Annotated in this window: 52 protein-coding genes (1 of these 52 running past the window's edge); 16 read left to right on the forward strand and 36 right to left on the reverse strand. The window is 71.8% G+C overall.

The features are described 5' to 3' along the window. Positions 1–345: 345 nt before the first annotated feature. From AB0M46_RS00980 to AB0M46_RS01045, 14 genes are all read right to left on the reverse strand, one after another. The gene (locus AB0M46_RS00980; protein ID WP_363332116.1) at positions 346–1,119 is read right to left on the reverse strand and encodes a flagellar motor protein; all 774 of its coding nucleotides are present in this window, start codon (positions 1,117–1,119) and stop codon (positions 346–348) included. Positions 1,120–1,124: 5 nt separating this feature from the next. Next, positions 1,125–1,409 (reverse strand): flagellar FlbD family protein, encoded by a 285-nt coding sequence (locus AB0M46_RS00985; RefSeq protein WP_363332117.1) that lies wholly within the window; start codon positions 1,407–1,409, stop codon positions 1,125–1,127. Positions 1,410–1,425: 16 nt separating this feature from the next. After that, positions 1,426–2,670, reverse strand: a complete 1,245-nt coding sequence (gene flgF / locus AB0M46_RS00990) for a flagellar basal-body rod protein FlgF (protein ID WP_363332118.1) — start codon at positions 2,668–2,670, stop codon at positions 1,426–1,428. 16 nt (positions 2,671–2,686) lie between these two features. Next, a complete protein-coding gene (locus AB0M46_RS00995; RefSeq protein ID WP_363332326.1) occupies positions 2,687–3,544 on the reverse strand; it encodes a flagellar hook capping FlgD N-terminal domain-containing protein in 858 nt (285 codons plus the stop codon). After that, on the reverse strand, positions 3,426–5,573 hold the full coding sequence (locus AB0M46_RS01000; protein WP_363332119.1) for a flagellar hook-length control protein FliK: 2,148 nt from the start codon (positions 5,571–5,573) through the stop codon (positions 3,426–3,428). The genes AB0M46_RS00995 and AB0M46_RS01000 overlap by 119 nt, the downstream gene beginning before the upstream one ends. Beyond that, a complete protein-coding gene (locus AB0M46_RS01005) occupies positions 5,570–6,571 on the reverse strand; it encodes a transglycosylase SLT domain-containing protein (protein ID WP_363332120.1) in 1,002 nt (333 codons plus the stop codon). Before AB0M46_RS01005 ends, AB0M46_RS01000 begins: the two co-directional genes overlap by 4 nt. Continuing rightward, positions 6,568–7,014: a cell envelope biogenesis protein TolA gene (locus AB0M46_RS01010; RefSeq protein WP_363332121.1), complete on the reverse strand. Its 447-nt coding sequence runs from the start codon at positions 7,012–7,014 to the stop codon at positions 6,568–6,570. Before AB0M46_RS01010 ends, AB0M46_RS01005 begins: the two co-directional genes overlap by 4 nt. Continuing rightward, positions 7,014–8,330, reverse strand: a complete 1,317-nt coding sequence (locus tag AB0M46_RS01015) for a FliI/YscN family ATPase (RefSeq protein ID WP_363332123.1) — start codon at positions 8,328–8,330, stop codon at positions 7,014–7,016. The genes AB0M46_RS01010 and AB0M46_RS01015 overlap by 1 nt, the downstream gene beginning before the upstream one ends. After that, positions 8,327–9,163, reverse strand: coding sequence for a FliH/SctL family protein (locus AB0M46_RS01020; protein WP_363332124.1), 837 nt, complete (start codon positions 9,161–9,163; stop codon positions 8,327–8,329). The genes AB0M46_RS01015 and AB0M46_RS01020 overlap by 4 nt, the downstream gene beginning before the upstream one ends. Further along, positions 9,147–10,157 carry a flagellar motor switch protein FliG gene (gene fliG / locus AB0M46_RS01025; RefSeq protein WP_363332125.1) on the reverse strand — a complete coding sequence of 337 codons (1,011 nt, stop codon included), beginning with the start codon at positions 10,155–10,157 and terminating at the stop codon, positions 9,147–9,149. The genes AB0M46_RS01020 and fliG overlap by 17 nt, the downstream gene beginning before the upstream one ends. A 92-nt stretch (positions 10,158–10,249) precedes the next feature. Next, entirely contained in the window at positions 10,250–11,869 is a 1,620-nt protein-coding gene (fliF, locus tag AB0M46_RS01030) for a flagellar basal-body MS-ring/collar protein FliF (protein WP_363332126.1), read from the reverse strand. Next, positions 11,869–12,180: a flagellar hook-basal body complex protein FliE gene (gene fliE / locus AB0M46_RS01035; RefSeq protein WP_363332127.1), complete on the reverse strand. Its 312-nt coding sequence runs from the start codon at positions 12,178–12,180 to the stop codon at positions 11,869–11,871. The genes fliF and fliE overlap by 1 nt, the downstream gene beginning before the upstream one ends. A gap of 5 nt (positions 12,181–12,185) precedes the next feature. Further along, entirely contained in the window at positions 12,186–12,590 is a 405-nt protein-coding gene (locus AB0M46_RS01040; protein WP_363332128.1) for a flagellar basal body rod C-terminal domain-containing protein, read from the reverse strand. A gap of 5 nt (positions 12,591–12,595) precedes the next feature. Further along, a complete protein-coding gene (locus AB0M46_RS01045) occupies positions 12,596–12,973 on the reverse strand; it encodes a flagellar basal body protein (protein WP_363332129.1) in 378 nt (125 codons plus the stop codon). Between the two features lie 215 nt (positions 12,974–13,188). Here AB0M46_RS01045 and AB0M46_RS01050 point away from each other — a divergent pair, with 215 nt between their 5' ends. From AB0M46_RS01050 to AB0M46_RS01060, 3 genes are all read left to right on the forward strand, one after another. Further along, the gene (locus AB0M46_RS01050) at positions 13,189–15,387 is read left to right on the forward strand and encodes an MMPL family transporter (RefSeq protein ID WP_363332131.1); all 2,199 of its coding nucleotides are present in this window, start codon (positions 13,189–13,191) and stop codon (positions 15,385–15,387) included. A 129-nt stretch (positions 15,388–15,516) separates the two neighbouring features. After that, positions 15,517–16,935 carry an FkbM family methyltransferase gene (locus tag AB0M46_RS01055; protein WP_363332132.1) on the forward strand — a complete coding sequence of 473 codons (1,419 nt, stop codon included), beginning with the start codon at positions 15,517–15,519 and terminating at the stop codon, positions 16,933–16,935. After that, positions 16,932–18,689 (forward strand): glycosyltransferase, encoded by a 1,758-nt coding sequence (locus AB0M46_RS01060; protein ID WP_363332133.1) that lies wholly within the window; start codon positions 16,932–16,934, stop codon positions 18,687–18,689. The genes AB0M46_RS01055 and AB0M46_RS01060 overlap by 4 nt, the downstream gene beginning before the upstream one ends. Before the next feature lie 18 nt (positions 18,690–18,707). Here AB0M46_RS01060 and AB0M46_RS01065 read toward each other — a convergent pair whose 3' ends face one another. The 9 genes from AB0M46_RS01065 to AB0M46_RS01105 form a co-directional block, all read right to left on the reverse strand. After that, positions 18,708–20,876, reverse strand: a complete 2,169-nt coding sequence (locus AB0M46_RS01065; protein WP_363332134.1) for a glycosyltransferase family 2 protein — start codon at positions 20,874–20,876, stop codon at positions 18,708–18,710. Between the two features lie 70 nt (positions 20,877–20,946). Continuing rightward, complete coding sequence (locus tag AB0M46_RS01070) at positions 20,947–21,297, reverse strand: hypothetical protein (RefSeq protein WP_363332135.1); 351 nt, start codon at positions 21,295–21,297, stop codon at positions 20,947–20,949. After that, positions 21,294–21,680: a flagellar export chaperone FliS gene (gene fliS, locus AB0M46_RS01075; RefSeq protein ID WP_363332136.1), complete on the reverse strand. Its 387-nt coding sequence runs from the start codon at positions 21,678–21,680 to the stop codon at positions 21,294–21,296. Before fliS ends, AB0M46_RS01070 begins: the two co-directional genes overlap by 4 nt. 29 nt (positions 21,681–21,709) lie before the next feature. Then, a complete protein-coding gene (fliD, locus tag AB0M46_RS01080; RefSeq protein WP_363332137.1) occupies positions 21,710–23,068 on the reverse strand; it encodes a flagellar filament capping protein FliD in 1,359 nt (452 codons plus the stop codon). Positions 23,069–23,142: 74 nt separating this feature from the next. Next, the gene (locus tag AB0M46_RS01085; protein WP_363332138.1) at positions 23,143–24,003 is read right to left on the reverse strand and encodes a flagellin; all 861 of its coding nucleotides are present in this window, start codon (positions 24,001–24,003) and stop codon (positions 23,143–23,145) included. Between the two features lie 227 nt (positions 24,004–24,230). After that, positions 24,231–25,097: a flagellin gene (locus AB0M46_RS01090; RefSeq protein WP_363332139.1), complete on the reverse strand. Its 867-nt coding sequence runs from the start codon at positions 25,095–25,097 to the stop codon at positions 24,231–24,233. Between the two features lie 132 nt (positions 25,098–25,229). Continuing rightward, positions 25,230–26,099, reverse strand: coding sequence for a flagellin (locus tag AB0M46_RS01095; RefSeq protein ID WP_363332140.1), 870 nt, complete (start codon positions 26,097–26,099; stop codon positions 25,230–25,232). A 106-nt stretch (positions 26,100–26,205) separates the two neighbouring features. Next, a complete protein-coding gene (locus AB0M46_RS01100; RefSeq protein ID WP_363332141.1) occupies positions 26,206–27,081 on the reverse strand; it encodes a sigma-70 family RNA polymerase sigma factor in 876 nt (291 codons plus the stop codon). Between the two features lie 170 nt (positions 27,082–27,251). After that, positions 27,252–28,121: a FliA/WhiG family RNA polymerase sigma factor gene (locus AB0M46_RS01105; RefSeq protein ID WP_363332142.1), complete on the reverse strand. Its 870-nt coding sequence runs from the start codon at positions 28,119–28,121 to the stop codon at positions 27,252–27,254. A gap of 153 nt (positions 28,122–28,274) precedes the next feature. On the opposite strand from AB0M46_RS01105, the gene flgN reads away from it, so the two are divergent. The 7 genes from flgN (at position 28,275) to fxsT (ending at position 36,245) form a co-directional block, all read left to right on the forward strand. Beyond that, complete coding sequence (flgN, locus tag AB0M46_RS01110) at positions 28,275–28,757, forward strand: flagellar export chaperone FlgN (protein ID WP_363332143.1); 483 nt, start codon at positions 28,275–28,277, stop codon at positions 28,755–28,757. Next, positions 28,758–30,179, forward strand: a complete 1,422-nt coding sequence (gene flgK, locus AB0M46_RS01115) for a flagellar hook-associated protein FlgK (RefSeq protein WP_363332144.1) — start codon at positions 28,758–28,760, stop codon at positions 30,177–30,179. 13 nt (positions 30,180–30,192) lie between these two features. After that, positions 30,193–31,083, forward strand: coding sequence for a flagellar hook-associated protein FlgL (gene flgL / locus AB0M46_RS01120; protein WP_363332145.1), 891 nt, complete (start codon positions 30,193–30,195; stop codon positions 31,081–31,083). Between the two features lie 62 nt (positions 31,084–31,145). Beyond that, on the forward strand, positions 31,146–31,580 hold the full coding sequence (locus tag AB0M46_RS01125) for a flagellar assembly protein FliW (RefSeq protein ID WP_363332146.1): 435 nt from the start codon (positions 31,146–31,148) through the stop codon (positions 31,578–31,580). Positions 31,581–31,680: 100 nt separating this feature from the next. Continuing rightward, the gene (gene csrA, locus AB0M46_RS01130) at positions 31,681–31,917 is read left to right on the forward strand and encodes a carbon storage regulator CsrA (protein WP_363332147.1); all 237 of its coding nucleotides are present in this window, start codon (positions 31,681–31,683) and stop codon (positions 31,915–31,917) included. Between the two features lie 105 nt (positions 31,918–32,022). Then, complete coding sequence (locus tag AB0M46_RS01135) at positions 32,023–33,630, forward strand: methyl-accepting chemotaxis protein (RefSeq protein WP_363332148.1); 1,608 nt, start codon at positions 32,023–32,025, stop codon at positions 33,628–33,630. Positions 33,631–33,800: 170 nt separating this feature from the next. Further along, the gene (fxsT, locus tag AB0M46_RS01140; protein WP_363332149.1) at positions 33,801–36,245 is read left to right on the forward strand and encodes an FxSxx-COOH system tetratricopeptide repeat protein; all 2,445 of its coding nucleotides are present in this window, start codon (positions 33,801–33,803) and stop codon (positions 36,243–36,245) included. Between the two features lie 6 nt (positions 36,246–36,251). Here the strand turns inward: fxsT and gsmA are convergent, their stop codons facing one another. From gsmA to AB0M46_RS01170, 6 genes are all read right to left on the reverse strand, one after another. Next, complete coding sequence (gsmA, locus tag AB0M46_RS01145) at positions 36,252–37,154, reverse strand: sporangiospore maturation cell wall hydrolase GsmA (RefSeq protein WP_363332150.1); 903 nt, start codon at positions 37,152–37,154, stop codon at positions 36,252–36,254. Positions 37,155–37,222: 68 nt separating this feature from the next. Beyond that, positions 37,223–38,005: a hypothetical protein gene (locus AB0M46_RS01150; protein ID WP_363332152.1), complete on the reverse strand. Its 783-nt coding sequence runs from the start codon at positions 38,003–38,005 to the stop codon at positions 37,223–37,225. Between the two features lie 198 nt (positions 38,006–38,203). Next, entirely contained in the window at positions 38,204–38,839 is a 636-nt protein-coding gene (locus AB0M46_RS01155; protein ID WP_363332153.1) for a response regulator transcription factor, read from the reverse strand. A 145-nt stretch (positions 38,840–38,984) separates the two neighbouring features. After that, entirely contained in the window at positions 38,985–39,542 is a 558-nt protein-coding gene (locus AB0M46_RS01160) for a WHG domain-containing protein (RefSeq protein ID WP_363332154.1), read from the reverse strand. Further along, on the reverse strand, positions 39,535–40,329 hold the full coding sequence (locus AB0M46_RS01165) for an alpha/beta hydrolase (protein WP_363332155.1): 795 nt from the start codon (positions 40,327–40,329) through the stop codon (positions 39,535–39,537). Before AB0M46_RS01165 ends, AB0M46_RS01160 begins: the two co-directional genes overlap by 8 nt. Before the next feature lie 19 nt (positions 40,330–40,348). Further along, positions 40,349–41,359 (reverse strand): histidine kinase dimerization/phospho-acceptor domain-containing protein, encoded by a 1,011-nt coding sequence (locus AB0M46_RS01170; RefSeq protein ID WP_363332156.1) that lies wholly within the window; start codon positions 41,357–41,359, stop codon positions 40,349–40,351. A gap of 114 nt (positions 41,360–41,473) precedes the next feature. Here AB0M46_RS01170 and AB0M46_RS01175 point away from each other — a divergent pair, with 114 nt between their 5' ends. The 4 genes from AB0M46_RS01175 to AB0M46_RS01190 all read left to right on the forward strand — a co-directional run bounded on the left by AB0M46_RS01175 (position 41,474) and on the right by AB0M46_RS01190 (position 46,945). Beyond that, positions 41,474–43,405, forward strand: a complete 1,932-nt coding sequence (locus AB0M46_RS01175) for a PAS domain-containing sensor histidine kinase (RefSeq protein ID WP_363332157.1) — start codon at positions 41,474–41,476, stop codon at positions 43,403–43,405. After that, positions 43,402–44,109 carry a response regulator transcription factor gene (locus tag AB0M46_RS01180; RefSeq protein WP_246655778.1) on the forward strand — a complete coding sequence of 236 codons (708 nt, stop codon included), beginning with the start codon at positions 43,402–43,404 and terminating at the stop codon, positions 44,107–44,109. Before AB0M46_RS01175 ends, AB0M46_RS01180 begins: the two co-directional genes overlap by 4 nt. Before the next feature lie 356 nt (positions 44,110–44,465). Continuing rightward, the gene (locus tag AB0M46_RS01185) at positions 44,466–45,194 is read left to right on the forward strand and encodes a hydrolase (protein WP_363332158.1); all 729 of its coding nucleotides are present in this window, start codon (positions 44,466–44,468) and stop codon (positions 45,192–45,194) included. Positions 45,195–45,271: 77 nt separating this feature from the next. Beyond that, positions 45,272–46,945: an ATP-binding protein gene (locus tag AB0M46_RS01190; protein ID WP_363332159.1), complete on the forward strand. Its 1,674-nt coding sequence runs from the start codon at positions 45,272–45,274 to the stop codon at positions 46,943–46,945. Here AB0M46_RS01190 and AB0M46_RS01195 read toward each other — a convergent pair. From AB0M46_RS01195 to AB0M46_RS01220, 6 genes are all read right to left on the reverse strand, one after another. Further along, positions 46,905–48,404 carry a glycosyltransferase family 2 protein gene (locus tag AB0M46_RS01195; protein WP_363332160.1) on the reverse strand — a complete coding sequence of 500 codons (1,500 nt, stop codon included), beginning with the start codon at positions 48,402–48,404 and terminating at the stop codon, positions 46,905–46,907. The genes AB0M46_RS01190 and AB0M46_RS01195 overlap by 41 nt on opposite strands. Further along, positions 48,401–49,531 carry a HEAT repeat domain-containing protein gene (locus AB0M46_RS01200; protein WP_363332161.1) on the reverse strand — a complete coding sequence of 377 codons (1,131 nt, stop codon included), beginning with the start codon at positions 49,529–49,531 and terminating at the stop codon, positions 48,401–48,403. Before AB0M46_RS01200 ends, AB0M46_RS01195 begins: the two co-directional genes overlap by 4 nt. After that, complete coding sequence (locus AB0M46_RS01205) at positions 49,528–49,902, reverse strand: response regulator (protein WP_363332162.1); 375 nt, start codon at positions 49,900–49,902, stop codon at positions 49,528–49,530. The genes AB0M46_RS01200 and AB0M46_RS01205 overlap by 4 nt, the downstream gene beginning before the upstream one ends. 115 nt (positions 49,903–50,017) lie before the next feature. After that, entirely contained in the window at positions 50,018–50,665 is a 648-nt protein-coding gene (locus AB0M46_RS01210; RefSeq protein ID WP_363332163.1) for an SRPBCC family protein, read from the reverse strand. A 165-nt stretch (positions 50,666–50,830) separates the two neighbouring features. Next, entirely contained in the window at positions 50,831–52,480 is a 1,650-nt protein-coding gene (locus tag AB0M46_RS01215) for a S8 family serine peptidase (RefSeq protein WP_363332164.1), read from the reverse strand. 279 nt (positions 52,481–52,759) lie between these two features. Further along, complete coding sequence (locus tag AB0M46_RS01220) at positions 52,760–54,397, reverse strand: DNRLRE domain-containing protein (RefSeq protein ID WP_363332165.1); 1,638 nt, start codon at positions 54,395–54,397, stop codon at positions 52,760–52,762. Between the two features lie 420 nt (positions 54,398–54,817). Between AB0M46_RS01220 and AB0M46_RS01225 the strand changes: the two genes are divergently transcribed. After that, positions 54,818–55,027 carry a hypothetical protein gene (locus tag AB0M46_RS01225; protein WP_363332327.1) on the forward strand — a complete coding sequence of 70 codons (210 nt, stop codon included), beginning with the start codon at positions 54,818–54,820 and terminating at the stop codon, positions 55,025–55,027. A 273-nt stretch (positions 55,028–55,300) separates the two neighbouring features. On the opposite strand, the gene AB0M46_RS01230 is transcribed toward AB0M46_RS01225, so the two are convergent. Next, on the reverse strand, positions 55,301–55,579 hold the full coding sequence (locus AB0M46_RS01230; RefSeq protein ID WP_363332167.1) for a hypothetical protein: 279 nt from the start codon (positions 55,577–55,579) through the stop codon (positions 55,301–55,303). A 114-nt stretch (positions 55,580–55,693) separates the two neighbouring features. Here AB0M46_RS01230 and AB0M46_RS01235 point away from each other — a divergent pair, with 114 nt between their 5' ends. Continuing rightward, positions 55,694–56,237, forward strand: the 5' end (the start) of a protein-coding gene (locus tag AB0M46_RS01235) for a bifunctional diguanylate cyclase/phosphodiesterase (protein ID WP_363332168.1). Its footprint extends 977 nt past the window's final position; only the first 544 of its 1,521 coding nucleotides appear in the window; its start codon is at positions 55,694–55,696; its stop codon lies off the right edge, out of view.

A 56,237-nucleotide genomic window follows, 5' to 3' on the forward strand; every position in this document is an offset into this window, starting at 1 on the left:
CACCGTTCGTGGTTCTCGTGTTCCTCCTCGTGGTGGCCGCCCTTCTTGTGTTTGGCGTGCGCGCCGGCCTTCGCCGCGTGTCCACCACCACTCATCGCGGTCCTCCCCGAAGTTCGCGTCGGCGCCCTGTCGCGCCTTCGGGGATGAGATCGGCCCGACCGCCCGACAGGTGAGTGCCGGACGGTTGCCACGGGGGAGTCCCCTGGTGCGCTGCCGCAGCGCAGGACATGGCCGCGAGCCGCTCGCGGCGTCGACGTTCGCCGCCGCGCACCCCCGAGCCAGTCGCCCGCCGACCGTCGCTCGGTGGCGCTCGATCATCTCCGGGGCGCGTCCCGCCAGGATCGCTCAGGCGGCCTTTTCCTTCTCCTTGGAGGCGCCCGGCGGCAGGAGGCTGCGCAGCTTCTGCGCGACCAGGCGCGGGTTCGCCCCGGCCTGGATGTTGATGATGCCCGCGATGACGAGCTCCATCTGCCCGCACTCGATGTCGGACAGGCGCTTCATCTTGGCGCCCATCGGCAGCCAGATGACGTTGGCCGACAGCACGCCCCACAGGGTGGCCACGAACGCGCCCGCGATCAGCTCGCCCAGCTTGGCCGGCTCGCTGAGGTTCTCCAGCACGTGGATGAGGCCGATGACGGTACCGATGATGCCGATCGTCGGCGCGTAGCCGCCCATGGCCGTGAAGATCGTCGCGGCCTGCTTGTCGGCCTTCTTCTTCGCCTCCACCTCGGCCTCGAGGATGGCGGCCAGCTCCTCGGAGTCCGTGCCGTCGATGGCCAGCTGCAGGCCCTTCTTCAGGAAGGGGTCCTGCACCTCCTTCATCGCGTCCTCCAGGGCCAGCAGGCCCTCCCGGCGGGCCTTCTCGGCCAGCTTCACGATGTCGTCGACGAGGGAGTCGTACACCGCCGACTTGGACAGCATCACCCGCTTCAGCGAGTCGACCAGGCCGATGATGTCCTTGAGCATGCCGCCGGCCATGGCCGCGCCGAGGGTGCCGACGAAGACCAGCACCAGCGGCGCGGCCAGGAAGATCGACCCGGGGCTACCGCCCTCGAGGATCATCGCGGTGAAGATCGCGACGAAGGCGAGGACGATGCCAGCGAGGGTTGCCGGATCCATGGTGCTCAGCGCTCCCGACGGTGCAGACGGACGACGTTGGTCTCTTTGACCCGCTCCGCGGCGGCCTCGGCCCGCTCCTCCGGCGTCTGCCCGGCGAGGTTCTGGGCCTCGGCGACGACCGAGGCCCGGTAGTGCCGGATGAGGGCCACGACCTGCGGCAATGACTCGGCGACGAGGTACTTCGTGCCGTCGACCAGGGTGATGACGGTGTCGGGCGTGCAGTCGGCCCGCTCGACGAGGTCGGGGTTGAGCGCGAAGACCGGGCCGTTGAGGCGGGTCAGCAGTATCACGGCGCCCTCCTAGGACTTACCGCTTGAGGTTCACCAGCTCCTGCAGCACGTCGTCGGAGGTGCTGATGACCTTGGAGTTGGCCTGGAAGCCGCGCTGGGCGACGATCAGGTTGGTGAACTCCTGGGCCAGGTCGACGTTGGACATCTCGACCGCGCCGCTCTGCAGCGTGCCGAGCCCGGCGGAGCCCGGGGCGTTGACCTGGGCCAGGCCGGAGTTGACGGTGAAGCGGTACAGCGAGTCGCCCACCTTCTCCAGGCCGGGCGGGTTGTTGAAGTTGGCCAGCGCCAGCTGCGCGACGGTCTGCTTGTTGCCGTTGGAGAAGATGCCGACCAGCTGGCCGTCGGGGTTGATGGAGAACGACTGCAGCGTGGCGGCCGGCGCGCCGTTCTGGCTCAGCGGCTGCACCGTGGCGTTGCCGGTGTACTCGGTCAGGCCGGCCAGGTCGACGTCGATCATCGTGCCGGTGCCGTTGCCCGACGGGTCGTACTGCATGCCGATGTGTGTGGCGCCCCCAGCGTCGGTGTACGTCGGCTGGGTGATCTGCCCGTTGTTGCCGAACACCAGCGGGGTCAGCGGGCTCTGCGCGCCGCCGTTGCCGTCGTCGAGCTGCAGCGACCAGGACTGCGCGTTCGGGTCCCAGATGAACTGCTGCCGCAGGGTCCGCTGCGCGCCGGTGGTGTCGTAGACCTTGATGGTCCGCGAGATCGTGGTCGCGGTGCTGCCGGCGTTGGCCGGGAGGTTGCCGGCGATGACCGCGGCGGTGGTGGCCGTGGGTGCGATGAGGGTGCCCATCGGCAGCCGGATGTCGCCCAGCGGCGCGTTGCTGTTGACCACGCCGTTGACCGCCGGCCAGCCCTGCACGGCGGCGCCGGTCGGGGTGACCAGCTTGCCCTCGGCGTCGAAGTTGAACGCGCCGGCCCGGGTGTACAGCTGCTCGTTGGTCGAGTTCACCACGAAGAAGCCGTCGCCGGAGATCATGACGTCGGTCGCCCGGCCGGTGGTCTGGGCCGAGCCCTGCACGAAGCTAGTGTTGATGGCGGCCAGCCGCACGCCCAGGCCGACCTGGGCGGGGTTGGTGCCGCCGAGCTCGGGCTGGGGGGCGCCGGCGCTGCGCATCATCTGGCTCAGCGTGTCGGCGAAGACCGTCTGGGCCGACTTGTACCCGACGGTGTTGACGTTGGCGATGTTGTTGCTGGTGACGTCCATCATCTGCTGGTGTGCGCGCAGGCCGCTGATGCCGGAGAAGAGTGAGCGGAGCATCTGGGGTGGTTTCCTTTCAGGACGCCTGAGTGGGTGGTTGAGCTGGCGTCGCCGGTGGCGTCCGCGGCGCTTGTTGCGTTGGTGCCGGTGGCGTTTGTTGCGCGGGTGGCGTCTGCTGCGCTGGCGGTGCCTCCTGCGCGGGCGGTGCCTCCTGCGCCGGCGGCTCCTGCGGCGTGGGCGGTGCCTGCTGGGCGGGCGGCGTCTGCTGCGCGTTCGGCTGAGCCGGGTCGGCCGCCGCGTCGGTGGCCGTCACCTGCTTGATGTCGGCCAGCGCGATGTCCGCGTCGCCGACGCGCACGGTCGTCGTGGTCCCGGCGAACTTCGCGGCGCTCACCACGCCGGTCTGCTCCTTGCCGTCCTTGCCGGTGTACGTCACCGTGCGCCCGATCAGGTTGCTCGCGCCGAGCTGGAGCTGGGCGGCCAGCAGGTTCTGCCCGACCTTGGCCAGGTCGGTGAGCTTCTCGACCGTGGTGAACTGGGCCGTCTGCGCCAGGAACTCGCTGTTGTCCATCGGGTGGCTCGGGTCCTGGTACTTCAGCTGCGCCACGAGCAGCTTCAGGAACGCGTCCTTGCCCAGCTCCCCGCCGGGCTTGGCGGTCTCGTCGGGTTTGTCCGTCGCGGCGGGGGCCTTCGTGGCCGGGGCATTGGCATTCGGCAGGTAGTCGGCGACGTCGCCGACGACCGGGGTCTTCTTCGGCAGGTAGTCGGCGGCGTTGCCGGTGACCGGCGTCGGGGCTGTAATGGCGGGCTCCCTTCTACAGCTGTACGTCGACCAGGCCGTCGTCGACCGGCGCCGGCGGCTCGGTGGTGAAGGTTTGGCCGCCTTCGGGCGTACGTCGTTGAGATCGTCCCTCCGGCTGCCAACCTGAGAAATGTTGCGATTGGTTGCCCGCCGGGGAGTCCTGCTGGTGCAGGTCCAGCGCGCAGCCGGCGAAGCCCGCGTCGGTCAGGTCCTGGCGCAGCTGGGGCAGCGCCGCCTGCAGGGCGGCCTGGCCGGCCTCCCGGTCGGCCCGCAGCTGCACCGCGATCGTGCCGTTGCGGACCTCGGCCACGACGCTGATCGGCCCGAGGTTCTCGGGCTGCAGCCGCAGCGTCATGCGGTGCACCCCGTCGGGCCCGCGGCGCAGCGGCGAGAGCACGCTGACCAGCTGCGGCGCCACGCTGCCCCACCCGTCGGCCCCCGTGGGCGCGGGCTGCGGCACCGCGGGCGCCGGGGTGGTGGGCGCCGTCACCGGCACGGCATTCGGCGCGGCGTTCACTGCCACGCCCGGCACGACGCTCTGGGCGGCGTCCGGCACGATCGCCGGGTCGGCCCGGTGCGCCGGCGGTGCGAGGACGGCAGCCGCGTCCGCCACCACCGGCCGGCCCGCGCCCGGGTCGCTCGCGGGCGCATCGTCGGCCGGGCCGGTGGCCACGGGTCGTGGCGCGACCGGCGCCGCGGGCAGGACGGGCCCGGCCGGCGCGGCGGTGCCCTGCTGGTTGCCCCCCGGCTGCTGACTCCCCGGCCGGCCGTCGCCCGGCTGGAAGTTGCCCTGCTGAAAGGTGTCCTGCTGGAAGACGCTCTGCTGGAAGGCGCTCTGCTGGAAGGTGACCGGCGCGGCGGTGCCCGGTGCCCCGGCGGCGGCGGGCGTCTCGACCGGCGCCGAGGCGGTGGCCGGTGCGGCCGCCACCGCGCCCGGCACGACGGCGGCGACGACCGGATCGGCGGCCGGCATCGGCTGCGCGGTGGCCGAAGCCAACGCCGGAGCCAACGCCTGGGCAAAGGTCTGGGCCGAGGTCTGAGCCGACGCATGAGCCGATGTTTGAGCCGGTGCCTGGATCGATGTCTGAGCCGGTGCTTGGACCGGTGCCTGAGCCGGTGTTTGGACCGGTGCCGGTGCCTGAGCCGGTGCCAGGGGCTCGGCCGCCGCCGTGGCCGGCGCCGCGACGACCGGCCGGGTCGCGGCCGCCAACGCTCCGGTCGCCGCGGTCGCCCCGGGCACGGCCGGCATGTTCGGCGCCGCCGCGTCCGGCAGCGCGGAGGCGGCCTGGTCAGCCCTCACTCCGGTTGTCATGGCCGCGGCGGCGCCCGGCACCGCGACGGGCGGAGCCGCCGGCGATCCGGCCCCCTGCCGCGCGACGACGACCGGCCGGCCGGTGACCGGCGGCGGCCCCACCGGGGCGGTCGGGCCCGGACCGGTCGGCGCGGGTGCGCCCTGCGGTTGCGCGGCGGTCGGAGCTGCCCCCGGGCCGGATCGAACCCCCGGCGCCTCGACGGCGATGACGGCGGCCCCACCTGCCACGGCCACGGCCACGGTCGCCGACTCGGGGACGGCGATCTCCACCGTCGCCGGCGCCGGCCCTTCGGCCCGGACCCCGATGAGCGCAACCGGCGTGATCTGCGCGGGCGCCGCGGCACCCGTGGGCCGGACGGACAGCGGGCCGGTCTCGATGACGGTCGCCGTGGTGCTCCCGGCAGTGGCGGCGAGCTTGGCCTCCAGGTCCGCCGCGAGAGCGGAGCGGAGGTCGCCAGGGTCGGCCGGTGCGGGTGGGGGCGCCCCAGGATTCGGCACCATGCCCGGCGGGGCCGCCTTCGAAGGGACGAACGCGACCGCAATCTGGGCCGGGGCCGTCTGGACTGGCGTGGCGACGGCGACCTGCATCGCGGGCGGGATCAGCAGGAGCAGCGCGACCCCCGCGTCGTCCGCGGGCGCCTCGCCCGCCTTGGCCGCCGGCTTGCGCTGCCCGGTGGCGTCGCGCGGCATCTCGTCGAGGGCGGCGCCCAGCGCCTCCTCGAGCGTGTTGGCGAGGGTCCCGGCGAAGTCCTCGGCCGGGGCGTCGGAACCGGCGGTGGTGGCGCGCGCCGACGGGGCGGTCGCCTTGGCCGGGGCCGGCACCCCGAGCGGGAGCGGGAGCACGGTCACAGCAGCCCCCCGTCCGCGGCCAGGACGGTCCCCAGCTGGGCCATCGCCGCCTTCACCTTCGGCACGTAGGCCCGGGTCTCCGGGAACGGGGGGATGCCGCCGTACCGGCTGACCGCCCCGCCCCCGGCGTTGTAGGCGGCCAGCGCCAGGTCCAGCGAGCCGAAGCGCTTCAGGTTGTTCGACAGCAAGCGGGCGGCGCCGTCGATGGCCTCCGCCGGGTTCAGGGCGTCGACGCCGAGGCCCCGGGCCGTGGCCGGCATCAGCTGCATCAGGCCCTGCGCGCCGGCGCCGCTGACCGCGTTCGGGTTGAAGCCCGACTCCACCTTGGCCACCGCGGCCAGCAGCGAGGGCTCCAGGCCGTACCGGGCCGCGGCCGACTGGAACACGTCGGCGTAGGGCACCGAGGACGACGGCGGGGCGGTGGAGCTCGCCAGGGCCGCCGGGCGCAGGGCCGGTGCCGTGGCCGGGGCGGCGACGCGGCGGATCGCCGTGGGCGTGCCGGCGACCGGCTCGACCTTCACCACCTCGCCGGTGTGCGGGGCGACGATCATCTTGCCGGAGCCGGCGTAGATGGCGATGTGATTGACCGGGCGGCCGAACGCCAGCAGGTCGCCGGGGCGGGCCTGGGCCAGCGACGGCACCGCGGTGCCCATCTCGGCCTGCTCGGCGGCGGTGCGCGGCAGTCGTACGCCGAGGTCGCCGTAGGCGCGCTGGACCAGGCCGGAGCAGTCCAGCCCGCGCTGCGGGGTGTTGCTGCCGAAGGTGTACGGCGTCCCGAGATACTTCCCGGCGGCCTCCACCACGTCGGCGCCGGACACGCGGGCCGGGCGGCTCGCGGCGGCGACGGCGGAGGTGGCCGGCGCGGCCGCCCCGGTGGAGTCCACGGTGGACTGCAGAGTGTCCCGGAAGGCCGACGCGGCCTCGGGCGCGGTGGGCTGGGGGCGGCCCAGCAGCGAGCGGATCTCGGTGATGCGGGCCTGGGCCTCGAGCACGGTCACGGGCGTCCCTCCGGGTCGGCGGTGTTCGAGTAGGAGCCGGCGGTGGTGATGTCGTCGACCGCCTTCGCCTCCGCCGCGGCCTCCGTGCGCTTGCGGGTGGCGTCGTGGCGCTCCTGGAGCTTCTCGATGGTGCGCCGCTGCACGGCGGCGTCGGTGAGCTCGCGCATGCGCTCCCGCACGGTCTCGTCGGCGGTGTGGCTCAGCGCGATCGCGGCGGCGAGCTCGCCGGCGAGGGCCTGGCGCGAGGTCAGCGTGGCGGCGAACGCGGCCGCGGAGGCGCCGTCGAGCACCCTGCGGCCGTCGAGGTCGCGCTCGCGGGCCCGCACCCGTTGCACGGCGGCGGTGGCGTCGGCTCGTGCGCGTACCACCGCGGCCTTTGCCGTGTCTTCCTGAGCCTTCCGGGCGCGCAGCACGGCGCCGAGCCGGAATCCGTTCTTGGCCATCAGCTACCTGCCAGAAGCGTCTCGAGCAGCTGCCACGCCCGGGGCCCCGGGGTGGTGTCGTCCATGTCCTGCCGGAGGAAGTCGTTGATCCGCGGCCACAGCTCGCGGGCGCGGTCGGCGTCCGGGTTGGTGCCGGTCACGTAGGCGCCGATCTCCACCAGCTCGCGCACGTCGCGGTGGGCCGCCAGCATCCGCCGCAGCGCGGTGCCGTTCGCCCGCTGCTGGGGCGTGGTCACGGCGTTGGCCACGCGGGAGACCGACTCCAGCACGTCGATGCTGGGGAAGTGCCCGGACGTGGCCAGGCGCCGGTCCAGGGTGATGTGGCCGTCGAGGATCGAGCGGGCCGAGTCGGCGATCGGCTCGTTGTGGTCGTCGCCCTCCACCAGCACCGTGTACAGCCCGGTGATGCTGCCGACCGGGGCCGGGCCAGCCCGCTCCAGCAGGCGGGGGAGCAGGGCGAAGACGCTCGGCGGGTAGCCGCGGGTGGCCGGTGGCTCGCCGGCGGACAGGCCGACCTCGCGCTGGGCCATGGCGGTGCGGGTGAGGCTGTCCATGAGCAGCAGCACGTCCGAGCCGCCGTCGCGGAAGTACTCGGCGATGCGCGTCGCGACGAAGCCCGCCCGCAGGCGCACCAGCGGCGGCTGGTCGGAGGTGGCGATCACCACCACGGAGCGGGCCAGGCCCTGCGGCCCGAGGTCGTTCTCGATGAACTCGCGCACCTCGCGCCCGCGCTCGCCGACGAGCCCGACGACCGAGATCTCCGCGTCGGTACCGCGGGTGATCATCGACATCAGCGAGGACTTCCCGACGCCGCTGCCCGCGAAGATGCCCATCCGCTGGCCCCGGCCGCACGGCACGAGGGTGTCCAGCGCGCGCACCCCCAGCGAGAGCGGCTCGAGCACCCGCCCCCGGGCCAGCGCGACCGGCGCCTCGTTCTCCACTGGCACGTGCTGCAGGCCGAAGAGCGCGGGGCCGCCGTCCATCGGCCGCCCGAGCCCGTCGAGGATGCGCCCGCGCAGCTGCGGCCCGACCGGGATCCGCAGCGGCCCGCCGGTGCTCACCACGGGGCTGCCGGCGCCGATCCCGGAGAGCGGGCCGAGCGGCAGGCAGGCCAGCCGGTCGCCGGTGATGGAGACGACCTCGGCCGGCACGATCCCGCCGGTGGCCGGGTCGCCGATCTCGACGAGGTCCCCGACCCGCCCCTCGACCCCGGCGACGGTGACGGACAGCCCGACGATCGACACGACCCGCCCGCTGACGCGGGGTTGCGCGGCCTGGGCGGCCGCCGCGAGCCGCTGCCGTAGCGCGGATGTCATTGCTCCAAGACCTCCCGGACCCGGTCGAGCGCGGGGCCCAGCCGGGCGTCGACGGTGGTGGCGTCGCTCAGGGCCACCGCGTCGCCCGGCAGGAGGCCCGGGTCGTCCACGAGTGACACCGTCCGGCCGTCCATGACCAGTTCCGTATGCCCGATCGTCACGCGGTCGGCCGGGTTGAGACGTACGGTGACCGCAGTTGCGGCCGGGGCCAGCGCGAGCGCCCGGGCCAGCGCCTCCCGGCCCGGCTCCTCCGCGGTGCGCAGCTCGCGGCGCAGCACCGCCTCGGCGATCGCGAAGGCGATGGACAGGACCTGCTCCTCGATGTCCGCCGCGGCCGGGACGACCCGCGCGTCGAGGTCGGCCGCGGCCCGGCCGATCGCCCGCACGGCCCGCTCGACCCGGTGCCGGTGCATCTGCGCCACCTGCGCGGCCTCCTCGGCGGTCCGGGCGGCCTCCGCGACGGCGGCCTCGCGCGCCTCGCGCACGCCCTGGGCCCATCCGGCGGCGTAGCCGGTCGCCTCGGCCTCGGCCCGCCACCGCGCGACCAGGTCGGGCGGCAGCGTCTCGCGCTCGCGCAGGTCGACGTCGAAGCGGGCGGAGGGCGCCGCGGTGGCCCGCGCGTCGCGCACCACGCTCTCGCCGAAGCGGACCGTGCCCGGCGCCTCCGGCGGCGGGAAGGCCCGCGTCGCCGGGGTCACCGGCGGGGGAGGCGGCGGCGGGAAGGCCGTGCGGGCCGGGGCCGGCCGCCTCTTCGGCGGCGCCGGGAACGCCAGCGGGTAGTCCTCCGCCTTCTCGCCCGGCACCGGGGGCTCGAACTCAGCCCACGAACTCATCGTCGTCACCCCTGCTGATCACGATCTGGCCGGACTCCTCCAGGGTGCGGATGGCCTGGACGATCTTGGCCTGCGACTCCTCGACCTGGCGCAGCCGGACGGGGCCGAGCATCTCGATCTCGTCGGCCAGGTTCTCCGCGGCGCGCTCGGAGAGGTTCTTCATGACCTTCTGGCGTACCTCCTCGCGCACGCCCTTGAGCGCGGTGGCGAGGTCGTTGGTCTCGACCTGGCGCAACACCAGCTGGATGGAGCGGTCGTCGAGGGAGACGATGTCCTCGAACATGAACATCTTGGAGCGGATCTCCTCGGCCAGCTCTGGATTGCGCCCGGCGAGGCCCTCGAGAATCAGCCGCTCGGTGGCCCGGTCGGTCCGGTTGATGATCTCCACCAGCGGCTCCAGGCCGCCGACGTTGGACAGGTCGCTGGGCTGCAGTACCGAGGACATCTTGCGCTCCAGCGTGGACTCGACCTGCCGGATGATGTCCGGTGAGGTGCGGTCCATGACGGCGATGCGGTGCGCGACGTCGGCCTGCAGCTCCGGGGCCAGGCCGGAGAGGATCTGGGAGGCCTGGGTCGCGGTCATGTGGGCCAGCACCAGCGCGATGGTCTGCGGGTGCTCGTCCTGCAGGAACGACAGCAGCTGGCGGGGGTCGGCCTGGCCGAGGAAGCCGAACGGCACGTCCAGGAAGACGGTGTTGAGCCGGCCCACGATCTCGCCGGCCCGCTCCCGGCCGAGGGAGGCCTCGAGCAGGTCGCGGGCGAAGTCCATGCCGCCCTGGCCGACGTACTTGTGCCCGGTCGCCATGTCGTGGAACTCCTCGAGCACCACGTTGGCGATGTCGGCCTCGATCTGGCCGAGCCGCACGATCTCGGCGGTGAGCTCCTCGACCTCCGCCTCGCGGAGGTGCGCCATGATCTTGGCGGCGTCCTCCTTGCCCATCTGCACGAGCAGGATGGCGGCCTTGCGCAGCCCCGTCATCTCACCCGTATTCATCTACCACCTTCTATATAATTCCCTGCATACAGCTAAATCGTGATATGTCCGAAATGTCGTGGCGCGGAGCGCCCGACATTTCGATAGTTGGTCTAGCTCCGCCGGTCGGCGAGCCAGCCGCGCAGGAGCTGGGCCACCTCGTCCGGCTGCTTCTCGACCATCGTGGTCAGGTCGCGGAAGCGCCCGTCGCGGTCGAACTCCTCGCCCGGGGCGCCGCCGCCCTCCAGCGCCGCGGCGCCGCCCAGCCCGCCGCCGCCCTCCAGTGCGAGCTTGGCCCGGGCCGCCTCGATCGCCGCCTGCATCTCCTCGAGCGCGGCGTTCTGCTCCTCGCTCAGCTTCAGCTTCTCCGCCTTGCGGCGCTTGCGCTGGGCGAGGGCGGCGATGATGAGCAGCAGCAGGAGCGCCAGGACGATCGCGCCCATCTGGATGTACTGCTGCTGAACCTCCGCCTGCCGCCCCTTCGCCGCCTCCGTGGCCGCGTTGCGCTCCGCGGTGGCCGCGCTGGTGTCGAACGCCATCGAGCTGACCGCGATCTGGTCGCCGCGGGTCGGGTTCAGGCCCACCGCGGAGGAGACGAGCTGCTGCAGCTGCGCGAGGTCGACCTTGGCCACCGCGCTGTCCACGATCACCGCGATGCCGAGCTTGTCCACCCGGCCGGGCGCGGTCTTGGTCGTCTCGGTGACCATGCCGACCGCGTTGTTGCGGGTCTCGGTCGTCTGCTGGTACTGCCCGTCCCCGCCCGCCCCGGTCCCGTTGGGCACCTGGATGTTGTCCGGGCCGAGCACCCCGCCGACGGGCACCCCGTTGCCGCCGGTGTACTGCTCGGACTTCTTCTGCTCGGACAGCGGCGGCACGGCCGGGTCGGCCACGTACTTCTGCGTCTTCGTCTCGGTGTTGTCGAAGTTCAGGTCGGCGGTGACGTTCACGGCCGAGTGCCCGGGCCCGACGACGGTGTCGAGCATGGTCTGCACCGCGGCCCGCAGCCGCTGCTCGTAGGCGCTGGTCTGGCCCGACGAGCCGCTCGGGCCCCCGCTCCCGCCGGAACTGTCCGATGTGGACAGCACCTTGCCGCCGGCGCTGACCACGGTCACGGCCTGCGGCTCCAGGCCCTCCACGCTGGAGGAGACCAGGTGCACGATCGAGGTCACCTGGTCGCCGGTCAGGGTCTTGGTGCCGGTGTTCACCAGCACGGAGGCGGTGGGCGCCTGCTGGTCGTCGGTGAAGACGTCCTTCTGTGGGATGGCCAGGTGTACCGACGCCGAGGAAACCCCGGCGATGGACCTGATGGTCTTCGCCAGCTCGCCCTCCAGGGCCCGCCGGTAGGTCACCTGCTGCATGAACTCGCTGGTCATGATGCCCTGCTTGTCCAGCAGGGCGTAGCCGGCGTCGCCCTGTGCGGGCAGGCCGGCGCCGCTCATCTCGATGCGCAGCGCGTACACCTGGTCGGCCGGCACGTTGATGGTGCCGCCCCCGCCGGAGAGCGTGTAGGTGACCCCGTCGGCGTTGAGCTTGTCGACGATGGCGCTCGCGTCGGCCGAGGTCAGGTTGGAGAACAGCGGCGCCATCTGCGGCTTGCCGGACCAGCTCGCGAAGAAGTAGCCGCCGATCGCGAGCGCCAGGACGGCGAAGATCGTGACGGCCTTCTGCCCGGGCGAGAACGACTTCCAGCCGTCGAGGCCGCGATGGCCGAGCGCGGTGAGCCGGTCGCGCATCAGGCCTGCATCCTCATGATCTCGTTGAAGGCGTCAAGGGCGCGGTTGCGCACGGCCACGGTGAGGCTCGTGGCCAGGTTGGCCTCGGTCGCCGCGATGATGTAGTCGTGCACGTCGGTGAGCTTCCCGGTGGCCGCCTGCACGGCCAGGTCGTCGGCGGTGTTCTGGGCGTCCTGCAGCTTCTGCAGGCCCTGGGCGAGCATGGAGCCGAAGTTCGCGCCCGAGCCGGCCTGGACCCCCCGGTCCGGCGAGCCGAGTGCGGCGGACATCGGGGCGACGGACGCGATGGGGGCGATGGCGTCGATGCTCACGGCGATCAGCCCTTCCCGACCTGGATCGCGGCCTGGTAGGCGTCCTTGGCGCGGTCGACGACGGTGAGATTCGCCTGGTATGCCCGTTGCGCCATGATCAGCTGTGTCATCTGCGAGCCCAGGTCGATGTCCGGGTACTTCACGTAGCCCTGGCGGTCCGCGATCGGGTTGTCCGGCTCGTACACCAGGCGGCCCTTGGCCGGGCCGAGGGCCGTCCCGGCCACCACCACGCCGCCGTCGCCGTCGCCGTAGTGCACGGCCTGCGCCTGGACGTACCGGGCCCGGAACACGTCGGCGCTGGTCGGCACCGCGTCGTTGACGTTGGCGATGTTGTCCGACACGGCGTCGAGCCACTTGCGGTAGACGGTGACCCCCGTGCCGGCGATGCCGATCGCCCCGAAGATGCCCATCGCGCTCAGCCCCTGATCGCCGTGCGCAGCAGGCCGAACTTGTCGTCGGTCGCGCGCAGCATCGTCTGGTACCGCAGCCCGGTGTCGATGTTCGAGAGCACCTCGTGGTCGAGGTTCACGTTGTTGCCGTCCTCCCGGGTCGGCTCCAGCGAGCGGGCCGTGGTGCTGGCCGCCCCGCGCGGGTCGCCCGCCTGCACCGCGGTGCGCAGGGCGTCCTCGAACTCCACCCGGCCGGCCAGGAAGCCGGGCGTCTGGATGTTGGCGATGTTGTCGGCGATCACCCGTTGCCGCTTGGCCAGCCCGTCCAGGGCGCCGTGCAGGGTGACCGACGTGATGTCCTCGAGCACGCGAACCGAACCCCCGTCGGTGTGTCGCCGGTCCATGGCCTGCGGGATGAGCGATCCTTGCTCATTCGGGCAATCGGCGCGCCCGCGGCGATGTTGAGGCAGTCCGGTGCTTTCTTCGGTTGCCGTCCGGTTGCGGTCCGGTGGCAGCGGTGCACCCTTGCTACTCAGGGAAGCCCCCGGTACTCGGATCCGGGTGCGGGCCGGGTGCAGCCCGGATGCCCGCGGCGCGGCGAATTCATAGCGTCAGTGCCGTGGAGAAGAGACCGATAACTGTTCGGGTCGCCCGCTGGAGCGCAGAGCACCCGTGGCGCGCCATCGCATTGTGGGTCGTGTTCGTCGCCGTCTGCTTCATCGGCGGAAACGCGGCCGGGACCGTCGAGGCCACCAGCCAGGATGGGGCCATCGGCGAGTCCGGCCGGGCCAGCGTCATCGTCAACGACGCGCACTTCGACAACCCGGCCACCGAGAGCGTGCTCATCACCGCCCGCTCCGGCGTCCTGAACACCGACGCCGCGATGGGCGCGGCCGCCGATGTCGCCACCACCATGAAGGCGCTGCCGGGCGTCGCGGAGGTCAGCGACCCGCTGCCCTCGCACGACAAGACCGCGCTGCTGATCAGGGTTACCCTGAAGGGCGACCCTGACACCGCCGGGGACCGCATCGGGCCGCTGCAGAAGGCGACCGCGGACGTCCAGGCCAGGCACCCCGACCTGCGGGTGGAGGAGACCGGCGGGCCGTCGATCTCCAAGGCCATGGACGACACGCTGGGCAAGGACTTCCAGCGGGCCGAGTACCTCAGCCTGCCCGTCACCTTCGCCATCCTCATCGTCGCCTTCGGCGCGCTCATCGCGGCCGGCGTGCCGGTCCTGCTCGCGCTGTCCTCGGTCGCCGCCGCGCTCGGCCTGTCCACCCTGGCCTCGCACCTGGTGCCCTCGACCGACACCACCTCCAGCGTCATCCTGCTGATCGGCATGGCCGTCGGCGTCGACTACTCGCTGTTCTACCTGCGCCGCGAGCGCGAGGAGCGGGCCAGGGGCCGGGCGCACCTCGACGCGGTCGAGATCGCCGCGGAGACCTCCGGGCACGCGGTCGTGGTCTCCGGCGTCGCCGTGACGATCGCGATGGCCGGGCTGTTCCTCGCCGGCGACGTGGTCTTCTCGTCCCTGGCCCTGGGCTCCATCCTGGTCGTGCTGGTCGCCGTGCTCGGCTCGCTGACCGTGCTGCCGGCGCTGCTGTCCAAGCTCGGCCGCTGGATCGACCGGCCGCGGGTGCCGCTGCTGTGGCGCCTCACCCGGCCCCGCACCGACGACCAGGGCTCCCGCGTCTGGGGCGCCCTGCTGCGACCCGCGCTGCGCCGGCCGGCCGCGACGCTGGCGATCTCGGTGCTCGCCCTGCTGGCGCTGGCCGCGCCCGCGCTGAGCATGCGGCTGACGTTCCCCGGCATGGAGGACCTGCCGCGCACGACCCCGGCCATGCAGGCGTACGACCGGCTCGTGAAGGCCTTTCCGAGCAATGGCACGGTGCACACGGTGGCTGTTCGGGTGCCCGCCGGGCAGTTGGACGCGACCAAGGCGGCGCTCACCGAGCTGGCCCACAGGGCCGCGGCCGATCCGCTCTTCGCGCCAATGGACGAGGCGCCGGACGTGCAGGTGTCCAAGAACGAGCGGATCGCCATGCTCGACGTCGCCACGCCCTTCGAGGGCCGCTCCGACCAGGCCAAGGAATCGCTGACCCGGCTGCGCACCCAGCTCGTGCCGCAGACGGTCGGCCGGGTGCCGGGGGCCGAGGCCGCGGTCGGCGGGTTCGTCGCCGCCGACGTGGACTACGCCGGACACATCAAGGAGAAGCTGCCGATCGTCATCGGCTTCGTGCTGGTGCTGACCCTCCTGGTGATGGCCTTCACCTTCCGCTCGGTGGTGGTCGCGCTGACCTCCATCGCGCTGAACATGCTGTCCGCGGCGGCCTCCTACGGCCTGGTGGTGCTCATCTTCCAGGGCACCTGGGCCGAGGGCATCCTGGGCTTCAAGTCCATGGACGCGGTCGTGTCCTGGCTGCCGCTGTTCCTCTTCGTGGTGCTCTTCGGCCTCTCGATGGACTACCACGTCTTCGTGGTCAGCCGAATCCGCGAGGCGGTCCGCCGGGGCCTGACCACCCGCGAGGCGGTCGCCCAGGGCATCTCCGGCTCGGCCGGCGTGGTCACCAGCGCGGCCGTGGTGATGGTGGCGGTGTTCTCCATCTTCGCCACGCTGAGCACGATCGCCATGAAGCAGCTCGGCGTCGGCCTGGCCGCGGCGATCCTGCTCGACGCGACCATCATCCGGGCGGTCGTGCTGCCCTCGCTGATGACCCTGCTGGGCAACGCCAACTGGTGGGCGCCGCGGTTCATGCGCCCCCGGTCGCAGCCGCAGCACCGCGCCCCCGAGACCGAGCGGGTTTTCCTCAAGGTCTGATTCGGTAGCCGATGGGGCCGGTGTGCGGAACAACACACGCCGGCCCCACGTGGCCGTGATCCTGCCGTCCCGCGTCGCCGAGACGCTGCGGTGCCTCGTCGAGGCGCGCGACCTGGTGGGGAGCCTGCGATGACGGCGGCGCCGACCCGGGTCATCGTCGAGCAGGAGGCGCTGGGCGGCCCGGCGGCCACGGTGCTCGGGCCGCAGCGGTTCTTCCCGTATCACTGGACGGAGCCCCACCGCGCCGCCGAACCGTTCCCCGACGCCTACACCGTGCGCCGCTGGAGCATGTCGCAGACTTCGCCGCACCGGCCGGACACCTCGCCGCCGCCGAAACCGGCGCCCGTGGTCGCCCCGTCGGCCGCCGACGGGGTGGCGCGGGTCGTTGTGCTCGTCGATCCCGACCTCGCCGAGGTCGCGGCCGTGGTGCTGGCCGGGGCGGTCGAGGTGGCGGCGGCGCTGCCCGGCTCCGAGCTGGCCCTGGTCGTCAAGGGCGTGCCGCGGGTGACCGAGGCCGTCGCCGAGGCGATGGCCGGCCTGGTGGGCCAGCTCGCCGGGCGCCGGGAGCTGCCCGACGTCGTCGTCTACGCCGAGGCCGAGGGGGACGGGCTCGGCGCCGTGGCCCGGGTCGGGATGAGCGCCGACCCGGCCGACAACGCCCGGGCGCTGCTCGCCCTCGCCTCCGCCGTCGCGCCGCCTGCTCCCGCCGCGGCGCCCGCCCCGGCTCCGGCCGTGCCGCCCAACCTTGGAAGGAAGTCCATGCACGGGACGTACATCGGCAACGATCGGATGCTTATCGAGCTCGCCTACGGCGGCATGCTCGTGGTCCCGTCCGACGACTACAGCCTCATGCCGTCGCTGGCCACGCGGGGCGCGATCGAGCCGCCGCTGACCAACTACTTCACCGCCGCCGTGCACCCCGGCCAGACCGTCGTCGACGTGGGCGCCAACGTCGGCTACTTCACGGTGCTCGCGGCCCGCCGGGTCGGCGCCGGCGGCCGGGTGGTCGCCTTCGAGGCCAACCCGGCGACCGCCGGGCTGCTGCGCGACAACCTGTCGCTGAACTGGCTGACCGAGCACAACATCGAGGTACGCACCGAGGCGGCGTACTCCGAGAACGGCTCGATCGGCTTCCACGCCTCGTCCCGGTTCGTCGGCGACTCCTCCATCCAGCAGCGCCCCGAGCACGAGCACCGCCTCGACGACATCACCACGATCCAGGTCCCCGCGGTGCGGCTCGACGACGCGCTGGCCGACCTCCCGCGCATCGACCTGCTGAAGATCGACATCGAGGGCGGCGAGTTCCGCGCGTTCCAGGGCATGATGGGCCTGATCCGGGCCCGCCGCATCGGCCGGATCGTCTTCGAGTGGAACGCCGTGATGCTCGGCGCCGACCGGGCCCCCTTCGCCGAGATGCTGCGCGTCATCCGCGACGAGTGCGGCGGCGGCTTTTACGCCCTCGACCAGGGCGGCCGCCCGGCCCCGCTCGCCATCGACCAGCTCGAACAGGTGCCGTTCTACCCGTTCGCGCTCATCGACTTCTCGTGACCGGGCCACTGCTGCGGCCGGACCTACCGGCGGCGATCGCGGCGGCCCGCGGCGCCGAGTACGCCGTGCGCCGCGACCTGCCGCCGTTGCCCGTGCCCGGCCCGGTCGAGGGCCGCCCGGCCCCGCGCGCGCTGCGCCTGTGCTACCTCATGCCCCGCACCGACGTCGGCGGCGGCGCGCGGGTGCAGTTCGAGCACGCCAACCGCCTCGCCGCCCGCGGACACGACGTCACGGTGCTCAGCCACTTCGCCGCGCCGAACTGGTTCGACCTGCGGGCCCGCTTCCGCCGCGTCCCCTTCGGCATCGAGCTCGCCGAGGCCGTGCCCGAGTGCGACGTGATCGTGGCCGGCTACTGGGACCAGATCCGCGCCGCGAGGTCCCTCGGCATCGCCCCCGTCGTGCACTTCGAGCAGGGCGACTTCCACCTCTTCGACGCGGTGGACCCGGTGACCTTCGACATCGTGGGCCGCGACCTGGCCGCCGCCGACGCCACCGTCACGGTGGCCGGCACGGTGGCCGAGGTGCTGCGCGAGCGCTACGGCGTCGCCGCCACGGTGGTGCACAACGCCGTCGACCCCCGGGTCTTCACCCCGTCCGGGCCGGTTCCAGCGTCGGATCGTCCGTACGTGCTCTTCGTCGGCTGGGACGGCAACGAGTTCAAGGGCATGGCCGAGATGCGGCGGGTGTGGTCGGCCGTGTCCGCTGCGGTCGACCTCGTCTGGGTGACGCCGCATCCGCCTCAGGAGCCGCTCGGCAAGGTCGTCGTCGCCCCTTCGCAGCCGGACCTGGCCGCCATCTATCGGGGGGCCGCGGCCTACGTGTGCTGCTCGCGGTACGAGTCCTTCTCCCTGCCCTGCCTGGAGGCCATGGCGTCGGGCACTCCCGTCGTGGCCACCCGCAACACGGGCGTGCTCGAGTATGCCCGCGACGGCGAGAACGCGCTGCTGGCCGACGTCCGCGACGCCGACGGCCTCACCGCCCAGCTGCGCCGCGTGCTCGACGAGCCGGGCCTGGCCGAGCGCCTGCGCGAGGGCGGCCTGGCCACGGCGGCGCGCTACTCGTGGGACGTGGCCGTGGGCCGGCTGGAGGACTCCTACCGCGCGGCCCGCGGGGTGTGGCCCGGTCCGGTGCTGGGCGATGACTGGCAGTTCGACCTGTCCGGCCTGCACTTCGCCGAGCCTGGCGCCGCGCAGCGGCTACGGCGGCGGGCGGCCGCGACGACCGCGGGCGCCATCGCCGTTCCGGTGGCCTTCCCGGTGTTCGAGGGGCACCGGGCCGTGCGCTGGCGGGTCGTGGGGCGGCGCTTCGGCGGCGGCCCCGACGTGCAACGCGCCTACCTTCCGGCCTCGTCCGACACGCCGCCGCGGGACCTGCCCTATCCGCAGGCGTTGCGCGACTTCGGGTCGGGTCGCGTCGAGGCGGCGCTGGCCGGGTTCGTGGCGGCGTACCGCGGCGACCCGGAGGGCCAGGTACGCGCGGCCGCGGGCCGCTGGATCGTGCTGACGCTGCTGGAGCTGGGCCGCGACGCGGAGGCCGCCGACGTGGTGGCCGGCGCGGTGGAGGCCTTCCCGGACCACAGCGACTACCACTACCTGCGGGCGATGACGGCCCTGCTGACCGGCGGGCGCGTGGACGCGGAAGCGTACGTGACGACGCTGGAGCTGCTGGGGCCGGCGACCCGCTACGACGAGTGGTTCGACGACCCCGTCACCCTGATCCGTGAACGCCTACCGGCCGTCTTCGCCGCCCCCTGACGCCGGGCGTACGGCGTGTCAGGCGTCGGCCAGCTCGATGCTGGCCGACACCCGCGGGGCCAGGATGCGGATCTCGTCCAGCACGGCGGCGCCCTGCTCGTCCGGGACGTCCGCCAGCGCGTCGTTGAGCAGCGGCAGGGCGGCCTCGTCGTGGAACATCTCCAGGGCGATCGCGGCGGCCAGGGTGCGCTCGCGCGAGGTGCGGCCGACGTCCCGCGACAGGGCGAGCAGCGTGCAGCGGCCCGGGAAGCCGTGCTGGCGCAGGCGGGCCGACCACTCCATGGCGCGGATCAGCGGGACCTGGCGGCCGACCCGGGCGGCCAGGGTCAGCACGGTGGGCTCCGCGGGGTACCGCCGCCACAGCGCCTCCAGCAGCTCGTCCGCCGCCTCCGGGGGCGCCTCGGCGATGCTGAACAGCAGGCCGCGCACGCTCTCGCGGGGCAGCAGCTCGGCGACCTCGGCGAGGGAGCCGCCGGCGGCGCCGAGGACCTGGGCCATGCGGGCCACCGGGATCGGCACGCGGCCGTCGCGCAAGGCGTCGCGCAGCACCTCGGCGGCCTCGTGCAGGCGGTCCAGGCGGCTCAGGGCCTCGATCTCGACGTTGGCGAAGCGGCCGTGACCGACGCCGTACAGCAGGTCGTTGGTCCCGGACTCGGGCAGGCCGGCGATGATCTCCAGGGCGCGCTCGTAGTCGCCCTCGGCGAAGCGCAGCTTGATCTCGTGTTCGCCGACCGTGAACTCGGTGGTGGCCGTGTCGCGCAGCTCCTCGATCGCGGCGTTGGCCTCGTCGAGGCGGTTCTGGGTGATGTACGCGTCGGTCAGCACCTTCAGGAAGAGGACCTTCTGCATCCGCTCGGTGGCCTCGGCCAGCCCGCGCTTGGCGGTCGCGATGGCGTCGTCGTAGTGGCGCGAGCTGAGCTGCGAGCGGGCTAGGTTGCCCACGGCGTTGAGGCCGTTGAGGTCGTCGGCGGCGAGGGTGGCCAGGCGCAGGTTGCGGGCCGCCTTGTTCTTGATCACGCCGCGCAGCGGGGTGTAGCCGGAGTGGTCGAGGACCATGTCGGGGAGCATCTCGTGGGGCAGCGGGCGGCCGGTGACCCGGTCGATCACCTGCTCGTGCAGGCGGCCGTAGATGCCGGTGCGGGCGCGGCGGAAGAGCCTCGGGTAGTAGATGGTGCTCGAGCCGGAGCGGCCCTCGTGGCCCTCGTGGTTGTCGATGGTGACGAAGAAGGAGCTGCGTTCGCTGTACCGCATCGCCTCCCGCACCGTCCGCGCGTCCCCGGCGAACACCTCGTCGGCGTCGACCCACAGCGCCCAGCGGCCCCGGCAGTGGGCCAGGCCGCGCATCCGGGCGTCGCCGAAGTGGTCGTTCCAGAAGCCCTCGATCACCGTGGCGCCGTGCTCGCGGGCGATCTCGACCGTGCGGTCGCTCGATCCCGTGTCGTAGACGACGATCTCGTCGGCGAGGTCGCGCAGCGCGGTCAGGCAGCGGGCCAGCACGTCCTCCTCGTCCTTGACGATGAGGCTCGCGGACAGCAGCGGCGCGTCGGCCGGCGGGTCGGGCAGGCGCAGCCCGCAGGCCGGCGAGGCCACGTGGGCCACCAGCGAAGCCTGCGCGATGACGATCCGGCCCTGCTCGGCCAGCTCCGTGTACGGCAGGTCCGGCGTCGCCCCGCCGGCGATGGCCAGCGCGTCGCGGCGGATCGCCACGCACACCGGCCCGAGGCGGTCCACGTCGGTCATCTCGCCGCGGTGCGCCTGGCGCCACTCGCGGGCGTAGGCCTTGAACGCGGCCGGGCTGGTCATCGCCGCGTCGGGCAGGTCGGTCTGCTGCGGGCCGTAGCTGTGCTGGCAGCGCGGGCCGGCCGCGACCACCGCCGGGTCGCCGAAGGCCTCCAGCACCGGGTCCAGCCAGTGCGCGGACAGCACGACGTCGCCGTCGACCAGCACGACGACGGGGTGCCGGGTGGCGGCCACGCCGTCGGCCCACGGCACGTCGCCGGTCCCCTCGATCACCCGCAGCCAGTCCTGCCCGCGCAGCTCGGCGCGCAGTTCGGGGCGGTCGGCGGGCATGACGCAGACGACCTCGTCGCGCATGCCCAGCGTCGGCCGGAGCGACTCGAGGCACGCGTGGAAGTCGTCGGGGCTGCCCCCGGCCGCGACGATGACGGACACCGGGATGTGGCTCATGCTGCCCAGATCGGCAACTTCGGGTGCTGCACAAGGGTTTTCTGGTTGCCGTTGTACGTCCCGAGCTCGGTCAGGCCCGGTTGTCCACGAACACCGGGGGCGGCTGGCCCCCCGGGCCTTCCCGCTGGAGGCGGGAGACCAGGCGGGCCTGCTGCCGGTTGCCGGCGATGGCGATGGAGAGCTCCCGGGACAGGTCGAGCTGCCGCTGCACCAGCCGGCGGGCCCGCTCGGTCAGCTCCAGCGGCAGCGGCCCGATCCCCACCGGCGGGGCGAACAGCGCGTGATCCGACGTCCGCTGCAGCGTGTCCCGGTGGTGCAGCATCTCCTCGACCGCGTCGGCCTCGAGCTCCATCGCCTCCAGCGCCGCCGCCCAGGCCTCGGTCCACTCGCCGGGGTGGCCGGTCCGGCCGGGCTCGGTCATGACCCGCTCGCGGCCACCTGCGCGGCCGCCTCCCGCCACGCGTCGCGCAGCTGCTCGGCGAAGCCCTGCACGGTCTCGATCCGCGCCCGGTCGCCGGACACGTTCGACTGCACCAGCTCGTTGATCATGTAGCTGTACAGCGACGCGAGGCCGGGGCCGCCGCTCCACGCCGAGGTGTCCAGCGTCGCGCGCAGCTCCATCAGGATCTCCTGCGCGTGGTACACCCGGCTCGAACCCGTGTCCCGGTCGCCCGACTCGTAGGCCTGCCCGGCGATCATCAGGTCGAGGACCAGCCGGTCGTACAGCATCACCAGCAGCTGCGCCGGGGGCGCGGTCGAGACGCTGTCGCTGACGTACCGGTTGCGCAGCGCTTGTGTCGTCATTCAGGCTCCAGGACCGTGAGGGAGAGGTTTTAACCCAGCGACGAGAGCTGGCCGGCCAGCCAGCTGGACTGGTTCTTCAGCGAGCCCAGCGCCGTCTCCATGGCGGTGAACTGCCGCTGCAGCGTCTGCTGGCGGGCGGCCAGGCGCACGTCCCAGTTGCTGATGTTGTTGTTGAGGTCCTTGATCCTGGAGTTGCCGCTGGTGATCAGCTGCGCCAGGGTGCCCGTGTTGGACTGGGTCGCCTTGGTGGACATCGCGACCATCTTGTCGGCCAGGCCGTTGCCCGCGTTGGCGCCGGTGCCGACGAAGTACGACTGCGTCTTCACCGGATCCGCGTTGAGCGCGTCGGTGAACTTCGTCTTGTCGAACGACAGCCGCCCGTCGCGGGTCAGCTCGATGCCGACCGACTTGAGGCTGCCCAGGTCGCCGGCGCCGCCGGAGACGGTCTGGATGATCTGGCTGGCCAGCAGCTGCATCGAGGAGTTGCCGGCCAGCACGCCGCCGGGCACGTCGCCGCTGGAGTTCTTCGTCTGGTTGCCGAGCTCCGTCAGCGCCGCGTTGGCCGCGTCGATCATCGCCTGCACCTTGCCGGCGATGCCGTCGGTGTCGGCCGTGACGCCGACCGTGACCGGGGCGTCGGCGGCCGACTGCACCTTCTTGGCCGTGATCGTCAGGCCGTCCATGAGCCCGGTGAACGTGTTGGTGGAGGAGGTGACCGTGATCGGGGGGTCCGCGTCGCCGAGGGTGAGCTGAGCGTCGCTGCCGGCCGTCGAGACGACGTCGGCGCCCAGGCCGTCGATGCCCCCGACGGTGAACGTCGAGGCCTCGCCCGTCGTCTTTGAGGTGAGCTGGAGCGTGTACTGCCCGGGCTTGAGCTGGATCGCGGAGGCCCTGACGCCGATGTCCGAGGAGTTGTTGATCGCGTCGACGACGCCCTTGAGCGAGTGGTCGGCGCTGATGTCCAGGGACTTGAGGGTGCCGTCCGCGAGCGTGACGGTCAGCTGGTCGGCGCTGGTGATGTTGTCGCTGGTGGCGCTCACGTGGCCGCCGGTGAAGATGTGCGACTCGGCGGCGGCGAGCTTGTTCACCTTGAAGGTGACCGAGCCGGCCATGTTGCCGCCGGTGGTGCTGGTGGTGGCCAGCACGGCGTCGGAGCTGGACGTCGCGGTGGCCCCCTTGAAGGCGAGGGGGTCCGCCAGCGCCTTGGCCGCGGTCAGCAGCGCACCCATCTTCGTGTTGATCGTCTGGTACGACGAGATGACCTTCTGCTGGGTGCTGACCTTGGCCTTGAGCGCGGTCTGGGGCGCGGCCTCGACCTGCATCAGCGCCGCGATGACGGACGAGGTCTGCATGCCCGAGACCAGGCCGTCGACGCTTCCGCCAACCATGCCGGACCTCCTTCTTCGGGGTCTTCTTGAGGATGGGGAGGAAGACCGGGCCTCCCTCCCCATCCGGTTACGGGTTACCGCAGCAGCGTCAGCACGTTCTGCGGTGCCTGGTTGGCCTGGGCGAGCATGCTGGTGCCGGCCTGGGTCAGGATCTGCGAGCGGGTGAACGACACCATCTCCTGGGCCATGTCGGTGTCACGGATGCGCGACTCCGAGGCCGAAAGGTTCTCGACGGCGACGTTGAGGTTGTTGATGGTGTGCTCGAAACGGTTCTGGTACGCACCGAGCGACGCCCGGGCGGTGGACACCCCCTTGATGGCGGTGTCGATGGCGTCGATCGCCGACGCCGCCCCGGTCACGAGGTCCAGCGACCCGACGCCGAGGCCGGTCGAGTCGAACCCCGTCACCGCGGTGATGTTGCCGAACGCCGTGTTGTCCAGGCTGACCACGATCTGGTCGGCCGCGGACGTGTTGGCGCCCACCTGGAAGGTCCCGATGAACGGCGAGCTCGACGTGTCCAGCAGCTTCTGCCCGCCGAACTGCGTCGTCGTGGCGATCCGGTCCAGCTCGGCGCCGAGCTGGACGAACTCGGTCTGCGCCGCGTCGCGGGCGTCGGAGTCCTGGGAACCGGTCGAGGCCGCCTGGACCGACAGGTCGCGCATGCGCTGCAGGATCGAGTGCGTCTCGGTGAGCGCGCCTTCAGCGGTCTGCACGACCGAGATGCCGTCCTGGGCGTTGCGGACCGCGACCTTGAGGCCGCCGATCTGTGAGCGCAGGCCCTCGGAGATGGACAGGCCGGCCGCGTCGTCGGCGGCGCGGTTGATCCGGTAGCCCGAGGACAGCTTCTCCAGCGACTTGCCCATCTGGGCGTCGGTGACCGACAGGTTGCGATAAGCGTTCTGCGCGGCGATGTTGTTGTTGATCCGAAGACCCACGGCCTTCCTCCTCGAGTCGTCCAGGGTCCGGCCGTCCGTGGCCTCGAGCGCGTCTTCTCCGGTCCAATCGGTCCGCGCAGGCACCGGTTGAGGACGAAGGCCGCATTTTTCCGGATATGGGGTGGGGGAGAGGGACCGGGGGAGAGGGACCGGGGAATTGTGGCAGGGCACGGCGTCCTGGCTGGATGCCGTGCCCTGTCGTGTCCTCGAGGTCAGGCCCGTCAGTCCTAGCGCAGCAGCGAGAGGACGTTCTGCGGCGCCTGGTTGGCCTGGGCCAGCATGCTCGTGCCGGCCTGGGTCAGGATCTGCGAGCGGGTGAACGACACCATCTCCTGCGCCATGTCGGTGTCACGGATCCGCGACTCCGAGGCCGAAAGGTTCTCGACCGCGACGTTGAGGTTGTTGATGGTGTGTTCGAACCGGTTCTGGTAAGCACCCAGGGTGGCCCGGGCGGTGCTGATCCCCTTGATGGCGGTGTCGATCGCGTCGATGGCCGAGGCCGCACCCGACACCAGGTCCAGCGTCGCGACGCCGAGACCGGTCGAGTCGAAGCCGCTCACCGCGGTCACCGCGCCGAACGCCGAGGCGCTCAGGTCGACCGCGATCTGGTCCGCCGAAGAGGTGTTCGCACCCACCTGGAACGTGCCCTGGTAGGCCCCACTTCCACCGCTGACCGAGAGCAGCTTCTGCCCGCCGAAGGAAGTGGTGGAGGCGATGCGGTCGAGCTCCGCGTTGAGCTGCGTGAACTCGGTCTGCGCCGCCGCCCGTGCATCGGAGTCCTGGGAACCGGACGACGAAGCCTGAACGGACAGGTCGCGCATGCGCTGCAGGATCGAGTGCGTCTCGGTGAGCGCACCTTCAGCGGTCTGCACGACCGAGATGCCGTCCTGAGCGTTGCGGACCGCGACCTTCAGGCCGCCGATCTGGGACCGGAGACCCTCGCTGACGGAGAGGCCTGCGGCGTCGTCGGCCGCCCGGTTGATCCGGTAACCCGACGACAGCTTCTCCAGCGACTTGCCCATCTGGCTGTCCGTCACCGACAGGTTCCGGTAAGCGTTCTGGGCAGCGATGTTGTTGTTAATGCGAAGACCCACGATCTTCCTCCTTGAGTCGGGTCATGCCGGTCCATCCGTGGTCCGGTCGCTCTCCAGATCGGCACTTGCCCTTGCCGCTGAAGGGTTTGCGCCGGAAATTTCCTGGTCAGGCTCTTACATGTCGGCTCCGATTTAGCGCAGCAGCGACAGGACGTTCTGTGGTGCCTGGTTGGCCTGGGCGAGCATGCTGGTGCCGGCCTGGGTCAGGATCTGCGAGCGGGTGAACGACACCATTTCCTGGGCCATGTCGGTGTCGCGGATGCGCGACTCGGACGCGGAGAGGTTCTCGACGGCGACGTTGAGGTTGTTGATGGTGTGCTCGAAACGGTTCTGGTACGCACCGAGCGTGGCCCGGGCGGTCGAGATGCCCTTGATGGCGGTGTCGATGGCGTCGATGGCCGAGGCCGCGCCCGTGACCAGGTCGGCCGAGGCCACGCCCAGGCCGGTCGAGTCGAACCCGGTCACGGCGGTGACGGCGCCGAACGCCGAGGCGCCCAGGTCCACCGCGATCTGGTCGGCCGTGGACGTGTTGGCGCCCACCTGGAAGGTGCCCTGGTAGGCCGAGCCGCCGGTCATGCCGACGCCGAGCAGCTTCTGGCCGCCGAAGGAGGTCGTCGAGGCGATGCGGTCGAGCTCCGCGTTGAGCTGGGTGAACTCGGTCTGGGCGGCGGTGCGGGCGTCGGTGTCCTGCGAACCGGACGAGGAGGCCTGCACGGACAGGTCGCGCATGCGCTGCAGGATCGAGTGCGTCTCGGTAAGAGCACCTTCAGCGGTCTGCACGACCGAAATGCCGTCCTGGGCGTTGCGGACCGCGACCTTGAGGCCGCCGATCTGCGAGCGCAGGCCCTCGGAGATGGAGAGGCCGGCCGCGTCGTCGGCGGCGCGGTTGATCCGGTAGCCGGAGGAGAGTTTCTCCAGCGACTTGCTCATCTGGGTGTCGGTGACCGACAGGTTGCGGTAGGCGTTCTGCGCGGCGATGTTGTTGTTGATGCGAAGACCCATGGTGACTCCTCCGTGAATGCGGGTCGAACCCCGCGAGCCGTCCTTGGCCCGCTCGGTGTTCTCATCGGCGCCGCGCCGTCGCGGCTTAGCCGTTGTGCTCTAGTTCTCAGTAGCTCTGACCAGGCATTTTTGGCATGCCCAGGCGGCTGGTCAGGGCCAGGCGGTCGCCGAGTCCACCCTGGGCGGCGATCTGGGCGTAGTAGGCCTCCCGCCGGCGGGCGACGCAGCCGTCGGCGCGCTCGCGGACCGCGGCGAGGTGGGGGTCGAGGTGGTTGTTGAGCCCGTCGCGCAGCAGCACCAGGGCCTCGGCGCGCAGCTGGCTGATGCGCGACTCGGTGACGCCGAGCTCCGCGGCGATGTCGTGCATCGGGCGCTCGTCGAAGAAGTACCCGGTGACGACCCGGCGAAGGCGGTCGGGCAGGGCGTTGACGGCGTGGTGGAGGTACCCGATGCGCTCCCGATGCAGGATCAGCTCCTCCGGACCGGCGGCCCGCTCGGGGACCATGTCCTCGGCCGAGCCGACGGCGAATCCCTGCAGCGACAGCACGACCGCGCGCTGCACGTCGCCGTCGAGGCTCTCCAACTCCTCGACGGCCACCCCGAGCGCCTCGGCCACCTCGGCTTGCGTGGGCGTGCGCCCGAGCCGCGCGGTGAGCTCCTGCTGGGTGGTCTCGGCCTTGCGCGCGCGGGTGCGCACCGAGCGGCTGGCCCAGTCCAGGCCGCGCAGCTCGTCCAGCAGCGCCCCGCGGATGCGCGCGCTCGCGAAGCTGCCGAACGGGATGCCGCGCCCGGGATCGAACGAGCGCGCGGACCCCGCGAGCGCGGCCATGCCGGCCGAGACGAGATCCTCGCGCGAGACGTGCGCGGGCAGCCGGCCGAGCATCTCGCGGACGAGGTGCCCGACGAGCGGCAGGTGGCTGCGGACGAGCTCGTCGCGCTCGGCGGCTGTGGGGTGTTCGGTGCGGATCGCGGTGCTGGTCACGGCAACCTCTTCGTGGCAGTGAGTGGGTCTTCGTGGGGGCCCGTCCGGCCCGGCAAGATCCAGCGTCTGTCACGTTGGGTACACGAAGGGTCGCACTTGGTTGCTAACCGGTTGCTCTCGGCAACCCTGATCCGGGGTGGGGCGGCTTCCGTGCCGCGGGCGTTGATCCGTCAGGCGGCCTTGGGCATGCCCATCGGGGTCGTGACGGCGAGGCGCGCGCTCAGGTTGCCCTGGGCGGCGATCTGCGCGTAGTACGCCTCCCGGCGGCGGGCCACGCAGCCGTTGCCGGCCGGGCCGGCCAGCAGCTCCGGGTCGAGGTGGTTGTTCAGGCCGTCGCGCAGCAGCACCAGGGCCTCGGCGCGCAGCTGGCTGATGCGCGACTCGGTGACGCCGAGCTCGGCGGCGATGTCGTTCATCGGGCGCTCGTCGAAGAAGTACGCGGTGACGACCCGGCGAAGGCGCTCCGGCAGGGCGTTGATGGCCTGGTGGAGGTACCCGATGCGCTCCCGGTGCAGGATCAGGTCCTCCGGGCCGGCGGTCCGCTCGGGGACCAGCTCCTCGGCGGAGCCCGCGGTGAAGCCCTGCAGCGACAGGACCACGGCGCGCTGCACGTCCTCGTCGATGTTCTTGAGCTCCTCGACGGCCACGCCCATGGCCTCGGCCAGTTCCCGCTGGGTCGGGGTGCGGCCGAGGCGCGCCGTCAGCTCCTGCTGCACGGTCTCGACCTTGCGGGCCCGGGCGCGCACCGAGCGGCTGGCCCAGTCCAGGCCGCGCAGCTCGTCGAGCAGGGCGCCGCGGATGCGGCTGGTGGCGAAGCTGCCGAAGGGGATGCCGCGGCTCGGGTCGAAGGAGCGGCCGGCGCCGGCCAGCGCGGCCATGCCTGCCGAGATGAGGTCCTCGCGGGAGACGTGGGCCGGCAGGCGGCCCAGCATCTCGCGGACCAGGTGGCCGACGAGGGGGAGGTGCGAGCGCACCAGCGCGTCGAGCTCCACGGCGGTCAGGGTGGTCGGCGCTTCGGCGGCGGCGATGGTCGTGGTCACGGCAACCTCTTCGTGGCAGGAGTTGGTCGAGAACCAATCTCGGGAGCCGCGGGTGCGGGGCCGGGTGACGCAAAGTTGCAGACCGGTTGTGCTCAACCGGCGCATCGAAGTGCCGAAGTATCGGGGCGAGAACCGGCGGAAAGGCGGGAACGGATGGCGTTGGCGGATCTCGCGAGCATCCTGTGGCGGGAGCGCGAGATGCTCGAGCTGTTGCTGTTCAAGCTCGAAGAGGAGCAGCTCGTGCTGGCCTCGGGGCGGACCCGGTGGCTGGCACATGCCACGCGCGAGGTCGAGGTGGTGCTGGAGGAGATCCGGCGCACCGAGGTCGTGCGGGCCGCCGAGGTTGAGGCGATCGCGGTCGAGCTCGGGGTCGGTCCCAACCCCAGCCTGAGCCGGCTCGCCGAGGCCGCCCCGCCGCCGTGGGGGGACCTGCTCACCCAGCACCGCCAGGCGTTCCTGACGGTCACCGCCGAGGTCAGCGCGATGGCCGAGGCCAACCGCGACCTGCTGACCGCCGGTGCCCGCGCCGCCCGCGAGACCATGCTCTCGATCGCCGGGTCGGTCGAGACCTATGGGCGCAGGGGCGAGACGGTCGCGACCGCGCCGCGCACGCGGCTGATTGACGAGGCGATGTAGATGAGCACCTTCTCCAGCCTGAACTCGGCACTGTCGGCCCTCTACGCGCAGCGCCGGGCCTTGGACCTCACCGGGCAGAACATCGCCAACGCGAACACCGTCGGGTACTCCCGCCAGCGCGTCGAGCTCTCGCCGGCCGAGGCGATCAGCACCCCCGCGCGCTGGTCGACCAGCCGGGGCGTCGGCGACGGGGTGCGCGTCACCGACACCACGCGCCTGCACAACGAGTTCACGGCCGCGCGCACCCGCACCGAGCACGGCACGAACGAGTATCTCCAGGCGCAGAGCACCGTCTTCGCCACCGTCGAGCAGACCCTCGGCGAGCCCAGCGACACCGGCCTGCAGGCCCAGCTGTCGGACTACTGGAACGCCTGGTCCGACGTGGCGAACCGGCCCGGCGACGTCTCGGCCCGCACCCAGTTGCTGTCCCGCGGGAGCACGGTGGCCGCCACCCTGCAGACCAACCGGCAGAACCTCGATGCGTTCTTCGGCGCCACCCGCGAGCAGCTCGACGCCGACGTCAACGTGGTCAACCAGACCGCCAGCGGGGTCGCCGACCTCAACGCCCGCATCGCCCTGGCCAAGGCCGGCGGCATGCCCACCAACGAGCTGGCCGACCGCCGCGACCAGCTCGTGCTGCAGCTGTCCGAGCTGACCGGGGCGACCGGCCGGCTGAAGACCGACGGCACCGTCGACGTGGCGCTGGGCGGCAACCTGCTCGTGCAGGGCAGCTTCGCGCGGCCGATCGAGGCGGTCGGCTCGACCACCGTCGACGGGCGCGCGGTCAACCCGGTGCGGGTGCAGTTCGCCGACAACGACAACAACCCGAACAACAACCAGCCGGCCGAGATCAGCAGCGGCAAGATCGCCTCGCGCCTGGAGGCGCTCACCCAGACGATCCCGGCCACGGTGGCCGGCCTGGACCGGGTGGCGGGGCTGCTCATCCAGACGGTGAACACCCAGCACGCCCAGGGCTGGGACATCACCACGACCCCGCCCTCCACCACGCCGACGCCGCAGCCGGGCGGGGCGTTCTTCAGCGGCACCAACGCCAAGGACATCGCGGTCGCCATCTCCGACCCGACGAAGATCGCCGCGTCGAGCACGGCCAGCACGCCGTACCAGGGCGACAACGCCAACGCCATGGCGGACGTGGTGGCCAAGGACCCGCAAGGGGCGGGCACGCAGTACCGCAACTTCGTGGTCGACGTCGGCATCCAGGCGCAGACGGTCAACCGCCGCGCCGACGCGCAGCAGGTCATCTCCGACGACGTCACCGCCGACGAGCAGGCCGAGTCGGGCGTCAGCCTCGACGAGGAGATGACGAACATGCTGATGTTCCAGCGCGCGTACGAGGCCGCGGCCAAGGTGATCTCCACTGTGGACAGCACCCTGGACACGCTGATCAACATGAAGAGGTAGGGGGAGGGAAAGGATGCCCGGCTTCCGCGTCACCGAACGCTCGATGGCCACCAACACGCTGGCCAACCTGCAGGTCAACCTGCAGCGCAACCAGAACCTGCAGAACCAGTTGTCCAGCGGCAAGATGCTCACCAAGCCCTCGGACTCGCCCGGCGGCGCCGTCGTGGCCATGCAGCACCGCAGCGACATGGCGACGCTGAACCAGTACTCGCGCAACGCCGACGACGGGATGGGCTGGCTGAACATGGCCGACACCGCGCTGACCAGTGCCTCGACCCAGCTGAACCAGGCGCGGGAGCGGGTGCTGGCGGGGCTTTCCAGCGGTACCGCGGGCAGCCCCGAGGCCCGCGAGGCCATCGCCCTGGAGGTCGAGAACCTGCGGGGCGCGATGCTGGACCTGGCCAACACCACGTACCTGGACCGGCCCGTCTTCGGCGGCACGACCGAGAAGGGCGTCGCCTACGACACCAACGGCGACTACCGGGGCGACCAGGGCGCCGTGAACCGCACCGTCGGGTCCAACGCCTCGGTGCGCGTGGACACCAACGCCGACTCCGTCTTCGGCAGCGGCAACAACAACGTCTTCCACCTCCTGCAGCGGGTCGCCGACGACCTGCGCAACAACCCCGGCGCGCTCAAGACCGACCTCGCCGACATCGACACGGCGCAGAAACGGGTGCAGACGGCGCTTTCGGGGGTTGGATCCCGATATAATCAGGTTTCGCAGATGCAGCAGGCCGCGAACAACCGGGTCATCGACGTGCGGGCCCAGTTGTCCGACGTCGAGGACATTGACCTGCCCAAGACCATCACCGAGCTGTCCCTGCAGCAGACCGCGTACCAGGCCGCCCTGGCCGCGACCGCCAAGGTCGTCCAGCCGTCCCTGGTGGACTTCCTGCGGTAGGGCCGGCCCGCCGGCCCGCAACGGGCGGTTCGCCGTACCACAAACGTCATCGTGAGGAATCTATGAGCGCCGCGACCGTTGGCACCCCGGAGACGACCACACTGCCGGTGATCGACTTCGTGTCGCCGATGCCGGGCTTCCCCGACGACCGGCGCTTCGTGCTCGTCCGCCTCGACGATGCCGGCGTGCTCTACGCGCTGACCTCGGTCGACTCGGCGGGGCTGCGCTTCCTCGTGGTACCGCCGGCGCAGTTCTTCCCCGACTACGAGGCCGAGATCGACGACGAGACGCTGGCCACGCTGAGTGTTAGCGATCAGGCCGACCTGCTCGTGCTGCTGGTGGTCACCGCTGGGGAGCGCGGCGCCGAGGACGCCACGGCCAACCTCATGGCCCCGATCGTGCTGGACCAGCGCAGCCGTCGCGCGGTCCAGCTCGTCCTGAGCCGCAGCGGCCTCCCCGTCCGTCAGAAGCTGTTGGTCGCAACCGGCAACTCCTGAGCAGCCTGGTCGCCTGAACGGGTCTGCGCTCATCCTTTCCCGCCCGGCGTAGCCGACAAATCGGGTACTGTTCGCCTATCGCCCAGCGAAGGAGCGGCTCGTGCTCGTCCTGACCCGACGTCCCGGTGAAAGCGTGATGGTCGGCGACGACGTCGTCATCACCGTGCTCGACGTGCGTGGTGACGTGGTGCGGCTGGGCATCAAGGCACCGCGCAGCATCCAGGTGCACCGCGAAGAGGTGTACCGCGAGCTGCAGAAGGCCAACCGCGAGGCCGCGTCGCCCAGCGACGTCGCCGTGCGGGCGCTCAGCCGCATGCTGCGCACCGAGAGCAAATAGGCGTTTCGCCCGCCGCCGGCGGGGCAACGCATGGCAATCCCGACTTCTCAGGGTGTGACCGTCATTGCCGATAGGCCGGGCGGAACGCCTCGAGAAGGGCCCGCCATGACCGCTCTGCGTAGATGGTCGCGAAACCGGCCGATTGCCACCAAACTCGGCGCGATCATCGTCGTTGCGGTGCTCACCGTCGCCGTGCTGGTCATGGTCGGGGTCCGCGCGCTGAACGCCGACGGCGACCGGGCGCACCAGCTGCAGGACCTCAACCGGCTGACCCGGACCACGCTCGAGGCCGACATGGCCCACGACGCGGTCCGCGCCGACGTGCTGCGCATCCTGCTCGCGGCTTCCCGCGGCGCGGCCGCCGCCGGGGGCACCGAGGCCACCGGGACGCGGGGCGACCTGGCCGGCCACGGCAAGGTCCTCACCGACGCAATGGTCCTGTTCACCGGGGCCGGCATGGACCCGACCGTGCGCACCGCCGCCGAGAGGGTCAAGCCCTTCATCGACAAGTACCTCGACCTCGCCGCCCAGACCGTGACCGCGGCGATCGGCGGCAACGCCAACCCGCCCGCCTACGCCGCCTTCCAGACCGCGTTCAAGGACGTCGAGGAGAAGCTCCCCGCGGTGGGCGACGCGCTCGCGGTGCTGGCCAAGGCCGCCGCCGTCGCGGTCGACACCGAGCGCAACCGCGCGATCACCAAGCTCTCCCTGGCCTGCGCGGCCGGCCTGCTGCTCACGGTGGCGATCAGCGTGCTGGTGGCCCGCGGCATCATCGTGCCCCTGCGCGACGTCTCCGGCGTGCTGGGTGCCATGTCCGAGGGCGACCTCTCGCGCACCTCCGGCGTCGACTCCACCGACGAGGTCGGGCGCATGGCCCGCGACCTCAACCGGGCCATCGAGAGCGTGCGCGGCACGGTGCAGTCGCTGGCGGGGTCGGCCCGCACCGTGGCCTCCTCCGCCGACGAGCTGTCCGGCTCCTCGCAGCGCATCGCCGCCTCGGCCGAGCAGGCCAGCGTCCGGGCCGACGCGGCCAACGGGGCGGCCAACCGGGTCTCGCACAACGTGGACCTTCTGGCCGCGGCGAGCGAGGAGATGGGCGGCTCGATCGCCGAGATCTCCCGCAACGCCAACGAGGCGCTGCGGGTGGCCGGCGACGCGGTGAGCATGGCCGAGCAGACCAACGCGATGATGTCCCGGCTCGGCGCCTCGTCGGTCGAGATCGGCAACGTGGTCAAGGTGATCGCCTCGATCGCCGGGCAGACCAACCTGCTGGCCCTCAACGCCACCATCGAGGCGGCCCGGGCGGGCGATGCCGGCAAGGGCTTCGCCGTCGTGGCCGGCGAGGTGAAGGAGCTCGCCCAGGAGACGGCCCAGGCCACCGAGGACATCGGCGGGCGGGTCGAGGCGATCCAGGCCGACGCCCAGCAGGCCATCGCCGCGATCAGCGAGATCGGCGCCGTCATCGCGCGGATCAACGACTTCCAGCTCACCATCGCCAGCGCCGTGGAGGAGCAGACCGCCACGACGCAGGAGAGCAGCCGTACGGTGAGCGACGTGGCCGTGCGGACCAACGAGATCGCCGCGACCATCTCCGACATCGCCGGCGTCGCCTCGCGCAACACCGCGGAGGCCGGCACCTCACTCACCGCGGCCAGGCAACTCGCCGGCATGGCCGAGCAGATGCATGGCCTGGTCACCCGCTTCCGGTTCTAGTTCTAGCTGCTTCTAGCTGCGCCGCACGCGCGGCAGGCCGGACAGCAGCCCATGGTGTACGGCGACGCCTCCCGTGCCGCCCGAAGTGACAGCTCGTCCGGTCGATACCGTTCTGCCTCCGATTTGGGCATGCTGCTCGGATGGGTGGCAAGCGGAAGCCTTCGGACACCTTGGACGTCTTCGTCTCCTACGCCGGCCCCGACCGCGCCTGGGCCGAGTGGGCCGCCTGGCACCTCCGGGCCGACGGCTACTCGGTGGAGCTGGACGTCTGGGACTGGGCCGCGGGCGACAACGTGGTCCTGCGCATGAGCGACGCCCTGGACCGAGCGCGCCGGGTGCTGATGCTGTGGTCTCCGGCGTACTTCGAGCGCCGCCGCTTCACCACCGACGAGTGGACCGCCACCGTGGCAGACCGCGGCCCGCAGCGCCGCATGATCCCGGTGCGGGTGGCCGAGGTTTCCCCGCCGGCCGTGCTCGCCGCGCTGGTCTATCGCGACCTCTTCGGCCGGGACGAGGACGCGGCCAAGGCGACCCTGCTCGACGCCGTGCGCGGCCCGCGGGGCGCCGGCGGTCAACCGGAGTTCCCGGGAACCGCCAAGCGCAAGCCCCCTCGCGACGCGGCGCCCCGGCTGCCGGAGGAACTGCCTTCGCTCTGGAATGTGCCCCGCCGCAACGCCGCCTTCACCGGCCGCGACGCCCACCTGGTGGAGCTGCGCCAGCAGCTGATGGGCGGCCGCACCGCGGTCGTCCAGGCCTTGCACGGCTTCGGCGGCATCGGCAAGACCACCCTCGCCATCGAGTACGCCCACCGCTTCGCCGGCGCCTACGACCTCGTCTGGTGGATCAACGCCGAGAACCCGGCCCTGATTGGCGAACAGCTCACCGCCCTCGGTGTGGAGGCCGGCTGGACGGCTATCGACGCCCCCGAGGCCGGCGCGTCGGTCCTTCGCCGCCTGCGCGCCGAGCGTGGCTGGCTGCTGGTCTTCGACAACGCCGAGGACCGCGACGACCTGCTGCCGTGGCTGCCGCAGGGCGCGGGCCACATCCTGATCACCTCCCGCAATCCGAGCTGGGAGACGGCGGCCCACCCGGTACCGCTGCCGGAGTTCACCCGCACCGAGTCGATCGAGCTGCTGCGCCGGAGCCTTCCGACTGCCGACCGGGCCGACGAGCTGGCCGAGCGCCTGGGTGACCTCCCGCTGGCGCTCGCCCAAGCCGGTCAGACCATCGCCCGCACGGGGCTGACTGTCCCGGAGTACCTGGAACTGCTGGACAAGGAGACGGCCGAGATCCTGTCGGAGGGCACCCCGGCGGGCTATCCGGTCCCGTTGGCCGCGGTTGTCCGCACCGCCGTGCAGCGCTTGACCGAGCGGGACCCAGCCGCCGCGACCCTGCTCGTGCAGTGCGCCTTCCTCGGTCCCGAGCCGATCCCGACCGACCTGTTCACAGCCGGGTCGAAGCTGGCCCTGGCACGGTCCCGGCAGTCGATCGGCGAGTACGGCCTGGCCCGGGTCGGCAATGGCACCCTGCAGCTGCACCGCCTGACGCAGGCCATCGTGCGGGACAGCACGTCCCCTGCCGGGCGGGTGCGTATTCGCCTCGAACTCGAGGAGGCCTTGCTGTCGGCCGGCCTCGACGATGGCAAGGACCCCCGACAGTGGCCACGCTGGGCCGCCCTGCTGCCGCACATCCTCGCCGTCGACCCGGCCGCGAGCGGTGACGCCGGGTTCTGCGAGCTGGCCTGTCAGGCCGGCGTCTATCTGGTCTCGATCGACACTCGCCAGGGCGCATGTCAGTTCGCCGAACGCTTGCACGCCGGATACGAAGCGCGACTAGGACCCGATGATCTTCGGACGCTGCAGGCAGCTGCCGTGCTGACCTTTGCTTTGCTGCAGGTGGACCGATACGCGGAAGCCCTCGCCATAGGCCAGCGGACGTACGACCGTCGCAGGCGGCTTCTCGGCGATAATCATCCCGACACACTGATCTCGGCTTCCGACCTCGGCGGCGCGTTGCACGGTCTCGAGCAATACGACGAATCTGTCGCCATCGACCGCGACACGCACGAGCGCCGGCTGCAGGTGTTGGGGGAAGACCATCCGGACACGCTGCTGTCGGCCAGCAATGTGGCCACCAGTCTGAGCCAGCTCGGGCGACGATTCGAGGCCTTGGCCATCGAACAGCGAACCTACACCAAGGTTCGCCGCGTGCTCGGTGAGGAACACCCTCAAACCCTGAGCTCGGCCAACAATCTGGCCAACGACCTGATCCATATTGGACGATTCGCCGAAGCCCTCGTCACTGCTCAGGAGACGTATGTGCGTTGCCGTGCTCTCCTAGGCGACGACCACGTGGATACGCTCGATACGGCCAACAACGTGGCGAGAGCGCTGTTCGAGTTGGGCCGTCCCGCCGAGGCGCTTCCGATCCTCGAGAGCACGTATGCACGCTCCCGGCGCGTTTTTGGGGATGACCACAGCCACACGCTCTATACGGTCCGCCTACTCGGTATGGTGCTCATCCGTCTGCGACGGGTCCACGAGGGGCGCAAGATGCTCGAGCGGGCCAAAGCGAAGACGGCCGCGCCCAAGAAGGGTGGGCGCGGCCGTCGGTAGGAGCGATCAGGCCAGGTCGTACTGGTACAGGTTGTACTTGGTCATCAGGGCGACGACCTTCGTGGTGTACAGCGGGTCCGTCGCGTAGCCGCCCTTGTGGACCTCGGCGATGAACTGGTTCGGGTCCTTCGGGTAGTTGAAGGCGGCGGCGTAGCGGCTCAGGGACTTCAGGCTGGCGCCGTGGTCGCGGAACGAGTCGGCGGCCGAGTTGTAGGTGCGGAAGGTGGCCACCGTCGTCGAGCACACGCCCTGGGCGTCGCACTCCTGGGTGCTGTAGGCCTTGCAACCGGCCGCGTACGGGCCCGTCGCGTTGTTGAAGCACTTCATGCCGAAGAAGTTGCGGTCGTTGGCCGACAGGGAGCTGCGGCCCCAGCCCGACTCCAGGATGGCCTGGGCCAGGGTCACCGAGGTCGGGACCTGGGTGTCGCGCTGGCTCTGCTGGGCGGCGGGGATCGACGCGGCCAGGAACTGCTCGTTGGTCATGGTGCCGGTCGGGCCCATCGGGACGGCGGGGGCCGTGGTCGGGGCGGCCGCCGGTGTGGTGGCCGGCGGGGCGGCCGGGGGCGCGCACACCGGGAGCTTCGGGTTGCCCGAGACGTAGGCGTGCGAGACGTAGTCGCCGGCGGTGGTGCGGTCCCACTGCGCGGTGCGCCGGACATTGCCCCGCAGGTACTGGCCGTTCACCCGGCAGGTGACGGTGACCTTCGTGTTGTTCTTGATGGTCCGGGTCTGGCCGAACCAGTTGGCGGCGCCCGTGCGGGCCGCGAGGGCGCCCTTGACGCGGACGCTGACGACGGCGGCGTCGGCCGGTGCGGCGGCAACGAGCAGGGTCGTGGCGGTCGCGGCAAGGGCGAGGGCCGGTACGAGTACGGAACGCTTGAGGGTGCGCAGCATGTACTGATCTCCCATGAGGGGTGGGTGGTCCCCTCAAAGGTCGTCAGTCACCGTTGCGCGGGTCGTTCCCCGCTGGTTGCAGGTCAGTTGGTGCCGTACTGCTGCTTGAGCGTCAGGTAGTCGCCCAGGCCGAGCCCGCGGTAGGCGGTGGAGCAGTCCGGTAGCCCGTCGGTCATCGTGAGCGCCGAGTGCTGGGCGAAGGCCACGTGGCCGAGGCCGAAGGCGTGGCCGAACTCGTGGGTCAGGGTGCCCTCGAGGTCCCAGCGGTTGGTGCACGAGGGCGGGGTGCTGAGGAAGAACAGGCCCTGGGTGTCGTCGATCAGGATGTCGGTCTCGACGCTGCGGCCGTTCTCCTTGCCGCCGTACCACCAGATGCACGTCACGGCGAGCAGGCCATGGTTGAGCGGGCCGAAGGAGACCGCGTTGGTGCCGTCGCGCTCGCCGCAGCCGCCCGACGGGGTGACGCCGGCGACGTGGTCGGTCTTTCCGGCGTACGACTCGGAGATCCCCAGGTTGGCGGGCAGGCCGCAGTCGTTGCGCCCGGTCTCGACGCTCGTGGCCGCGTTGCGCAGGGAGTTCACGACGCCGGTGCGGTCGCCGAGGTACGCCGGGATGGTCCGCTCGTTCACCCGCCACTTGAGCTCGGTGCGCCAGCGCATCCCCAGCCAGGTCCCGGCCGGGTCGGCGCAGCGGGCCCCGCCCATGGCCGCCTCGGCGGGCTGCCCGATCGGCGGGCCCGGCACGACCACGGCGAAGCGCGCGGTGTGCATCGTCATGGGCGGCTCGCCCACGAGCCAGGCCACGCAGAGCACCAGCGGGAGCAGCGCCCGTAGGATTGCCGCCAGACCATTGTCGATCTTTGGCACATGCTCATTCTGATCCGCGCTACGCCGCGCGGGGGTGATTTTCGGCAAATGCGGCGGAGGCGCCATGGCGCTCCTGATTCCCGTCCGCGACGCGTCGACACCCGCCCGGCAACGGCGTGCCGGGTGATCATCAGGCGGTTCGCGCACCCTCACCGGACAGACCAGCGGGTGACCATCCCCGCCTGGGAGTGCTTAGGCTTAGGCGGCGTCGACCGAGACGAGCAGGCCCTGATTGACCGCGGCCATGAGGGCCTGCGACCGGTTGTTGACGCGCAGCTTGCTGTAGAGGCGCGAGACGTAGGTCTTCACCGTCGCCTCCGACACGGCGAGGCGCTGCGCGATCGTCGGCAGGCTCAGCCCGTCGCGCATCAGGGAGAGCACCTCCTGCTCGCGCTGGCTGAGCAGGCCGGTCTGGCCGCGGCGGCGCGACAGTGCGGAGGACAACCCCGGCGCGGTGAACGAGTGCGGGGCGACGGCGGCGTGCCGGATCGCGGCGAGGACCGCGGAGATCGGGGCGGCCTTGGTGACGTAGGCCGACAGGCCGGCGTCCAGCGCCCGGTACAGCAGGTTGTCGTCGCTCACCGCGCTCAGCAGCACGACGCCGAGGTCCGGGCTGGTCGCGCGCAGCTTGCGGGCGAGCGAGATGCCGTCGGTGTCGGCGAGCTGGGCGTCGATGGTGACGACCTCGGCACGGGTCTCGGCGACGACACGCTCGGCGTCGGCGGCGCTGCCCGCCTCCCCGACGAGGGTGATGTCCGCAACGGTGGCCACGACGCGGTTGAGTCCGAGGCGGAGGAGGACGTGTTCGTCGACGGCGACCAGTCGGATCGTCATCAGAGGGCTCCCTACGGGGTGTGGCCGGGCGGCGAATGTTGCCCAACCAGCGTCGCAGCGAGCCCCGTGAGCTGGGAAGATGCCGCAATCGAGCTGCGCTCGTCGGCACCTGTCCTGCAACCGGGGGACGTTGTCCACCGGTGTCCTACAGCACGCTCGGGAGATGCCTGAGCGTCGCGATGAGCGCGTTGTGGGTGGTCGCGATGTCCTCGCCCATCTGGAACGAGTGCTGCGTGTCGAGCACCGCGAAGCCGTGCATGGCCGCGCGCAGCACCCGGGTGGCGTGCACGACCTGGGCGTCGGTCAGGTCGTAGCCCTTGAACACGGCGAAGACGACGGAGAGAAACCGGGCGGCGGCCGCCTGCACGTGCGCGTCCGGGTCGGGCACCTGGGGGATGAGCGCGTAGCGGTTCGGGTGGGTGGTCGCGTAAGCGTGGTACGCCCGCATCAGCGCCTCCAGGGCCTCGTCGCCGCTGAGCCCGAGCATCGCGGTGGTCACCGTCGCCGTGAACTCGTCCATCACGTGGACCGCCAGCCGGGCCCGCAGTTCGGCCAGGCCGGCGACGTGCTTGTACAGCGACGGCGTGGCCACCCCGCAGGCGGCGGCCACGTTGGCCAGCGTCAGCGCGCCCGGCCCGCCGTCGTCGACGATGCGCAGGGCGGCGGCGACGACGGCGGTGGGGCTGAGCCCGGCCCTAGGCATGCGCCCGCTGCCCGAGGAAGGCCAGCACGGCGGCGGCGGTCTCGGCCGGCATCTCCGAGTGCGGGTAGTGCCCGGCGCCCTCGATCATCGCGACCTCGCCGCCGATCCCGTCGGCCACCAGGCGCGCCTCGGCCGCCGGGTCCGGGAAGTCGGGGTCCTTGGAGCCCATGAGCACCAGGGCCGGGGTGCGCACTTCGCCGGCGCGCCCCGCGCAGACCGCCACGTCGGCGGCGAACATGGCGCGCAGGGCCGCCATCCGGCCGGGCTCGGCCAGGTTCGCCGACAGCGCCGCCTTCTCGGCCTTGCCGACCGGGCGCGACTTGTACAGCGACGCCCAGTACGTCATCCACAGCGGCCGGAACCGCCCGGCAACCCGGATGGCGGCCCGCATGAGGAGGCCGGGGGCGGGCATGACCCGGGCGAACGGGTCGGACAGCACGACCGCCGAGAACAGCTCGGGCGCCTCGGCGGCGGCCCAGATGGCGCTCGCGCCGGTGTAGGAGTTGGTGAACAGCACCGCGGGGCCGGCGTCGAGGCGGCGCAGCAGCGCGATCGCGTCGCGGGCGATGGCCTCGGGGGAGTAGTCGGCCCAGACCGCGTCGCTCTCGCCCTGGCCGCGCAGGTCCATGGTGACGACCCGGTAGCCGGCGGCGACGAGCTCGGGGACGAACGGGTCGAAGGTGTGCCGGTTGACGCCCAGGCCGGGCAGGCAGAGCACCAGGGGGCCGGCGCCGAGGGTGTCGTCGTAGGCGATGGTGCCGTTCTCATGTACAAAGCTCTGTGTCATAGCTAAGAAGCTAATGTCATTAGCTTCGGACGTCAAGCGCCGGCGACGCGACGCCGGGAAAGCTGACCCGCACGGTGACGCCCGGGCGGTCGACGGAGGTCAGCATCGTGCCGCCGTGCCGCGCGGCGATCTCCCGCCCGAGCATCAGGGCGAGGGCGCCGGTCCGGTACTCCTCCGCCTTCTCCGGATGCGGGATGCGCATCGACAGCAGGCGCTCGGCGGTGAGCCCGCCCTCGGCGGCGACGGACACGACCACGGTCCAGCGGCCGTTGCCGTACGCCGCCTCGATCCGCGGCGGGCCGACGATCCGGCCGATCTCCACCGCGGTGTGGAAGAGCTCGCGCAGCAGATGCCCGTCGCCCAGCGGCTGCGGGCCGGGGCCGACCTGGAGCGGTACCCCAGGGAAATCCAGCAGCTCCGAGAGGTGCAGCGGGGCGAGGTCCAGCGGTGCCTCGGCCGTCTCCAGCCGGGTCAGCAGCAGCAGGTCGGCCACCAGCACCTGCATGTGCTCGGCGTTGCGCCGGATCACCGCGAGCGCGGCCCGGCGGTCCTGCGGGCTCATCGCGGTCGCGTCGTCGCCGGACTCGAGCATGGTGGCGAACGTGACGATCGACGTCAGCGGGGTGCGCAGCTCGTGCGAGGCGACCCGGATGAACTCGGTGCGCAGCTGCGACAGCTCGGTCAGCAGCCGGTGGCGCTCGGGCAGGTCGGGGTCGGCGGTGGCGCGCAGGTAGAGCTCGGCGTCGGGCGGGCAGCGGTGGGGGAGTGGGCGGAACGCGATCGCGCCGTCCCGCAGGAGCAGCGCCGCGTGCAGCTCGTGGCCGTCGCGGTGCACGATCGGCACGTCCAGCTCGATCCCGCGCGGCAGCGCGGTGCCCTGCAGCCGGGGCGGGAGCAGCAGCCGGGCGAAGGAGGCCCCGAGCGCCCGGGACCGTTCGTACCCGAACAGTTCGGCCGCCCGGGCCGGCCACTCGCTGATGTCGCCGGCGGTGTCGACCCCGATGTCCGCGTCGGCCGCTTCGTCACGCATGAGCACCTGCTCGGTCCTCCGGAAACGTTACAGGACATGTCATTACATTGCGTAGAGTATGTGAGCACCGACAGTAAGCGACAAGTGTCGCAGGCGCTGCCGGCGAGGAGTGCCTTGCGTGGAGAGACCGACCGTCTGGTCGACACCGGCCTTATCGAAGGGGCCGTGGTCGACCTGGTGGTGCGTGCGGCGAGGGCGGCCACGGTGGTGGACGCCCAGCGGCTCGTGGCCGAGTACCGCGGGTTCTCCGGCGTGCGCGCCGCCGCCATCGTGCCCGCGCTCGCCCCGGTCGTCGGCGACCTGGACCTCGTCGAGCGGCTGCCGGTCGGGCCCGCGCAGTGGGGCCAGGAGCTGAGGGTCGAGTTCAGCGCCGCGCCCGCCCGGGCCGAACTGCGCACCGCGGCCGCCGAGATCGCCGCGGCCGCCGACCGCGCCATGGCCCAGCCGTGCCGGGCCATGGCCCCGCCGCCGATGCACGGCTCGCGGCTGGCCTGGGCGATCACCACCGGTGCCCGCGCGATGATCCTCGTGGTCGAGCCCGGCCGCGGCTGGAGCGCCGTCTCCGACGCGTTCACCGCCGTCCTCGGCTACGACCGGCACCGCCCGCCCGACTTCCGCCTGCTCGACATCGTGCACCCCGACGACCGGCCGGCGGCGGTGGCCCTGTTCCTGGCCTGCTGCGCCGGGCGCCACCCCGACGCCGCCCAGGACCTGCGGGTCTGCACGGTCAACGGACGCTTCCGAACCATCGAGGTCGGCGCGCGGAGCTTCGTCGACGATCCCGAGGTGGGCGCGGTCGTCTTCTTCGGCTACGACGTCACCGCCCAGCGCGAGACCGAGCGGACCGCGCGGATCGAGCAGCAGCGCCTCGCCCGGGTCGTGGAGACGATGGACGACGGGCTGCTCATGCTCGACGACGAGGGGCGCGTGTGCCTGGCCAACCGGGCCGCCCATCGGCTGCTGGACACCGGCGTGCTCGACGTCAGCCCGGAGCACGACCCCGACCCCGAGCCGCTGGACTGGGTCGAGGTCATCCAGCGCACCATCGCGCGGTTGGGGACGGAGGCGTACCGCGTGGATCGCCTGCGGTCCGGCTTCCGCGCCCGGCGGGCCGTCGTCGGCGAGGAGCTGGGCTTCGAGGACGGCCGGGTGCTCGAGCTGGACCTGGTGCCGGTGACCGGCCCGGGCGCCGGGCGGGCCGACGGCGGCACGCTCATCCACCTGCGCGACGTCACCGCCCGGGTCGCGGTGCGCCGCGGGCTGGAGGAGCGCAGCCGTGGCCTCGAGGAGCGCAACCAGGCCCTGGTCGAGGCGAGCGCGATGAACAACGAGTTCGTGGCCAGCGTCTCGCACGAGCTGCGCGGCCCGCTCTCCTCCGTGGTGGCGTTCTCGCACCTGCTCGGCGACAGCACGAGCGGGGACCTCTCCGAGGACCAGCGCACGTACCTCTCCGTCATCGACCGCAACGCCAACCGCCTGTTGCGTCTCATCGAGGACCTGCTGCTGCTGTCCCGCCTGGAGGCCCGCACGCTGCAGCTCAAGCCGATCCCGACCCGCCTGCCGGAGCTGCTCGGCGTCGCGGTGGCCGAGCGGCTGCCCGCGGCCCGGGCGTCCGGCATCGAGCTGCTCCTGGACTGCCAGGACGGCCCGGACATCGTCTGCGACGACACCCGGGTGCATCAGGTGGTGGACAACCTCGTCAGCAACGCCGTGAAGTTCACGCCCAGCGGCGGGCGGGTGACCGTCAAGGCCTGGCCGGGCCTGGAGGACCACGCCGACGGCGAGGGCTGGAGCGTGTCCGTGGCGGACTCCGGCGTCGGCATTCCCGCCGCCGACCTGCCGCGGCTGTTCAGCGCGTTCTTCCGCGGTTCCAACGTGACCGCGGCCGTCGGGCGGCAGGTCATGCCCGGCACCGGACTCGGGCTGGTCGTCAGCCGGGCCATCGTCGAGTTACACGGCGGCAGCATCAGCGTCGCCAGCACTGAAGGGGTCGGCACGACGGTCACGCTGTCGTTGCCCACGCGACCGGCACGAAATGGGGGATGATCGTGAGCCGACTTCTCGTCGTCGAGGACGATCCGGATATCGCCATGGCACTGCGCCTGCTCCTCACGCGCGCCGGGCATCAGGTCGCGCACGCCAAGGACGGCCGCACCGGCCTGCGTGACGCCTATACGGAGCGCCCCGAGCTGGTGATTCTTGACATCGGCCTGCCCGGCATGGACGGCTGGCAGGTCCTGGAGCGCCTGCGCGACGTCAGCGACGTGCCGGTGCTCCTGCTCACCGCGCACGGCCAGGAGTCGGACAAGGTCCGCGGCCTGCGCGGCGGCGCCGACGACTACCTCACCAAGCCCTTCACCAACGCCGAGCTGGTGGCCCGGGTGGAGGCCCTGTTGCGCCGCAGCGCGGGCCCGGCGTCGTGGGCCGACGAGGTGTACGACGACGGCGTCCTGCGCATCGACCCGGCGGCCCGGCGCACGTTCGTGGCCGGCGACGAGGTGCGCCTGACCCCGACCGAGTTCCGGCTCCTCAACGTCCTGGTCCGGCACGCCGGCGCGGTGCTCTCGCCCAACCAGCTGCTGGCGCAGGCGTGGGACGACCCGACCGGGATCGGGCCGGAGCGGGTGAAGTTCGCGGTGCTGCGGCTGCGGCGCAAGCTCGGCTGGACCGATCCCGACGCGTCGCCCATCGAGTCGGTGCGCGGTTTCGGGTACCGCTACCGCCGTCCGGTCATGGATCGCGCCGAGTAGCCCTGCGGATACCTAGGCGCGACAACTCGGGCGTAGGCCGCAGGCAGGGCAACCGGGGCGTAGGCGCGGCAATTCGGGCCGCAAGCGGGCAACTGGAGCGTAGGCCGCGAGACCGATAAGTCGGGCGCTGGCGCGCCACGACTTATCGGATTTATACCCCGGCCGGGTATAAGTCCGAAATGTCGTGGCGCGCCAGCGCCCGACATTTCGGGCAAAGGCCGCGCGGGGAGGCCGGGCTGGCGGAATCGTCGGCGGCCGCTGAACCGAGCCGCACCCGACCGGGAACGGCCGCCGCGACCCAGCCTGCCCAAGCTGGTAAGCGTCCCGCCCAACCCCGCCCACGAAATGAGAGCCTGATGATCGACCTTTCCGCCGACGGGCACGTCCACACCGCGTTCTCGTCCGGTCGTGACAGCGTCAGTGTGCTCGTCGCCGCCGCTGAGCAGGCCGGCCTCGCGGAGCTCACCTTCGCCGACCGGGTCGGACCGGACACGAGCTGGCTTCCGCCGTACCTCTCCTCCATCCAGCGGGCGCAGCAGCGCACCGACGTCGTCCTGCGCCGCGGGGTCGAGGTGGAGGCGATCGGCATCGACGGCTGGCTCGCCTTCCCGGCCGACCTCGGCGGCCTCGAAGTGATCTCCGTCGGGCTCAACCGGCTGCCGCTGCCCGCCGGGCTGCTCACCCCCGACGTTGTGCGGGCCCAGATCGAGGCCGGCACGATGCGCGCCCTCGACGTCATCGACCAGGTGGTCACCGTGACCGGGCTGGCCGTCGAGCGGGTGTCCCGCTACGCGCCGACCCACCTCGCCCGGCCGCTGGACTTCCTGGCCCGCGCGGGCATCGACGAGCAGGCGGTGCCGGACAGTGCCATCGCCGAGCTGGTCGAGGCCTGCCGGGCCAACGCCACCGTGGTCGAGATCAGCGAGCGGCACCGGCTGCCGGGGCTGCGCCTGGCCCGGGCCTGCGCCGAGCAGGGCGTGCGCCTGGCCGCGGCGAGCGACGCGGTGCGCTCCGGCGAGGTCGGGCATTACCGGTACGTCCGGGAGGTCGCCACGGCGCTGGAGGAGGAGTCCGTGGCCGCCTGAGGGCACAGCAGTCCAGGCCCGTCATGGTTCGCCCGAAACCGGCGAATCGTGGCGGGCCAGACCTTTAGGATCAAGGTGTGCCGAAGGATCGCGAACTCGTCCTCGTCTCCCTGCTGCAGGAGGCGACACGGATCGCGAACGAGGCCGACGACATCCGGGACGCCGGCCTGCCGGTGATCAATGCGGTGTGCGCGGCGACCGGATGGCCGGTGGGCCACCTGTGCCTGCCCGACGACCGCGACCGCCGGGTCTTCGTGTCCACCGACGTGTGGCACGAGGAGGTGCCGGGGGAGTTCGCCGAGCTGCGCAGGGCCAGCCAGGACGTGTCCTTCCCCCTCGGCGGCGGGATCGTCGGCCGGGCCGCCAAGACCGGCCGTCCACAGTGGATCGCCGACGTGTCCGAGGAGAGGACGTTCGTGCGGCCCGACATCGCGGGCGTCGGCGCCGCGATCGCCTTTCCCGTCACCGCGCGCGGGGTCGTCGCCGCGGTGCTCGAGTTCTTCACCCGCGAGCCGGCCGAGCCCGATCCGGGGCTGCTGGAGATCATGTCCGACGTGGGCATCCAGCTCGGCCGGGTGGCCGACCGGATGGCCGCCCGGCAGGCGCTGCTCTTCGGCTCGCAGCGGCTGCAGCGCGTGCTCGACAGCTGCGTCGAGGCGTTCGTGGCCATGGACGAGGGCGGGATGATCACCGCCTGGAACGCGGCCGCGGAGAAGGTGTTCGGGCTGTCCAAGGAGGAGGCCGTCGGGCGCCGGCTGGCCGACACGATCATTCCCCCGCAGTACCGCGACGCCCACCATCTCGGCGTGGGCCGCTTCCTGACGACGGGGGAGCGGCGGGTCCTCGACAACCGCTTCGAGATCACCGCCTGGCACGCCAACGGCTACGCGTTCCCGGTCGAGCTCGCCGTGTGGGCCGTGCAGGACCCGATGACGGGCTGGTCGTTCAACGCCTTCGTGCACGACATCACCGACCGCAAGCGGACCGAGGACGCGCTGCGCCACGCCTACGAGCACGAGCGCGAGGCGGTGTCCCGGCTGCGCGAGCTCGACCTGGCCAAGAGCGACTTCGTGGCGACGGTGTCGCACGAGTTCCGCACGCCGCTGACCAACGTCATCGGCCACCTCGAGGTGCTCACCTCCGGCGACGCCGGGCCGCTCACCCCGGCCCAGAGCCGCATGCTCGGCGTCATCGGGCGCAACTCCGACCGGCTGCGCGCCCTCATCGAGGACATGCTCACCATCTCCAAGGTGGAGGCCGGCGTCTTCGACCTGGAGCTGCGCCCGACCGAGCTGCACGACGTGCTCGCGGCCGCGCACGCCGCCGTCGAGCCGCGGGCCAAGCGGCGTGGGCACCGGCTGGTGCTGTCGGTGCAGGACTCGCTCGGGCGGGTCGAGGCCGACGCCGGCCAGCTGCAGCGGGCGCTGTCCAACCTGCTCGTCAACGGCGTCAACTTCACCCCGGACGGCGGGCTGGTCGAGCTCGTCGCGCGGGTCGACGGCGAGCACGTGGAGATCGAGGTCCGCGACAACGGCGTCGGCATCGACCCCGACGAGCAGAAGAAGCTGTTCACCCGCTTCTGGCGGGGCACCTTCGCGGTCCGCGAGGCGGTGCAGGGGGCCGGGCTGGGCCTGGCGATCACCAAGACGATCGTCGAGGGGCACGGCGGGGAGATCTCCGTGGAGAGCCTGCTCGGGCACGGCACCACGTTCACGATCCGGCTTCCGCGCGAGCGTCCTCTCTGGTTGTAGCCGGCGCCTCGGGAGCCTTGTCGAAGGGCTGCGTCTGTACCGTCTGGAAGCCGGTCCGCGTCATCTCGCCCCACACGTGCTTGCCGCCGCGGATGGCCGACCACATGCCCATGGTCCGCCACAGCGCGGTCAGCTGCCGGTAGCCCACGTTCTCCACGATCGAGGCGAGCACCGAGGCGACCAGGTCCGTCCACCGGTGGTAGCGGTGGAACGAGTACTCCTCGACGGTGAGCGCGATGAGGTTGAGCAGCAGCGCGTAGCCGTAGGCGACCGAGACGAAGACCACGGCGAACCGGGCGTCGACGGCACCGACGTAGAGGCCGAGCGGCACGAGGATCACCCCGGCCAGCTCGATGACCGGGGCCAGCAGCTCGAACAGCACGTAGTAGGGCATCGCGACCATGCCGATGCGGCCGTACCGCGGATTGAGGATCATCGGGCGGTGCTTGCCGAGGATCTCGGCGATCCCGCGGTGCCAGCGCCGGCGCTGCTTGCCCAGCACCTTCAGCGTGCTCGGGGCCTCGCTCCACGAGACCGGCTCGGCCACGAACACGATGCGGTAGTCGCGCTTCTGCCGGCGCAGGTGCTTGTGCAGCCGTACCACGAGCTCGGCGTCCTCGCCGATGCAGTCGTGTGCCAGGCCGCCCACCTCGATGAGCAGCTCCTTGCGGAAGATGCCGAACGCGCCGGAGATGATGAGCAGCCCGCCCAGCCGCGACCAGCCGGTCCGCCCGAGCAGGAAGGCCCGCAGATATTCCACGACCTGCACCCGGGGGAGCCATTGCCTCGGCATCCGTACGTCCACGATGCGGCCGGCCACGACGGAGCAGCCGTTGGCGACGCGGATGACCCCGCCGGAGGCGACGGTGCGCACCGGGTCGTCCGAGAACGGCTTGGCCACCGACAGCAGCGCCTGCGGGTCGAGGATCGAGTCCGCGTCGACCATGCACACCAGCGGGTACTGGGCCACGTTGATGCCCGTGTTGAGCGCGTCGGTCTTGCCGCCGTTCTCCTTGCGCACCACGACCAGCGGGTCGGGGCGGTCCTTGGGCACGTGGATGGAGATGATGCCGCCCCGGGTCGGGGTCGCGTCGGGGACCACGCGCGGCACCTCGACCAGGCCGAACTCCTCCTCCAGCCGTTGGAACGTGTCGTCGCTGGAGCCGTCGTCGATGACGATGATCTCGAAGACGGGGTACCGCAGGGCCAGCATCGCCTGCACCGACTGCACGATGCCGGCCGACTCGTTGTGCGCGGGGACGAGCACCGAGATGGGCTCGGTGAGCGGGCTGCGGTACGTCTCCTCGTGCCCGGCGAAGGGGATCCGGCGCAGGTGGTGCACGAACTCGGCGCCGGCCAGCACGATGAGCACCAGATAGCTGCTGTTGATGGCGAGGAAGTACGTCAGGATGAAGATGTCCGTCACGTGCAGCAGGTCGCGCACCCAGTCGGCGGTCATGGCACCGTCTGCTTGCGGTGGTCGTCCAGCTCGGCGGCGGCCAGCGCCTCGCGGGCGTGGGCCGCGCCCAGCAGCACCTCCGGGTCGGGCCCCTCGTCGGGCTCGGCGCTGTGCCGGGGGCGTACGTGCGCGCGGTGCTCGGCGGCCACCAGCGCGGCCCGCCCGGCGTTGCCCAGCCGGAGCAGGGACCGCGCGGCGTTGTGGGCGACGGCGTAGTCCGGGTCGGCCAGCAGCTCGGTGAGGACCGGTGCGGCGCTCACCGCGCCCAGCTCGCCCAGCGCCTTGGCGGCCTCTGCTCGCAGTACCGCCGGCTTGTCTTCGTCTAGAGCATCGAGCAGGGGCGCCATCGCCGTGCGGGTGCCCAGCCGGCCGAGGGAACGCGCCGCGCTGATCCGCACCTCGAGGGAAGGATCGGCGCGCAGGGCGCTCTCCACCCGCACGGTCGCGCCGACCGCGCCGATGAGGCCGAGCACCTCGGCCGCCGTGGCCCGCACCGGCGCCCGCGGGTCGTCCAGCGAGGCGGTCAGCGCGCCCTGGGCCTCGGTGCCGAGCCGGGTCAGCGCGGTCGCCACCACGTGGGCCGGGACCGGCCGGCGGCTGGGCAGCGTGGCCAGCAGCGGCTGGGTCGCGCCGGCGTCGCCGATGCGGCCGAGCGAGCGGGCGGCGACCACGCGCACGTCCGCGTCGGGATCGGAGAGCAGGTCGCACAGGGGCAGCAGCGCGTCCTTGCGCCCGAGGTTGCCCAGCACCTCGGCGGCCATCGCGCGGGCCACCGGGTCGCGCCGCTTGAGCTGGCTGCGGGCCCGCCAGGCGGCGCCGCGGCGCTCGAAGACGTCGACGAGCAGGGCGTGTGCCTCGCCGCGGACCTTGCCCAGCAGCGCGACCGCGTTGGGCTCCACCGCGAGCCAGACCTCCTCGGGCAGCCGCACGAGCTGCTCGACCTGGGCGTCGTCGTCGTCGCCGGCCGCGATGGCCAGCAGGAGCTGCCGGGCGGGCTTGGCCAGCTTCGCCCGCTTGGCCTCGCGGGCGCGGCGCACCGCGCGGCCCCCGATGATGAGGCCGCCGAGGACGAGCGCGGCGAAGAGCATGACGAGCAGCGCCACCAGAGCGGCGCCGGCGAGCGTCACGTGCGCATGCGGGCCAGGACCGCCTCGACCCGGCTCACCAACTCCCGCGGGCTGAAGGGTTTGACGATGTAGTCGTCGGCGCCGGCGCCGAAGCCGACCTCGACGTCGCCCTCCTGGGCGCGGGCGGTGAGCAGGATGATCGGCAGCCCCTTGGTGGCCTGCTCCTGGCGCAGCTGGCGGCACACGTCGATGCCGGACATGCCGGGCATCATGACGTCGAGGACCACCAGGTCGGGCGGGTTCTGCGTGGCCGCGGTGAGTGCGGCGAGGCCGTTGTCGACGGCTACCACGTCGTACCCCGCCTGCTCCAGCTTGAAGGCTACGAGGTCCCTGATGTCCATGTCGTCGTCGGCGACCAGGATCGCGGTCATCGCTCCGCTCGCTCCTCTCACCCTAGGTCTTTAGGATATGCGGCTTTTGGGGAGATTTCCGGGGGATAGCGAAAGGGCGCCGACCGATGGGCCGGCGCCCTTTGGGCTCGCTGGCCTAGATGTCGTGCTGCTGGCGGACCCGGGTGCCCCGCTCGCCGACGTGCTGCATCGGGCCCAGGTTGCCGTTGCCGGAGGCCGGCTGGGCCGGGCGCTCGTTGGTGGCGTGGTGGGTGAGCCCGGAGGCCGAGGCGATGCCGCGCGCGATGCCCCGGGCAATGGTGGCCGGGCTGGGCCGCGGTGCGCTCTTGGTCTCCTTGGTCTCGGCCGTCGTGGCCTCCTTCGCGGCCTTGGCGGCCTCCTCGCAGAACCGCTTGAAGCCCTTCAGGTCGGCCTTGAGCCGCCGGTTGAGCACCTCCGCCGCGTGCTCCTCGGCGGGCATCAGCTCGCGGGCGTCGATCTGCAGCTCCGCGATGATCCGGGTCATGTCGTCAGCCATCGGCTCCAGCCGCAGCGCCTCGATCACCTGCGGTCCGTCCATCGCCTCCCAGCACAGGAACTCGCCGGGACGGGCCTCGGTGATCCGCGCGTCGAACTCGGCCCGGATCCCCTCGAGGTCGAGCACCATGTGCGCGGTGGAGGCGTCGATCGGGGCCATGCTCATGACGCCGGACATGAACTGGGGGTAGTTCTCGAAGTGGGCGAGCTGCTCGTAGACGACCTCCACCGGTACGGCCACCTCGATCGACTCTCTGGCGGTGCTCATGGTGGTCCCCCTTGCCATCGTGACTGCCCTCGTGACCTTGATTTGCCCCTGACGGTACGGCTGATACGCCCCAATTGTGGGGGATTTTCAGGATTAGATATCCCTGTTTGGCTACGACGAAGGCCCTCACCGGGGGGCGGTGAGGGCCTTCGTGGTTCCGGTGGGTCAGACGGTGAGCGTCCAGCCGGTCAGCTTGCCGGCGTCGCCCCTGAAGACGTCCTTGACCTGCAGGGTCCAGGTGCCGTTGCGGACCCTGCCGGACAGGTCGACCGTGTAGGTGGTGGTCGTGAACGCGTTGTGGTCGGTCGACGTGGAGCTCTTGAGCTTGTAGTCGGTGCCGTCCGGGGCGATGAGGTCGATGCGCAGGTCACCGCGGTCGGCGTGCTTGATCGACACCTTCACCGTGGCGTTCTTGGCCCCCTTGCCGGCGCAGTTGGCGATGACGACCTTGCTGGCGGCGGTGCCCGGGTCCGGGATGGCGACCGAGGCGGTGCTCACGGCCGGGGCGCAGGCGGCCGGCGTGGCCGGCGTCGTCGGGTTGGACGGCGTGGTCGGCGTGGTCGGCGTCGCGGGGTCGTCCGGGGTCGTCGGGGTGGCTGGGGTCGTCGGGGTGGCTGGGGTGGTCTCGGTCAGCGTGCCGGTGTACAGGAGCTTGTTCGGCGAGCCGCTGCCCGCGCCCTTCACCGCGCCGGAGATCGCGCCGTTGACCAGCGCGTCGCGGACCTCCGCCGGGGTGGCGGCGGGGTGCGAGCCGAGGTAGAGCGCGGCCGCGCCGGCCACGTGCGGGGTGGCCATCGAGGTGCCGCTCATCCGCTGGGTGGCGGTGTTGGAGCTGTTCGAGCTGGACGTGATGTTCACGCCCGGCGCGAAGATGTCCAGGCAGTTGCCGAAGTTGGAGAAGCTCGCGCGGGTGTCGGTGTTGTCGGTGGCGCCGACGGTGATCGCCTCCGGCAGGCGGGCCGGGGACTTGCTGCACGCGTTGGCGGAGTCGTTGCCGCCGGCCACCGCGTAGGTGATGCCGGCCGCGATGGAGCGCTTGACCGCGTTGTCCAGGGTGGTGCCGGCCGAGCCGCCCAGGCTCATGTTAGCCACCGCGGGCTTGACGGCGTTCTTGGTGACCCAGTCGACGCCGGCGATGATCTGCGAGTAGGAGCCGTTGCCGGAGCAGTCCAGCACGCGGACCGCCACCAGCTTGACGTCCTTGGCCACGCCGTAGGTCTTGCCGCCGACGGTGCCGGCGACGTGCGTGCCGTGGCCCTGGCAGTCGCTCGCGTCCGCGTCGTTGTCCACGAAGTCGTAGCCGGAGCGGGCGCGGCCGCCGAACTCGCTGTGCGTCAGGCGGATGCCGGTGTCGATGATGTACGCGGTGACGTCGCCGGCCGGGCCGTACGTGTAGGACCCGTCGAGCGGCAGCGCCTGCTGGTCGATGCGGTCCAGGCCCCAGGTGGCGCCGGTCTCGGTGCCCTCGATGGAGACCTTGCGGTCCTGCTCGACGTAGGCGACGTCGGGATCGGCGGCCAGGCGGCGGGCCGCGGTGGCGCTCATGCGACCGGAGAAACCGCGCACCGCGCTGTCGAACCGGTCCCTGACCCTGCCGCCGACCTTGCCGGCGAGCGTGTCCGAGGTCGTCGTCGAGCCGTCCTTCATGACCACGATGTACTGGTCCTTGAGCGCGCCGGCGGCGTCGGTGCCCCGCACGGTGCCCTCGGCCGGGGCGGCGTAGGCGGAGGCGCCGAAGGAGGCCGCGGTCAGGGCCGCGGCGGCGCCGCCGAAGACGATTCCGGTAATGGCGCGACGGGCGATGTTCTTCGTCATTATGTCTGCATCCCTTTACGGTGAGCCGGCATATCGTTGCGTCATTTGATTTGCCGTGGTCCGGTGTGGCATTTCCTTGCTACGAAAAGCTTGCGGGCCGCGGGTGGTTGCCCCGGGGCCCCGCAGGTAGCAGGGCGGTTGCCCGGCGCCGGGGGCGCGCTTGGGCCCCCGGTTGCCGCCGGTTGCCGGAAGGTTTTCCCGGCGAATTCCGCCGGAAATGGCGAAGGCCGCCCGGACGCATGGTCCGAGCGGCCTTCACTCACCGGGGGGAACCGGGTGTTAGAGCTTCACGTTGAAACGCGGGTCGGCGGCGATCTTCTTGAAGCCGGCCAGCGCCTCCGGGGTGTCGTCCATGCGGATGTCATGACCGCTCTGGTCGCGCGCGGTCTCGAAGTACACCAGGCCCTTGATCTGGGGCATCTTGGCCAGCTGGGGCAGGACGGTGGCGTAGACGTCGGCCTTGTTCTTGCCCGCGACCGTGGCGGACGAGTCGTACACGCCCCACTCGGCGACCATGACCGGCTTGCCCGGGTGCTTGGTCGTGGCCCAGTTGTAGAAGCCCGGGAAGCCGGCGCTGGTGCGGTTCATCATGTAGTTGAAGTCGCCGTAGTGGAAACCGCCCGGCTGCGCGTTGTTGTAGGTGTCCACGCCGATCCAGTCCACGACGTCGTCGCCCGGGTACATGTCGTACCACCACGACGCGCTGTTCCACTTCTCGTAGTTCATGTACGCGACCACGAACACGGCGTTGTTGACGCCGTCGGCCTTCAGGCGCAGCGCGGTGTGGCGGAACATGGCGGCGAAGTCCTTGGCCGTCTGGCCCGAGCCGTCCTTCGGGTTGACGTCGTTCTCCGGCTCGTGGTGCAGCACCATGAAGAACGGCTTGGTGGCGAAGTTGGCCTTGATGTAGGTGGCCAGCCGGTCGATGCGCGCGTCCTCGCTGCCCTTGGCCACGTTGGCCCACGTGGTGCCGTAGCCGACCTTCCAGTTCAGCATCAGCGTGCGCGGGCGCGCCGGGTCGTTGGTCATGGCGATCTCGTTCTTGGTGGGGAACAGCTCGTCGCCCTTGTGGTACGTGTGGTAAATCGTCGACGTCCGGCCCGTCTTCGCCTCGAAGGTCTTCAGGGCCTCGTCGCGCGGCACGTCGGAGAAGCCGCCGGCCGCCGCGCCCCACAGCACGCCGCAGGTCGGGACGAGCTTGGCGCCCACCGCGCAGTCGCCGGGGTCCGTGGTCGCCGGCGTGGTCGGGCTCGTGGCCGGTGTGGTCGGGCTCGTGGCCGGTGTGGTCGGGGGCTTCGCCGGGGCGCTCTCGGTCGGCTCGGTGACGGCCTTGCGGGTCACCGTGACATCCAGCGCGGGCTGGCCGGTGGGCGCGTCGGCGGAGCGGAACCGGGCCGGGGTGTTGGCCACGGTCGAGGTCACCGCGAAGGCGTACGTCCCGGCGCCCTTGACCACGGAGCTCACGTCGAAGGAGACCGTCGCGGCGGTGGCGGCCGGCTTGGCGGTGCCGATCGCGGCGCCGAGGGCCGGGTTGTTCTTGGCGTTCAGCGTCTTCTCGGTCCATGCCGTGTCGGTCACCTTGCGCAGCACGATCGAGCCGGGCAGCTTGCCGGACGCCCGGGTCAGCGTGATCTTGGCGCCCTTGACGCTGGCACCGGCGCCCGGGGCCGCCACGGTGAACTTCAGGAAGCCGATCATCGTGTCCGCGCCCTGGCGGCCCGCGACGAGGTTGCTGGAGGAGCCGAAGTTGTACGACGGGCGGGAGCTGGAGCTGTAGGTGTCGTCCGCGGCGCCCGAGCGCACGACGTCGGTCGTCTCCGCAGCGGCGGCGGGGGCGCAGTAGACGGCGGTGCCGAGTCCGGCACCGAGGGCGAGCGCGGCGATCGGCATCAAGGTGCGGGCATTGCGGCGAATCATCTATTCAAAGCCCTTCCGTAGCTGGCGCAATCCTGGGGAGCGGGTGCTGCGATCCGGCTGTGTCATCCGGACCTCCACAAGATTCGCCAGCCCGGGGTACACCCCCGGTTCGCCGGAAGTTGCCGTTGGGGTGTCCCGACCGGTCCACTGTGGACTTGCCGCGCTCATTCGTGAGATGGGCCACCTGGCCAGGCAGTAGGTGTCAAAACGGTGCCGGTCGGGTATGTGGACCGCCCTCGTGATGCATCAGACGAACGGTCGGTTCCGGCAACCGACCGGTGACCGAATGCCAACGCTTACGAACTAGGCGCTCAATTCCGGCGAACGTAATGTTGGTCCGGTAAGGCGCAAGACCCAGAAATGCCACATTTCAACCAGCTGCCCGCCGGTTCGACTTTCGAGGAGACTGAAATGACCCCGATGCTGATCTCGCGCCCGGCCGTTCACGTCGTCCCCGAGCTGGAGGGCGAGCGCTGCGACAGCTGCGGCGCCGCGGCGAAGCTCACCGCGACCTTCGCCAACGCCGGGGAGCTGTCGTTCTGCGGCCACCACGCCAACCGCTTCGCCGACCGGATCGCCGCCACCGCGGACAAGGTCGTCGTGGAGTCCGGCTTCGAGTGGCGGAGCTGATCGCCACCTCTTGAACAGCGCGCATGGCGCCGTGGCCCTCGGGCTGCGGCGCCATGCGCGTCTTGCGGACTTATCCGATACTTCCGGATATTCCGCTGTGCGTGGATAGTGCGCGAGAGTCGGCTATTTGTTGGAGTTCCTGCCGGCACAGCGGCAGTAGCGAGGGTAGGACGAGTTCCACGAGGCGGCCGCGCCAGTGCAGGCCCGTCCGGGCCTCAAATGCCGGATTCCGGGCCGGCGCCGCCGGCTCGCCGGGTGGTCCGGCCGCCGCACTCACGGCAGTTGCCGGCCGAAGAGGGCGGCGACCCGGCGCTGCCAGGCCACGAGCACCCGAGGTGGCCGTGCGGCGGTGTGGTTCCGGTTCTTCGGCGCCCCTTCGGGGCGCGGTTTCCGCAACGCCCGGCCCTGGTGGCCGGGCGGGTGGTCGGCGTGTCCCGGGACGCCCGGGATGCGGTGTGTCAGGCGGTGGAGCAGGCCTTCCGGTTGACGTTCTCCGGCCATCTTGATGCCCTCCCCGAAGGCGGAGCGGATAGAACGTACGGTGTACGTCATCCACGTTAGACGTACGCTGTACGTCGCGTCAACGGGATGGGTCGGCGGGACGATCGCGCCGCGTGTTATCCGGCAAGTCGGAGAAATCGGATATTAGGCCGATAGCATGCACATGTGCGTCGCAAGCCGAGCCCTCGTCCGCGGCGGCCCGGGGCGGGTCGCCAGGGGGCGCTGCTCGCCGCCGTGTGGGTGGCCGGGGCGGCGTTTCTGGCCGCCGTACCGGCGATGGCCAGGCAGTTCTCGTCCCTCCTGGCCGGCGCGACGGCGCTGGCCGCGGCGGGCATCGCCGTGCTGCTCGTCCGCCACCGCGCGCGGCGCCTGACGCGCTCGCTCGAGCGGTCCTCGGCCCGCCGCCGCGGGCTGGAGCGGGCCCTGCGCGACCGGGCCACCCGCGACCCGGTCACCGGGCTGGCCAGCCGGGCCATGCTCACCGCCCTGCTGCACGACATCGGGCCGGGGCTCAGCGTGGTGCTGCTCGACCTCGACGGCTTCAAGGAGATCAACGACGAGCTCGGGCACCAGGCCGGGGACGCGCTGCTGGTGCAGGTGGCGCAGCGGCTGCGGGCCGCCCTGCCGGACGCCGACGTGCTCGCGCGCCCGGGCGACGACGAGTTCGCGGCCGTGTGGCGCGGGCCGGCGCCGCCCGACGCGGCCGAGC

The organism is Dactylosporangium sp. NPDC051485, from assembly GCF_040682015.1.
Lineage (GTDB): Bacteria > Actinomycetota > Actinomycetes > Mycobacteriales > Micromonosporaceae > Dactylosporangium.

What these genes read in the sequence shown, in the direction of transcription:
- AB0M46_RS00980 (WP_363332116.1), bottom strand. Translation starts at nt 1,119, where the DNA reads ATGGATCCGGCAACCCTCGCTGGCATCGTCCTCGCCTTCGTCGCGATC.
- flgF (WP_363332118.1), bottom strand. Translation starts at nt 2,670, where the DNA reads ATGCTCCGCTCACTCTTCTCCGGCATCAGCGGCCTGCGCGCACACCAG.
- AB0M46_RS01010 (WP_363332121.1), bottom strand. Translation starts at nt 7,014, where the DNA reads ATGGCCAAGAACGGATTCCGGCTCGGCGCCGTGCTGCGCGCCCGGAAG.
- AB0M46_RS01015 (WP_363332123.1), bottom strand. Translation starts at nt 8,330, where the DNA reads ATGACATCCGCGCTACGGCAGCGGCTCGCGGCGGCCGCCCAGGCCGCG.
- AB0M46_RS01020 (WP_363332124.1), bottom strand. Translation starts at nt 9,163, where the DNA reads ATGAGTTCGTGGGCTGAGTTCGAGCCCCCGGTGCCGGGCGAGAAGGCG.
- fliG (WP_363332125.1), bottom strand. Translation starts at nt 10,157, where the DNA reads ATGAATACGGGTGAGATGACGGGGCTGCGCAAGGCCGCCATCCTGCTC.
- fliF (WP_363332126.1), bottom strand. Translation starts at nt 11,869, where the DNA reads ATGCGCGACCGGCTCACCGCGCTCGGCCATCGCGGCCTCGACGGCTGG.
- AB0M46_RS01040 (WP_363332128.1), bottom strand. Translation starts at nt 12,590, where the DNA reads ATGGGCATCTTCGGGGCGATCGGCATCGCCGGCACGGGGGTCACCGTC.
- AB0M46_RS01045 (WP_363332129.1), bottom strand. Translation starts at nt 12,973, where the DNA reads ATGGACCGGCGACACACCGACGGGGGTTCGGTTCGCGTGCTCGAGGAC.
- AB0M46_RS01055 (WP_363332132.1), top strand. Translation starts at nt 15,517, where the DNA reads ATGACGGCGGCGCCGACCCGGGTCATCGTCGAGCAGGAGGCGCTGGGC.
- AB0M46_RS01065 (WP_363332134.1), bottom strand. Translation starts at nt 20,876, where the DNA reads ATGAGCCACATCCCGGTGTCCGTCATCGTCGCGGCCGGGGGCAGCCCC.
- AB0M46_RS01070 (WP_363332135.1), bottom strand. Translation starts at nt 21,297, where the DNA reads ATGACCGAGCCCGGCCGGACCGGCCACCCCGGCGAGTGGACCGAGGCC.
- fliS (WP_363332136.1), bottom strand. Translation starts at nt 21,680, where the DNA reads ATGACGACACAAGCGCTGCGCAACCGGTACGTCAGCGACAGCGTCTCG.
- fliD (WP_363332137.1), bottom strand. Translation starts at nt 23,068, where the DNA reads ATGGTTGGCGGAAGCGTCGACGGCCTGGTCTCGGGCATGCAGACCTCG.
- AB0M46_RS01095 (WP_363332140.1), bottom strand. Translation starts at nt 26,099, where the DNA reads ATGGGTCTTCGCATCAACAACAACATCGCCGCGCAGAACGCCTACCGC.
- flgN (WP_363332143.1), top strand. Translation starts at nt 28,275, where the DNA reads ATGGCGTTGGCGGATCTCGCGAGCATCCTGTGGCGGGAGCGCGAGATG.
- flgK (WP_363332144.1), top strand. Translation starts at nt 28,758, where the DNA reads ATGAGCACCTTCTCCAGCCTGAACTCGGCACTGTCGGCCCTCTACGCG.
- flgL (WP_363332145.1), top strand. Translation starts at nt 30,193, where the DNA reads ATGCCCGGCTTCCGCGTCACCGAACGCTCGATGGCCACCAACACGCTG.
- AB0M46_RS01125 (WP_363332146.1), top strand. Translation starts at nt 31,146, where the DNA reads ATGAGCGCCGCGACCGTTGGCACCCCGGAGACGACCACACTGCCGGTG.
- AB0M46_RS01135 (WP_363332148.1), top strand. Translation starts at nt 32,023, where the DNA reads ATGACCGCTCTGCGTAGATGGTCGCGAAACCGGCCGATTGCCACCAAA.
- gsmA (WP_363332150.1), bottom strand. Translation starts at nt 37,154, where the DNA reads ATGGGAGATCAGTACATGCTGCGCACCCTCAAGCGTTCCGTACTCGTA.
- AB0M46_RS01155 (WP_363332153.1), bottom strand. Translation starts at nt 38,839, where the DNA reads ATGACGATCCGACTGGTCGCCGTCGACGAACACGTCCTCCTCCGCCTC.
- AB0M46_RS01160 (WP_363332154.1), bottom strand. Translation starts at nt 39,542, where the DNA reads ATGCCTAGGGCCGGGCTCAGCCCCACCGCCGTCGTCGCCGCCGCCCTG.
- AB0M46_RS01165 (WP_363332155.1), bottom strand. Translation starts at nt 40,329, where the DNA reads ATGACACAGAGCTTTGTACATGAGAACGGCACCATCGCCTACGACGAC.
- AB0M46_RS01170 (WP_363332156.1), bottom strand. Translation starts at nt 41,359, where the DNA reads ATGCGTGACGAAGCGGCCGACGCGGACATCGGGGTCGACACCGCCGGC.
- AB0M46_RS01180 (WP_246655778.1), top strand. Translation starts at nt 43,402, where the DNA reads ATGATCGTGAGCCGACTTCTCGTCGTCGAGGACGATCCGGATATCGCC.
- AB0M46_RS01185 (WP_363332158.1), top strand. Translation starts at nt 44,466, where the DNA reads ATGATCGACCTTTCCGCCGACGGGCACGTCCACACCGCGTTCTCGTCC.
- AB0M46_RS01195 (WP_363332160.1), bottom strand. Translation starts at nt 48,404, where the DNA reads ATGACCGCCGACTGGGTGCGCGACCTGCTGCACGTGACGGACATCTTC.
- AB0M46_RS01205 (WP_363332162.1), bottom strand. Translation starts at nt 49,902, where the DNA reads ATGACCGCGATCCTGGTCGCCGACGACGACATGGACATCAGGGACCTC.
- AB0M46_RS01210 (WP_363332163.1), bottom strand. Translation starts at nt 50,665, where the DNA reads ATGAGCACCGCCAGAGAGTCGATCGAGGTGGCCGTACCGGTGGAGGTC.
- AB0M46_RS01215 (WP_363332164.1), bottom strand. Translation starts at nt 52,480, where the DNA reads ATGACGAAGAACATCGCCCGTCGCGCCATTACCGGAATCGTCTTCGGC.
- AB0M46_RS01220 (WP_363332165.1), bottom strand. Translation starts at nt 54,397, where the DNA reads ATGATTCGCCGCAATGCCCGCACCTTGATGCCGATCGCCGCGCTCGCC.
- AB0M46_RS01225 (WP_363332327.1), top strand. Translation starts at nt 54,818, where the DNA reads ATGCTGATCTCGCGCCCGGCCGTTCACGTCGTCCCCGAGCTGGAGGGC.
- AB0M46_RS01230 (WP_363332167.1), bottom strand. Translation starts at nt 55,579, where the DNA reads ATGACGTACACCGTACGTTCTATCCGCTCCGCCTTCGGGGAGGGCATC.